This window comes from Bacillus cereus (assembly GCF_002567495.1).
GTDB lineage: Bacteria > Bacillota > Bacilli > Bacillales > Bacillaceae_G > Bacillus_A > Bacillus_A cereus_AQ.
In genome coordinates this window covers 1-57,671 of sequence record NZ_NVAP01000042.1, presented here as the reverse complement: position 1 = coordinate 57,671, position 57,671 = coordinate 1, and the positions used below count along the sequence as shown (strand labels likewise).

Sequence of the window (57,671 nt, the reverse complement as noted above, 5' to 3'; positions counted from 1 at the left end):
TTCAATTCCATCACCCTACAACTATATTTCCGTAAATTTGAAATATATATGTATAGGGGGGAGAAGATGAGTTTATTGCTTGATGTAATAATGGATATAATTTTATTTTATCCTCGAAATGACATGAAATTAAAACATCATATTTCCAAATTAAGTGAATTTGAGTGGTTTCGAAGGCTACACGAAGATACAAAGTATACAAGTTTAATTTGGAGTAATAGAAAAATTAAGAAGTTCATTTTGTCTTCTACTAACATGGAAGCATTAATAAAATTTGAGAAAAAGCAAAAAGAATTTGTTCATCTAGTACAGGATGAATATAAAAAAAGAAGATAAGAATTTTTTTATTTTTCATATTTGGCGAAACAAATGGTACAATGAAAGCTAATGTGAAAAATAAGGAAAAGAAGTGGTCTATTTGAAAAACTTTTTAGAATTAGGAATTAGTGAAACTTTTAATCATACATTACGTGAAAATGGAATTACAGAAGCAACACCAATTCAAGAGCAGGCAATCCCTGTTATTATGTCAGGTAAAGATATTATTGGGCAGGCGAAAACAGGAACGGGTAAAACGTTAGCATTCGTGTTACCGATTTTAGAAAAAATCGATCCAGAGTCTAGTGATGTTCAGGCTTTAATTGTTGCACCAACAAGGGAATTAGCCCTGCAAATTACAACTGAAATTAAAAAAATGCTTGTTCAAAGAGAAGATATTAATGTACTAGCGATTTATGGTGGGCAAGATGTAGCACAACAATTGAGAAAATTAAAAGGTAATACACATATTGTTGTTGCAACACCAGGACGATTATTAGATCATATACGACGTGAAACAATTGATTTAAGTAATCTTTCAACGATTGTACTAGATGAAGCGGATCAAATGCTTTATTTCGGTTTCTTATATGATATTGAAGATATTTTAGATGAGACACCTGGTAGTAAACAAACGATGTTATTCTCAGCAACGATGCCAAAAGATATTAAAAAATTGGCGAAACGTTATATGGATGAGCCGCAAATGATTCAAGTACAAAGTGAAGAAGTAACGGTAGATACAATTGAGCAGCGTGTCATTGAGACGACAGATCGTGCAAAGCCAGATGCACTTCGTTTTGTTATGGATCGTGATCAGCCATTTTTAGCAGTTATTTTCTGTCGTACAAAGGTTAGAGCAAGTAAGCTTTATGATAATTTAAAAGGACTAGGTTATAATTGTGCTGAACTTCATGGTGATATACCTCAAGCGAAACGTGAAAGAGTTATGAAGAGTTTCCGCGAAGCTAAAATTCAGTACTTAATCGCAACGGATGTAGCAGCTCGTGGACTTGATGTAGATGGTGTAACTCACGTATTTAACTTTGATATCCCTGAAGATGTAGAAAGTTATATTCACCGCATTGGCCGAACAGGACGTGCAGGTGGATCAGGTCTTGCAATTACGTTCGTTGCAGCGAAAGATGAAAAACATTTAGAAGAAATTGAAAAAACGCTTGGTGCACCAATACAAAGAGAAATAATCGAACAACCGAAGATAAAACGTGTAGATGAAAATGGAAAACCGGTACCAAAGCCGGCTCCAAAGAAATCAGATCAATATCGTCAAAGAGATAGCCGCGAAGGTTCAAGAAGTGGTTCAAAAGGTGGCTCAAGAAATAGTTCGAGAAATGATAACAACCGATCATTTAATAAGCCAAGTAATAAGAAAAGTAGTACAAAACAAGGTCAGCAAAGACGTGGCCGTTAAATAGTTAGTATTCAAAAAAGAGTCGCAAATCCTTGTGGCTCTTTTTTGTTTGTATACAACGAAATCGATATAAGTACAAGGATGATTGCATTTAAATACCCTTTAAAATTTCATTCACCGTATTAAAAAAATTAAAATTTATAAAGGAAATAGAAAGTAGGGTGTTGTATATGTACGATAATAGGAAACTTTTTACTCACTAAACATATAATTTAAATAGACCGACAGTCGGTCTGATGGGAAGGAGAACATGAATGCGAATTGTAAAGGAGTATGAGGAGCGTAGAAAGGAAATTTTAGAAACAGCTGAGCGTTTGTTTCTTACGAAAGGGTATACGAAAACAACCGTAAATGACATTTTAAAAGAAATAGGTATAGCAAAGGGGACGTTTTATCATTATTTTAAGTCGAAGGAGGAAGTAATGGATGAAATCATTATAAGGATTATTAAAGAGGATGTCGCTAAGGCGAAAAGGATCGTCTCCAATCCCGATATCCCAGTTTTAGATAAGTTATTTAAAATTTTAATGGAACAATCACCAAAATCAGGAGATGTAAAAGAAAAAATGATTGAACAATTTCATCAACCAAATAATGCAGAAATGCATCAAAAAAGTTTAGTGCAATCCATTATACATTTATCTCCTGTATTAACGGAAGTTTTAGAGCAAGGAATTGAAGAAGGCATATTTTCTACCTCATACCCACAAGAAACGATTGAACTATTAATTTCCTCAGCGCAAGTCATATTTGATGATGGTTTATTTCAATGGAAACCTGAAGAAATGATGAACAGAGCTAAAGCTTATATCAAAATGATGGAAGCATCTGTCGGAGCGAAAGATGGATCTTTTGATTATATGATGGAGGTTTTAATTAAACAGAGATAATGATTTTCTGTTTGAGTATTATCGACCGGCAGTCGGTCTAGGTTAAATGAAGGATGTGATAAGAATGTCAGCAAGTATTCAATCTTCTATGAAAGATTTTCACTTAATGGTAAGTGGTCAAATTATTACTATTTTAGGTTCAACACTTTTACGTTTTGCTTTGTCATTATATGTGCTAGATATAACAGGACGTGCCGATATATTCGCAGGATTATATGCGGTAACTAGTATCCCGTTTTTGTTAGCTCCTCTCGGCGGAGCAATAGCAGATCGTTTCAATCGCCGTAATGTAATGGTCATTTTTGATTTTATAAACGCTGCGATTGTATTAAGTTTTATAGTTTTGTTATTTACTGGATCTGTTTCTATTCTATTAATCGGGACAATTATGTTTTTATTAGCAGTCGTTAGTGCAATGTATTCACCAGTTGTTATGGCAAGTATTCCGCAATTAGTTCCAGAAAAAAAGTTAGAGCAGGCAAATGGAATTGTAAATGGTGTGCAAGCATTATCTAATATAGTTGCGCCTGTACTAGGTGGAATACTATACGGCATAATTGGTTTGAAAATGCTCGTAATAATAAGTGGTTTTGCTTTCTTTTTATCTGCGATTTTAGAAATTTTTATTAAAATACCATTTATAAAAAGAATACAAGAAGAGCATATCGTACCGACAATTGTAAAAGATATGAAAGAAGGTTTTCTTTATGTTTTAAAGCAACCTTTTATTTTGAAGGCTATGTTACTTGCGGCTTTACTAAACTTAATTTTGACACCGTTATTTGTTGTTGGAGGACCTATTATGTTACGAGTAACTATGCAGAGTAGCGATACGATGTACGGAATTGGGATGGGATTAATTGATTTTGCTACAATATTAGGAGCATTGTCAATCGGTTTCTTTGCTAAAAAGTTACAGATGAAAACACTATATTATTGGATGCTTATCATAGCCCTATTAGTCATACCAGTGGCACTCTCAGTTGCACCATTTATTCTTAATTTAGGAATCTATCCCCCATTTATCCTCTTTATCCTTTCTTCTATTCTAATTGCGATGATAATGACAATCGTCTCTATTTACGTAATTACCGTTGTACAAAAGAAAACACCAAATGAAAACTTAGGAAAAGTAATGGCAATTATAACAGCGGTGTCACAATGTATGGCACCAATTGGGCAAGTTATTTATGGTTTTATGTTTGAAGAATTCAGTATGAAAATTTATTTACCTATATTGGCTATTAGTTTCATAATGATAATAATTGCTATAGTGGCGAAGAAAATATTATGGAATGAGGGGAAATAGCTTCATATGATTAGGAGAATGTTAAAAAGAGATTTCTCTCAAAATAAAATGATAATTATCATTTTATTTATGTATATTATGTTATCAAGTCTTTTAATGATCAGTGCTTCAAGTAACGTTATAAATCTATTGAACTCAATGGATCAATTGTTTAAAGTATCAAACGCACCGCACTTCGTACAAATGCATGCCGGAGAAATAAATCAAAAGTCAATTGATTCATTTGTAGAAAAAACTCCTTTTGTAAAAAAACAGCAAACGGCAGAGATGATCCAAGTAAACGGATCTAACTTTGAAAAGGAACTTTTTAAATATAAATTAAACAAAAGCGTTATTTGAAAAAAGGGCCTCTTACGGAAAGATAAGAGGCCATCAAAAAATGTTGTATTTGAAACACATGATGTTTCACAAAAATATTATAACATAAAAATTATATATTATGTATATACAATTTAAAAAGTTGGTGGAAATAATAAAATGCATAAAATCCTTATAAAAAAAGTCCTAGGATTAGGGGGGCTAGGGCTTCCTGTGTTGGTATATCTCACACGACATTATAAAAAGAAAAGAACTTAATGAAGATACCACATGAATGTTTCGTAAATGTATCAAAAAAGTGAACAAAAGCGTTATTTTAAGGACCATGATATATCATCAAGGGCTTTATAAATATAACTATACATACGGTAAAAGAGATATTTTGGATTGTATTTTTGTTTCCAGTTCATAATAATCACCCCTCATACAAATAGTTTAATTATATTATACAGTTATTAATGTGAATGTTAAGAAAAGTCGATATGAATTAAGGTGAATTTAAACAAAATAGTTATTTGAAACTGTTCATGAAAAAAGAGCACTATCGAAAGTGCTCTTAGAAAATACATTTTATATTCTGTTTTGAGATACGATTTTAATATTCTCTGGTGGAATGATATCCTGAATTTTTTCTTTTAAATCTACTTGGACCATTTCTTCAAGATGTTCAAGTGAAACTTCAAAGTTTATACATTCCGCAGTTGCAATGTTTAATAAAGAATAATTTTCATTCTTTTTAACAACAAGGTATTGTGATTGATCTGTTATAACTATACATCCTTGTTGAATTCCTAATTTACGATTATCTTCAAAAGTCATAAATAAATCTCCTAATATTTTTCTGATAGAAATTGTACTACATAAAAATGTTAGTGTCTAGTCGGTCTTATGTAAGAACTAAAGTCACACAAAATTGTTAGTTGATTAAAAAGAATAAAGAGCACATGTTTATATGTGCTCTAAGGTAATCATTTTAATATCTATTCAAGTGTTTCTTTTGCATCAGATGTATCAAATTTATCGATCAATTTAAAGATTGCTTCTAAAAGAATTGTAGATAAAATCGCAAAGATTAATACAGCATGTGGTGATAATTGCACTGCTGTGAAATTAAGTTTTGCTAACCAAAAATATCCGACATACATTGTCAGGAGGGTATTAGTAATTGAAATTGTAAATCCTAAGAAACCTAATTCTTTTAGCTTTTCTTCAGATAATTTGAAAGCGCGTAATACGAAAGAGAAGATAATCCCAACTATGAAAAAACCAATAGATAATGTCAATAGTGACAGTATACTTGGGTATTCAACGTCATGAGGCATCCATTGTTTCATTCCTACAATAATGGTTGTAGGAAGCACGATAGGTATTAATAGTGGTGATACTATTAGAAAAATTGCCAATAGTCTATTGAGGTTGTTTGTTTCATTGTTGTCTTGACTATTCATAAAGCCTCCAAAAATAATTTTAATATAAATCTCCTAATGGATATTAGCACAAACGTATTAGTAAAGCCATAGTTGAAAAAGATGGATTTAAACAAAAACGCTATTTTAGATGAGGGAGGAATTACACACTAAAAAATAAATATGCCCTAGTACGTAAGACTAGGGCATAAAAAGTTAGTTGGTAAATATCTTCATAATTATATTAGCACATTTAATATTCTGGATGTTTTGGATTGTAGATATTTAGATGTTTTTTTAAAACTTTACAAAAATTCCATTTTGTAGAAATAAAAAACCCTAGTTTCCTAGGGTAATGGTATAACAGCCAAATATATTTTATTCTTTTATATCATAACTTAATATTACGTTAAAAACATCAGGTAAGTGTAACCAATTGCAAAAAATAAAAGAGCAGCTAGCAAAAGCTAACTGCTCGGTTCTCCAAGGGGGAACAAGGAGAAAGACTAGGGACTTCATGAAATGGGTTTGGGCTATCGCCTATCTATATTATTGACGGAATATTGAGTTTTATTCACGGAGAACGATGTTTAACTTAATGCATAGCCAACAATCAAAGTTAGTGTTAAAAAAACTGATAATAAAAGTGTTAGTAGAACTGTTGCTACACTTCTAAGCATCGCAATCCAATTATTCATCTTAGAAAATCCTATAATGCCAGCAAAAAAAGTTCCTATTGCTAAAACTAGTAATATAAACAAAGGGTGAATGTGTAATGAATCCGTGAAAAATTTGAATAGTTCAAGTGGAATTTCAAAATATAAACGGAATAGCCCAACGCAAACCAAAGAACAAATAAAGGACCATAGATTGATGTTATGCTTCATAGCTTTCTCCTATGTTATCAAAATAGTTTTACTCAATTTTAATGGGAAATAAAAGAAAAAGATAGCGGTTATAAATCAAAATGAATTTTTTAACAAAATAATTCTTTGAATAGAAAGTGAAGTTAGGAGAATAGCTAATTTAAAGAAAGGAAAAATTAGAAAAGTTATCGTGCGTCGCGCAAAGGCCGTAGAGAAATATCAAGTCGATAAAGCTTGGAGAGGTATTTTTGTAAAAGCTGGAATAATAATGGTACTTGTAATTTTGATTACAGAAGTTGATTATAGATATGGATTTTATAAGGGAAGCAAGAAAGCTAAAAGGAGAGCAGGAGGTGTGTGATTTGAAAAAAATTTCGAAGTACTAAAAAATATAGATTTAGAGATAAATAAAGGAGAGTTTGTTTCGATCATGGGGCCTTCCGGTTCTGGAAAATCGACGGTACTATATAATATTAGCGGAATGGATCGAATGTCATCAGGAAGTGTGAAAGTGAAAAGTAAAGAAATATTATGTATGAAAGAAGAGACGTTAGCAAAATTACACCGTAATGAAATCGGCTTTATTTTTCAGCAAAGTAATCTTCTTAAGTGACTCATGATGTAAAGGTAGCAGCGAAAACGGAAAAAGTCCTTTTTATGGTGGATGGAGAAAGCATTAGTGAAATACGGATGGGGAAATATGAACATAATCATTTGAAAGTATGGGAAGAGAAATTGCTAAAATGGCTAGCTGTACTTGAATTTTAAAGACACAAACTCCTATTGAATGTAGGGGTTTTTTCTTTGTTTGAAAGTTCGAAAAGATATATAATAATTTTCTGACTATTAATTCATGGAGGGGTATTAATGAAAAATGAAACGTTACACACACAAGAAGATATTTTAAAAATGCTTGATGCATTATTAAGACCTGCTGAACCATTTTGGAATGATTTTTATGCAAATAGAGAAAAGAATGTTCCGTTTTTTGAAAATGTTCCAGATGAGAACCTAGTTTCGTATATACAAAAAGAGAGAGTTTCAAAAGGGAGCGTATTAGAACTTGGATGTGGTCCGGGTAGAAACGCAATTTATCTAGCAAATGAAGGGTTTGATGTAACAGCAGTGGATTTATCTGTAGAAGGCATTAACTGGGCAAAAGAGAGGGCATTGGCAAAAGGGGTAGAAATTCATTTTATTTGTGATTCAATTTTCAATTTAGAGGTTCAAAACGAATTTGATTTTGTATATGATTCGGGCTGTTTGCATCACATTCCACCGCATAGAAGAATAAATTATGTGGATTTAATTAAAAACTCATTTAAATCGGGTGGTTATTTCGGATTAACATGTTTTGCGGCAGGCGATTTAGATGAGCGAAATGGATTAGAAATAACAGATTGGGATGTATATAGAGGGTGGAGTCTACAAGGTGGTCTTGCATACTCGGAAGAAAAGTTAAGAGAGATATTTAAAGAATTTGAGGTAATTGAGATTAGAAGGATGAAACAAATGAAACAACCGAATGAAATGTTTGGAGAATCATTTCTTTGGACAGCATTATTTAAGAAGAAATAATAAAGTAGATAATTGACAAACTCATCGTTTTTATAGACAATATATTCATGAGAATGTACGTTCGGTTTTTGAGTGACGTATGTTTTACATAAATACATAACAAGGGGCTGTCTCCATATGAGTAACGCAAATCAAAAAATTACTACGTTTTTAATGTTTGAGGGCAAAGCTGAGGAAGCGATGAATTTTTATACGTCGCTATTTGATCAATCAGAAATTGTAAGTATTTCTCGCTACGATGAAAATGGACCTGGTAAAGAGGGAACTGTAATTCATGCAACTTTTACGCTAAATGGCCAAGAGTTTATGTGTATTGATAGTTATGTAAATCATAATTTTACATTCACTCCAGCTATGTCTCTTTATGTAACTTGTGAGACAGAAGAAGAAATTGAAACGGTCTTTCATAAACTAGCGCAGGGTGGAGCAATTCTTATGCCTTTAGGTTCTTATCCGTTTAGCAAAAAATTTGGTTGGTTAAATGATAAGTATGGTGTGTCTTGGCAGTTAACTCTTGCTGAATAAAAAAGAAAAATCGTTGCTTATTTGTTTAATGGGTTCAGTTAAGAGCTTGAAAAATGAAATAACATTAAAAAAGGCGTTCCAACTGTCAACAGGTTTGGAACGCCTTTTTATGTGTAAGTGAGTGGTTTATAACTCACCAATTCTACGGTTATTTTAAATGAATGGAATGGATGTATATTTTTTGTCTTTTTAGAATTTTTAGTGATTGTTATCGTTTATCTGTTAATATAAATATAGATAACTATGTATGAACTATCAGGCAGGTTAATGGAAAAAGGAAAGCATGAACGGTTAATAAGCTTACACTTAAAATACAACTAGATCGTTAGGAGGAATAATCGCAATGGATACTACACAACAAAACAGTAACGCATGGGATAAGAAGGTTGAAGAAGGTTCTAGATACACACAGCCTGTAAGTAGCGAGGTTATTGAGAAAAGCAAATCAGGTGAATGGGAGATTACAGTCACTACGGAAAAATCAGTTCCTAGGGAGTGGTTTCCAAAATCATTAGATGGATTAAAGATACTTTGCTTAGCATCAGGTGGCGGACAACAAGCACCAGTTCTAGCTGCTGCTGGAGCAGATGTGACAGTTACTGATATATCTAAGAAGCAATTGGAACAAGATGAAAAGGTTGCAAAACGAGACGGTTTAACTTTAAAAACAGTACAAGGAGATATGTCAGACCTTAGTGATTTTGAGGATGAATATTTTGATATTGTTGTAAATCCTGTTTCTAATTTGTTTGTAAAAGATGTTCATCTTGTATGGAATGAAGTTTCAAGGGTTTTAAAGAATAAAGGTATTCTTATTTCTGGATTTACAAATCCATTACTATGGATTTTTGATGATAACGAAGAACAAAAAGGTATTCTTGATGTTAAACATTCAATTCCTTCATCAACATTGGATTATTTACCAGAGGATGAAGTTCAAGATTACATCGATTCAAATCAAACAATAGAATATGCGCATACTTTAGAAGACCAAATCCAAGGCCAAATTGAAGCTGGTTTTGTTATAACAGGTTTTTACGAGGATGATTTTGGTGGAACAAGGATATTAGATAAGCATATTAAAACATTTATTGCTACAAAAGCTATAAAGTTAAAGATGGATTAAGAATTTTTGCTTGTCGCACGGGGCGTTGTTAGTCGAAGAATGCTCTTAAAATAGAAAAGGATGGTACTTTCCATCCTTTTCCTTATGTATTTTGAGTGTCGAAACTATTCTCAAAACAAGTTTTACACTACCAATTGTATAATTAGGTTATGCTTTTATATTAAGAATTTTGCTGACCGAATCTTTTCCCGAGTTTAGCTAACAATTCAGGTTGATCGCTTTGGCTCATTATAACTTCAATAAAGATAAGTTGATTCTTATTAAAAGTTATATTTGTTAAGACTCCTGCTAATTCTGCTTCATTTTCTACTTTACATGTTAGACTTTTTTCTTCTGATCCAAATACCATTGATAGTTTATTGTAATCCCACATCTGTATGTCATTATAAAGTTGGTTTTGGCCGTGAATGGCACGTTCAACAGTGTAGCCGTTGTTATTGATTAAAAATATAATCGGTTTTAAATTTTGACGTAGTATAGTTGATAACTCTTGGGCAGTTACTTGGAAAGAACCATCACCAATAATTAAAATGTTGCGCCGTGATAAATTGGCGAGCTGTGTACCAAGTAGAGCGGGCAGTGTATATCCGATAGATCCCCATAACGGTTGACCTACATATGCAGTGTTATTAGGTAGAGGGATAGCAGCACTACCAAAGAAAGGTGTTCCTTGCTCTACAATTAAGACGTCGTTTTCTTGTAAGAAATGGTACATTTGCTGCCAAAAACGTTTTTGTGTGACCATTTGTGCTTTTGGATTGAACTCTTCAGTAAAAGGTGATGATTCTAAAATAAATGGCTTAACGTCAAGGGTATCTTTATTACGATGCTCCATTGAATCACTTAAATGTTGTAAAACATCCTGCATTACAACTGGCCCGTATTTTTTATCTATAATTTTCACAGTGTAGGGATGGATTTCTATAACTTGTTCTTTCGTAAAACCTTGTGTGAAGCCGCCTGTTATAGTATCAGTTAACTTCACACCGATACTAATAATACAGTCAGATTCATCTATTCTTTTTCGCAAGTACGAAGAACTTACATCACCAGTATAAACCCCTATAAATTGAGGGTGTTTTTCAGGGAATATTCCTTTTCCCATACTTAACGTCGCGATGGGAAACCCAGTTTTTTCTACGAATTGATGTAAATTTTCTTTAGCGTGAAATCGATTTACTTCAAAATCAGCTAAAATTACAGGTTTTTTGGCGTTATTTATTATTGAAGTGGCATGTAGAAGCATTTTATCCAGCGTTTCTTTATTACTTAAAATCGGTTTATATAAAATTGGTTCCGTAGGTTTATTAATTGGTTTATTATACACATCAATCGGCAAATTAATATGAACAGGGCGTTTTTCATTCCAACATGCACGTAATACACGGTCAATTTCCTCAGCAGCATGCTCAGGTGTTACATTTGTTTGTGCCACTGTGATTTCTCGATACATATTGGAAAAGTGATCGAACTTTCCGTCGCCTAACGTATGATGGACGATTGCTCCATTTTCCATTACTTTTGTTGGTGGCGTACCTGTGATTTTTATAACTGGTACGTTTTCTGCATATGAGCCAGCAATACCGTTAATGGCACTTAATTCTCCGACACCGAAAGTGGTAATAAGAGCAGCGATTCCTTTTATGCGAGCGTACCCATCTGCTGCATATGCTGCATTTAATTCATTACAATTGCCAATCCACTTTAAATGTTCATGTGCTAACACATCATCTAAAAAGGCAAGATTATAATCACCAGGAACCCCAAATATATGTTCAATTCCTAATTCCTTTAGTCTATCCAATAAATATGTACTTACAGTATATTGTTTTTTCAAGCGATTCATCTCCTAATGGTTTTACTTTTTTGTAATAAACGAAAGCGGTTCTAGAGTATTGATTAAAATATTCATTACTAGATTGTGGTATAATTTACATACAGGGGGAAAGTAGATGACACAACATAAAGAAGAACAGATGAATGAGGCATTAGCATTATTTTATTTTGCATATAAAACATTTACTGAAAAGCCAGATGAAATTATAAAAGAATATGGCATTCAACGAGTACATCATCGAATTTTATTTTTTATTGCACGTTTTCCAGGGATAAGTGTAAATGAGTTACTATCACTATTAGAAATAAGTAAACAAGCTCTCCACGGGCCGCTACGTCAACTTGTGGAAAAGGGCTTAATTGAGAGTAATGAAGCTACGCATGATCGACGTGTAAAACAGTTGTCTTTAACAGAAAAAGGTGCAGATTTAGAGAAAAAACTGAGTGATGTACAAAGACAACAAATGGGTGCTATTTTTTCAAAATTTGGTGAATCATGTGAAGACAATTGGCATCAAGTTATGAATGAAATGGCAAATAGTCGATCAGGTTTTGATGCTTGGATATCAAAACGGGAAATACCAGTCGATCAAAAATAATGAAAAACTTCTGTTTTTATCGTTTGAAAAAGAACAAATTTTATCCATACATTTGGCAACTATGGTTTGGTCATAGAGTGAATGGATAAAAAGATACATTACTAGATACTTTATACGTGTACGCAATGGAACAATAAAATTCACATTTCCGAGAGGGGAATTATAATGATAAAACTTGTACTTATTCGTCACGGACAAAGTTTATGGAATCTTGAAAATCGCTTTACTGGATGGACAGATGTAGATCTATCAGAGAATGGATTAAGTGAAGCGAGAGAAGCAGGAGCAATATTAAAGAAAAACGGATATACGTTTGATGTTGCTTATACATCTGTATTAAAACGAGCAATTCGAACATTATGGATTGTACTGCACGAGATGGATCTTACTTGGGTCCCAATACATAAATCTTGGAAGCTAAATGAAAGACATTATGGTGCATTGCAAGGGTTGAATAAAGATGAAACTGCGCAAAAATATGGTGAGGAGCAAGTTCATATTTGGAGAAGAAGTGTTGATGTAAGGCCTCCGGCTCTTACTGAAGACGATACTCGATATGGGGCGACTGATCCAAGATATAAAACACTCAAAAAAGGTGAATTTCCGTTAACTGAATGTCTAGAGGATACGGAGAAGAGAGTACTTGCTTATTGGCATTCAGAAATTGCGCCGATATTAAAAAGTGGTAATAAAGTAATTATTTCATCACACGGTAACACAATTCGCTCGCTAGTAAAATACTTGGATAACCTTTCAAGTGATGGTGTAGTTTCATTAAATATTCCAACTAGCATCCCGCTTGTTTATGAATTAGACGAAAATTTACGTCCGATTCGCCATTATTACTTGAGTATGGATGGAGAAGTACCTGAAGGGGAAATTCCGAAACATATTTCTTTTTAACACGAAAATTTGAAATGAATGCTTGTCTACATATACAATATAGACTCATGATAAAGTGAAGCTTTAATCAGTGGGGGGTGTTCATCCCACGCTGATTAATCGGGGCCTTACTGCCCACAAATAGCGGGATAAAAGACGTGGCACCTTCTAATGTATATGCGATGTAGCTAAATTTAGAAGCTTGTCCACGTCTTTTGTCATAAAGTGAGCTGCTTGTGCATGTAATGATATCGTGAGTAGTTTTTGAATGGAGGGTGATGTGATTGATGATCTCTAACATTCGAATTGGCTTATTTATTCTAGCAATAGTCTTTGTAGTACTTGTTTTCTTTTATTGGAAAAATGAGGAGTTGTACGAGGAGAAAAAGCAACGTATTAGAAAGACTTGGTATGGTTTGTTTATCATATCTGTCACTGTGTATTTCATGATAAAAGGAATCGATTTAACCCTCTGGAAAAATCTTTTAATGTTTACCGCAATGGTTATTTTTGTTGATATCGCGTTCATTTTAACTCCTAACATTTCAGAAATATGGGGTGCGAAATTTAGCGATATTGGCAAGACAGTTCAATCAATAAAACGATCATTAATTGCATCTAAAGCGAGAGGCGAAATATACACGACAATTATTCAAAATGTTAATCCAGCAGTATTCGGTACGATGGAATGGCATACGGAAGAGGAATATACAAAAAGCTTAAATGCATTTTTAGATTCATATGGGGAAAAGATTGGTGCGAAAATTGTTGTTTTTGAAGCCGTGAAGGAATTAAATACAAACTTTCGTGGTATTCGCTCGCAATTTAGTATTATTGTTCCGTTAGAACATATCGAGCAATTGAATGAGCAGAAAGCAATGCAAGTAGAAAACGTCGGGATTATACCAGCAAAAATAGTAAGTGATGTTTTCATTGTTATTGATGGAAAGAAAAATAACCTGCAAGATCGGGATTTTGAAAATGTATATAATTTAACAATACATCATAGTTATTTTAGTAAGTAGGACAGAATTATTTTTCTGTCCTTTTCTTTTATACATAAATTAAAAGCAAAATCCGACAAAGTTGAATAAAATTGGACAATCATTCCTACACTAGTATGTAGAGGTGATTGTAGTGGTAAAAGATTATGACAATGATTTTTTTAAAGAAGATAGCGAAGATACAACAGATTTCTCTTTAATAAAAGGGGATACGTTGCAGCAAGTAGAAGAATTAGAAGAAGAATTAAAAAGAAAATCATAAGTGTACACTCTTTCTACATTTGCTATATAATATAAATAAAAGGTTGTATCTTTTTGAAAAGGGGGAGAAGAGATGGCTGAAGTCAATGTACAAAAGTCTTCGTTTTTTAAAGAAAAAAAAGAAGAATCCAATACAGATTTCTCTCTTGTGAAAGGTGCATTAACGGAAAATATAAATCGTTTAGAGAAACTGATGAATAGTGATACTGCGAAATATATACGAGTGAAAAAAACGAAAGAACATGCATAATACATGTTCTTTCGTTTTTTATTTAATGCAAGTTTCTTTCGCACAGCGACCTCATTGTATATAGGTAACATACACAAATATTATTAGGGGGAATGGTATTAATATTTGAGCATTTTTCAGGTGTGAAATAGAAAGGAGAAATACTGAAACATGGTATAATGAGAAAGAACTTACATATTATTTTGTCATTTGGAGAGGAGCTTGAACATGTATTCTACTTTAGAACAATTAACAAAGCACCCTGTATTTTATCATTTTGCAGAAATTTCAAAGATTCCTAGAGGATCAGGCAATGAAAAGGAAATTAGTGATTATTTAGTGGGCTTTGCAAAAGAGCGTAACTTAGAGGTTATTCAAGATGAAGCATTAAATGTCATTATTAAAAAAGAAGCAACTGCTGGCTATGAAAATGTACCAGCTATTATTATTCAAGGTCATATGGATATGGTTTGCGAAAAAAATCAAGCAACAGTACATGATTTTGAAAAAGACCCAATTGAATTAAGAATTATTGGAGACATGTTATATGCAAATCAAACAACTTTAGGTGCGGATAACGGCATTGCAGTTGCATATGCATTGGCTTTATTAGATTCAAAAGATATTCCGCATCCAGCACTTGAAGTCGTAATCACTACTGAAGAAGAAACGACAATGGGCGGGGCTTTTGCTGTTGATCCAAATCATTTTGAAGGAAAGGTATTTATAAATATTGATTCTGAAGAAGATCATAAATTACTTGTAAGTAGTGCAGGTGGTGCGAAAGCTGTTGAAACAATTCCCGTGATTTGGGATGAAACGCCAGCGAATATGGATGCATACCGTCTATATGTTGGCGGTCTAAAAGGCGGACATTCTGGTATGGAAATTGATAAACAACGCGGAAATGCAAATAAAGTATTAGGACGAGTATTACGTGATTTATCAGCAAATACGGAGTTTAACATAAGTGAAGTTCACGGCGGATTAAAAACGAATGCAATTCCGCGTGAAAGTATAGCTACAATTTTAATTCGTACAGAAGATGTAGGGCAAGTAGAAGAAAAACTAGAGTCATGGACACGAGTATTACAAGAAGAAATGCGTGCTGTTGATCCAGATGTTCATGTTACACTTACAAAATTGGATGAAACAGTTGAAAAAGTATTTGCTAAAGAGACACAAAAGCAGCTTATTTCATCATTATTCTTAACTCCAAATGGTATTCAAAGTATGAGCTTGGATATTAAAGGTCTAGTAGAAAGTTCAACAAATTTAGGTGTTATTGAAACGTTGCAAGATGAAATTAAATTACGTAACGAAGTGCGAAGTTCTGTAAGTAGTTTAAAACAACATGTTGCAGAAGAAATCAAATATATTGCTGAATTAGTTGGTGCTTCATTTGAAATAGAGTCAGAGTATCCAGAATGGCCATACAATCCAAACTCACAGATTCGCAATTTATTTGAAAAAGTGCATCAAGAAAAATACAATAAAGAAATTGAAATCTTCGCTGTACATGCGGGGATTGAGTGTAGCGCATTCGTTCAAAAGATGCCTGAATTAGATGCAATTTCATTCGGACCAGACATTTTTAACGTCCACACTCCAGATGAACATATCAGTATCTCATCTGTAGTGAATAACTGGGGATTCTTCGTTGATGTAATGAAGGGTACGAAAGAATTAGCTAAATAATAACGATGAAATGAAAAGTAGCCTATAAAAATTTATAGGCTACTTTTTTTGTTGAAATTTATGAGAAGTCATTTTCGTCAGTATGTAATATTAAGTTTAAATAATTAAGAAGGCTGAATTGTTCCTGTTTTTTAGTACTGATGAAGGGGTGTAGAAAAGATAACAAGAGAAACCAGTGTGGGATGTTATGAAAAATAATGATTATAGTAGGAATAGTTGATTCTTATTCGTTATCTATACGTGGTTGAAAAGGGAGCAGGTAAAAGGATTCATGCTAGGGTATATGCATTCCAGAAGTTTTAAAAATAGTGGAGTTACTCCCTACTCATCAAGGTGAAATCTCATACCATCTCCAGAAAGAAAATATTATATATTTTGCTTGGAAAGATACTGTTCGTTTTGTATAGAGTTCGATTAAATTGCGTTTCGTGTTCGGAATGTTTAAATGATTTAAATAACTCAAACAAAAAAGCTTGACCTTCACACTATGTAAAGGTTTACAGTAAGACGGAAAAGGAGGTTGAGAAATGAAAAAAATAACGAATTTATGTATGAGTGCTGTACTAACCACATCTATTATCAGTGGTTATGCTCTAGGTAAGGGGATTGAGAAAGTTCAGGCGAAAGAAATTGAAAAAACGCAGAGAAAAGATATGAAGAAAGTAGAGGTGCAAAAACAAGTAGGAAAGTATACAATGCCAGATGAAAAAAGCAAACATGAAGGAACATGGCTACAATGGCCTCATGAATTTACATATGGGCAAAAATATCAGCAAGAGGTAGAACCGATTTGGATTCAAATGACAAGTGCTTTAAGCGAAGGCGAAAAAGTTCATATTGTTGCATATGATCAAGAAGAAAAAGAAAGAATTACTGATGTTTTAATGGATCACGGGTTGAATATGGGGAAAATTGATTTCTTTATCGTACCTACTGACGATGTATGGGCTAGAGATACTGGACCGATTTTTGTTTATGATAATGACAAAAACTTAAAGATATTAGATCCAGGATTTAACGGATGGGGAAAGAAAACACCATATAAGAAAGATGCTCGTCTTCGTGAGAATCTTAGCAAACAGTTAGGTATTGAAAGAATTGATTGGAATAAATTTGTTCTTGAAGGCGGCGCATTTGAATTAGATGGTAATGGAACTGCTTTATTAACTAGAAGTGCTGTAACGAATAAAAATAGAAACGCTAAATTGTCAGAAAAAGATATTGAAAAATATATGAGTGACCTTGGGGTAACCAGTTTTATTTGGTTAGATGGAGTACCTAACTTAGATATTACTGATTTTCATATTGATGGTTTTGCAAAGTTCCACGATAAATCTACTATTATAACGTTAAATAAAAAAGATTTAGGTGAATGGGGAACGTCTGACAAAGATAGTAACAAGTTGTTGCAGGCAAAAGATGCTGAGGGTAATAAGTATAAGTATGTATATCTGCCGCTTAGCAAGAATAATGTTACATTAGAAAATGGGAAGCAGCTTGATTATAAAGGTTCATATATTAATTATTATATAGCGAATCAAGTTATCTTAGTTCCTAACTATAATGACCCTAATGATAAAATAGCAAATGAGATGATTCAAAAACTTTATCCTGATCGTAAAGTGGTGGGGATTGATGTGAGAGAGCTTTATAAAAATGGTGGTATGATTCATTGTATTACTCAACAACAACCAATTAATTTGAAATAATATATTTATAGTTTTTTTAAGTTTTCTATTTCTTATGAAGACCTGTTTATCCATAGGATAGGTAAAGATGCCATGATATTTTTACCTATTTTGTTGTGTTTTTTATGAGTTAATTATTATTTTCCTATAAACTGCAGAAACTAATATATTTTATGTATAGAATTTAGATTATTGTAATGCTCTTATTGCAGTAATATGCTGTTTAAGGTGAGTTCAAAATTACACAATTTGACTTGTGTAATTTATTACGTTATGCTTTTTTTAGTATAAAAGAAAGGCTTGAAGATAATGATTCGTCGTTTGAGAAAGCTAAAAAATGTAGCAGTCGTATTAAGCTTCTAAGTAAATTACAAAATATATAATACTTAGAAGCGAGGAATAAAGTTATGAAGCATCCATTATTTAATCATTGGTCAGAAACAAAGTATATAAAAGATATAGTAACAAATCCACTCATTGAAGTAGGAGAGTACTCCTATTATTCAGGGTATTTTGGTCATCAAAATTTTGAAGATGGTTGTGTAAGGTATTTGTGGGGGGATGCTATGTCCAGAGCACTTTTCAATCCAATTGAACAGATGGGATGGCATCTTGATAAACTCATTATTGGGAATTATGTTTGTATTGCCAGTGGAGTAGTCATTTTAATGGGTGGTAATCATAATCATCACTCAGAATGGATTACAGTATATCCATTCGCTGAGCAAATTGAACAATCATATGAACCGAAGGGTGATACAGTCATTAAAAGTGATGCCTGGATTGGTATGAATGCTATTATAATGCCTGGTGTTACTATTGGTGAAGGTGCAATTGTTGCGGCAGGATCTGTCGTAAGTAAAGATGTTCCGCCATATACAATAGTTGGTGGAAATCCTGCTAAGGAAATAAAGAAGCGATTCACTGATACAGAAATGAATATGCTAATGGAAATGCGTTGGTTTGATTGGAATAGAGAATTAGTTGAGATGGCAATTCCTATTTTATCGAGTTCATCTATTGAATTATTATATGATTTTTATAAAAAGGAAGTAAAAAAATAGATAAGTCTGTTAGAAAAACTACACTCTATATAGGGTGTAGTTTTTTTATTGCAAAAAACTAATAGTTTAGACTAAAGAAAATTCATCTCTGATATGAGTCTAACAAATAGCTGAATTGAATAATTAAAATCCTTGATAGCTAATAAACGGATGCTTGGTTACCAGTGTGTCTCGATATTTAAATCGGGATACACTGGTTTTATCCCGCATTAACGGGCAGTAAGACCCCGATTGATGCGGGCTAATAATCAGTGGGAGATGAACAAAACCCCCACTGATTAAAGTTTCACTTTATTTTTTGTAAATGTGGAACAAATGTATTATTTAGATTGTCTATTAATTGTAATCCTAAAAAATATGAAAGTACGGATTATGCGAGAATATCATTTTTTTGAGTACAAAGATATTGGAGGTAACAGAAGTGAAAGGTATGTTTTGCAAGAGAGTTATTGCAATAATAACAGTGCTTACACTATTTTGTAGCATTGACGTTACATTTGGAAGAGCAGCAGCGGAAACAGTTCCTGCTATAGACGTTGAAGCAGGATCAGCAATTTTAATAGAAGCAAATTCTGGAAAAATTTTATATCAAAAAAATGCAGATGAATCATTGGCAATTGCTAGTATGACAAAAATGATGAGTGAATACTTAGTTCATGAAGCGGTGGATAAAGGAAAACTTAAATGGGATCAAAAAGTTAAAATCTCTGAATATGCATATAAGATTTCGCAAGATCGTTCATTATCAAACGTTCCATTAGAAAATGGTGGCTCTTATACGGTAAAAGAGTTATATGAGGCAATGGTAATTTACTCGGCAAATGGTGCAACAATTGCTTTAGCTGAAGAGATTGCCGGTAAAGAAGTCAATTTTGTAAAAATGATGAGCGATAAGTCGAAAGAGTTTGGGATGAAAGATTATAAATTTGTAAACTCTACAGGCTTAACAAACCAAGATTTAAAAGGATATCACCTTGAAGGGACAACTCTAGACGAGAAAAATAAAATGTCCGCAAGAGATTGTGCGATTTTAGCACAACGTCTCATTCAAGATTTTCCAAAAATATTAGATACAGCAAAAATCCCCAAAAAAACATTCCAAGAGGCTGGTAAATATCCAATTGATATGGCGAACTTTAACTGGATGTTAAAAGGTTTAATTAAGCAATATGAAGGTGTAGATGGTTTGAAAACAGGAACGACTCCAGAAGCGGGAGATTGTTTCACTGGTACAGTAGAAAGAAATGGTATGCGCCTAATTTCTGTAGTGATAAAAGCAAAATCTCATACGGCACGTTTTGATGAAACAAAGAAATTATACGATTATGGATTTGCGAATTTTGAAGTGAAGAATGTCTACGGGAAAGATTCAGTAGTAAAAGGGAATGAAACAGTGCGAGTAGCAAATGCAAAAGACAAAGATGTAGCAGTTCAAACGAAGCAAGCTGTTTCACTTCCAATGCCGAAGGGCAGCAAAGACATGTATAAAAAAGAATTTAAAGTATCGAATACGGAACAAGAAGCACCTTTTAAAAAAGGTGTAACAATTAGTAAAATGATTATCTCGCCTAAAGATAATACAGATCCTGGGTTCTTATCAGGTAATTCATTACAAATAGACCTTGTAACAAAATCTGATGTAGAACAAGCAAATTGGTTTACACGTTTTATGCGTAAAACCGGATCTTTTTTTAGCGGTATGTGGGATAGTGCGATTGATATAGTAAAAAGCTAACTTTATAAGATACAACTAAATATTAATCTGAAACAAAAGGTTTCAAAGTATTATAGATTCTTATGTGGATAGCTTGGAATAGAAGATTGCATTAATTTTCAAATGTGGTCCTTCGGAACTTTTGGTATTGCTATCAAGCTAAACTAAATTTGTATCCATATAACCCAAAAACGCTATTCTTTTTGTAGAAATATACAGAAAGGATGGCGTTTATTATGAATCTTTCAATTTAAGAGATTCTGGTGCAAGGTTAGTTTAATAAGGTTACATGATGAAAAATTAGCCATCATTCCATAAAATGACAATAGAAAATCCGGTACGTATTTCTGTAATTAGATTTTAGAAAAATTTAATAAAATCTTTTCATTATATTAAATACTTTGTTTTAAATTATTTATATAAAGAACCAATATGTACAATTCTCCCACTACACTAAGTATAGTGACCTTTATGAACAGCAAAATTTACAATTTACAAGGAGAACATCTTATGAGTAAGAGAATAAAAGAATTAGATTCCATACGAGGGTTAGCAGCACTTACTGTGGTATTTGGACATTTTTGTTTAATGCTACCATCGTTACCTAATGCTATTAAATTTTCCCCGCTTAGGTTTTTATGGGCGGGTGGGGAAGCTGTTATCGTTTTTTATGTACTAAGTGGTTTTGTGTTATCTATGGCACTTTATCATTCAAAAACAAATTATTGGGGATATTTAATTAAGAGATTTGTAAGAATCTATATTCCTTATTATTTTTGGATAATCGTTACCTTTGCTTTCTTTATTTTATTTTCGCCGTATGAAGTGGTAGGACTACGGGATTGGTTCTATGATAGGTGGCAAGGGCCTATAACAAAATTAGATATTATAAACCACTTTGTGCTTCTTAATAACTTTTTTACGGAAAATTATAATCCAGTTATTTGGTCATTGGCTCAAGAAATGCGCATATCTATTGTGTTTCCTTTGTTATTCCTTCTTTTTTATAAACTGAATTGGAAGAAAACGATACTATTTGCTTTGAGCTTTTCTTTAATTAGCGTTATTCTTAATATGCTGCATATTGGGAAAGCTGAGGGATTTTATAATGGTTATGCCGATACACTGCATTTTACATCTATGTTTATGGTTGGAATGTTACTTTTTAAGCATCAGGAAAAACTTATCTATTTATATAGGAATATGAAAAAATTTAATAAAGGATTTCTTATTGCACTAGGGATTATTTTATATTTATATTCCATTTTAATTTATGGTATTTCCCGTAATGATACCACTTTCTTATTAAAAGATTGGGGTGTCGTAATGGGGGTTAGTATGTTTATTATAATGGCTATGAGTAACCTAAAAGTAAAAGCATTTTTAAATAAGAGTGTATTTGTATATTTAGGAGAAATTTCATACAGTATCTATTTGTGTCATTTTCCAATCATGATGGTACTATTTAAACTTTTGTATACAAAGATACCTATCTTTTTCCTTCTTACTTTGTGCATTGTAATGACACTACTTTTTTCTATAGTTTCATATCATTTAATCGAAAAGAAATGTATCAACTGGGCAAAACAAAGAACAACAAATTTTTTGAAAAAAGTATAATCCCTAGAGAGATTTTATTTCTTTAGTAAATATACGAATATGACCGATTCCTTAGTATACTTAGGAATCGGTCAATTTTGGATTCAAAATGTAAATATAGTAAAGTGGAATATAATTGAAATCGAAAACCACTTAGAATAACAATTACGTTGTGAGCTATTGTATAGTATAGATATGGTTAATAATAAAGGGGGATTACATATGTGGAAGCGATTTGTAGCGATTGGTGATAGTTTTACAGAGGGGATAGGGGATGAAGTTGAGGGAATTGCATTAAAAAGCTGGGTAGGTCATTTTGTTCAACTATGTGAAAACGATATAGAATATGCCAATTTTGCAAAGCGTGGGTTAGTAACTAAAGAAATTCGCTCGCAGCAATTGGAAAAGGCGTTAACTTTTAAACCAGATTTGGTTAGTCTCATTGCGGGTGCAAACGATGTTTTAAAAGGACGTTGGAATCATGATGTATATAAGAACGATATAGAATTTATGATAGATTCATTAAGTAAAGCAGGGTCTGATATTATTATAGCAAACCTTCCAGATTTTACAGTGAGGCTTCCTTTTGCTGCTGAAAAAAAACAAGTAATAAAAGAACAATTATTAGAGGCAAATGATGTTATACTTTCACTGAGTAGAGAGTATAAGCTTCATCATGTTGACTTTTGGAATCATCAGTTAGTTAATGACAATACGCTTTGGTCTACAGATTTAATTCATCCAAACTCAAAAGGCTATGTAAAAGTTGCTGAATTGATTTTTAGTAGTTTGCCTGTACAGAAGACAAAATAATAGTTTGCAATGTAACGAATATGATATTAATCGTATTAAGCTATGTTTTTTAGTAAATGGAGAGAACTGAAAATTTAGCAAACAAAGCGTATCTATGCTATATTTCTACAGAAGTGTACAAATGCAGAATCACAAAGAAAGATCACTTATGGAAATAGGTGGTCTTTAAACGTTTTTATAACTAAATTAAAATATATACTGTATTGCTAACAATTTCGTACTACATAAAAATTAAGTTCTCTTATAGAAAAAATGATTTTATAATATCTTAAAATATAATAATGGTATATAATAACATGTTCAAATCATTTTTGGGTATTTACCCCAATTGTAAATAATGTGTAATTTTTTTAAAGTATAAATATCCAATAAATAAAATAGGTAGTAGGTGCAGAAGTATTAATACTATATTATTCAATTCTGGTTATGAGTACATTAGTGATTGGTAGTATTATATTTTCATTATCAACTTTAGTTATTGGAATTAATTTGCATAGAAAATATGTAGGATAAGAAAAGATACATATACTTTATTGTATATGTATCTTTTTAGTTGTTAGGATTTATAGTCTCTATAAACTATTATGTTAATAAAATTAAAAAACTTAATTCTTGATATCCTTATGGCTAAAGCTATCTATCAAATGAAAATATAACTAAATAATAGTTTGGTATGATTTGTGGATTTGGTTTTTTATCCGAATTTTCTGATTCAAATATTTCAACTTTATGAATATAGTAGGTGAAAAAGTTGTGTGATAGTATTTGAGATAGAAAAAAGCCAACTTTAAAAAGGATGTGAATTGAATGTGCAAATAACTGTAAATGGTTATATTAAGGTAATGTTTAGCTGTTTTTAGTGTAAGGCAAAGGTCTATTTTGTAACAATTGAGATAAAAATGAAGAAATAGGTGCACTTTAATTTATCTGACTATTTTAAATATGCTAAACCTTGAGATTAGTCCGGGTTTTGAGGAAGTTAAATTCTTGGTGAAATCTTTATAATGATTAATTAGGTTTAATAAAGGGGTACCTTATACGCAAAAGCGTTTATATTAGTAACCTAAGGAGCTTGCTTTTATGAAAACTACCGATTCAAAAGGCCTATTAGGAAATAGAGTTTATTTACAAGTTTTCTCTGCTTATTCATTGCTCATGCTTGGTGTTTTTATTGATATGTTAGCGATTATGACTATAGTTGGGTTTGAATGGGAAGTAGATCCTACTATGATTGGATTGATTCCTGTTGCATATGCACTTCCTGGAATTATTTTCGGCTCATGGGCAGGTGTTATTGCAGATCGTTTTAGAAAAATTCCAATTATGATGTTCTGTAATCTAATGGTTGGTCTAATAACGATTGCTCTTTTATTTGTACAAGATATCCACTGGCTTTTAGTGGCATTAATGATTCGTTCCATTTTTATTGTTTTCTATTATCCTGCACAGCAAACACTAACAAGACAGATTGTATCCCCGGATTTGCTTACTAAAGCAGTAAGTATCAACGGAATAGTAGAGCAGGGTACCAAGATAGTAGGCCCACTTATAGGGGGCATGTTGCTGAGCTGGTTTCAACCAGAGTTCTGCCTCGTTATAAGAGCTATAAGTTGTTTATTAGCTACCTTAGTTCTCATACCCACAATAAAATTTAAAGAAACTATATCGAAAGAATTTGTTGAAAAGCAAAAACAAAGTACTTGGACCGCTTGGGTACAAGGGTGGGGTTATGTGTTATCTAATCGGATAATATTATCAACCATGATTTTCGTTACAATAGCCATGGCAGTATTACAATTAGTAGACTCACAATTCCCAACTTTATTTAAGAGCTTATTCCCACATGATAAAAGTAAAATGGGATATATCATTTCTATTATTGGTCTTGGCGGAATACTTGGTGCATTACTAACTCAGAAATTAAAACAATTTCAATATGGCTGGGTAGTATGTGGAGGTATGGTTTTAATGGGAATTGGTTTTGGGGGGATTGGTTTGATAACGCCTGGTACGGTCTTCGTTTTGGCCTATCTGATTAGTTTTATCGCTGGTATTGGAAGTGGGCTGATGCTTGTATCTAATCAAGTCATTTTACAAATAGAATCCGATCAAGATCAAGTAGGAAGAGTGTTTGGTATACAAAGCAGTTTAACAAACGCAGTTCTAATTATTTCTCCTGCAATGAGTGGCCCATTAGTGCATTTATTTGGAGTAACACAACTCTATGTTTATGGCGGGATTGGGCTTATTATCATTGGAGTAATTGGAGTTTCACTGCAGAAATATTTATGGGCTAAACATAAGCACGAACCTATAAGAGCAAATAATTTTTGAAAGGAAGATTTTTATGACCAATGAGGGATGTTATTCATTAAGTCATCCACAGCGAAGAATATGGTATACAGAAGTTATTCATGCTGATAAAGGGATATGTAATTTGAGATTCTTATTTAAACTCCATCGAAAAATGAATTATTCAAAATTAAACCAAGTTGTGAATCGTGTTATCAGTGAAAATGACGGTCTGTGCATTAGATTAAAAGAAAATGGGCATCAGGAACCGAAACAATATTTTATTAAACATAAAGAACAAGAATTTGAGTTTTTCGATTTCAGTAATGTGGAGAATTCAAATTTGCTTGAGGAATGGATTGAGCAGAAAACAAAAGAAACGTTTACATTATTTAATTCAAATTTATACTATTTCGCATTAATAAAATTAAACGATAATGAATGTGCAGTCTTTGGGAATGTACATCATATTATCATGGATGGTTTATCAATCCAAATATTTACCGGGCAGATTGCGAAATATTATTATGAAATGCATAACGAGACTGAGGAAGGCGAAATTAAAAATTCATATGTTCAATTTCTGGCCAATGAACAAACATACTTGAATAGTAGTCGCTTTCAAAAAGATCAAAAATTCTGGTTAGAGGAATTTAAAACACTTCCATCTGTGACTGGATTGAAGCCCTATAATACGTACCAAGTTAGTACCAAAGCATCACGCGAGACATTTATATTATCGGAGCATTTGAAGAGGAATATAGAAATATTTTCTGAAGATTATAAATTTAGTTTATATACTCTTTTTGTCGCTGCTTTTTCGTTGTCCATGTATCGGTGGACTTCATCGCTTGATATTGCATTAGGAATGGCTTACGGCAACCGCATGACTAAAATGGAACGAAAATTAATTGGAATGATGGTGAGTACAGTTCCTTTAAGAATGGATATTGATCCAGAAGAAGAAGTGCTTTCATTTATTGATAGGGTGTCCAGAAAACAAAGTAAATCATTAAGACATCAGAAATATCCATTTGATTTATTATTAAAGCAGATTAATAAAGAGAATAACAGCAATGTGAGACTTTTCGGAACTACGATTGATTATAGAGATCGTGATGAAAGTGGTGACTCACTATGGATTGCAAACCGTGAAGAGGTACAAGATTTTGCAGTGCATATTGAAAATCTAATTGATATAGACTCTTTACATGTACATATTGATTACCGTGAGGAGCTATTTTCTAAGGAAGAGATAGAACGATTTTTTAACGTTATGTTAGTGATACTGGAAAATACTTTTGAAAACCCAAAGAAGAAGGTAGCTGAAATAGAAATCATTTCTGATGAAGATAAAAGAAAAAGTTTAGTTGAATTCAACAATCCTAAGCTGGATTTCCCGCCTCAAGTAACTATTCATGAAATGTTCGAACGGCAAGCGATGATTTATCCAAACGCTATTGCAGTTACGTATGAAAAAGAAAAAGTTACTTATAAGGAGCTTAATGAACGTGCAAACCAGTTAGCTCATTATCTGCAGAAAAAGGGAGTAGGACCTGATACTTTAGTTGGACTGTGCGTTGAACGTTCTCTCGAAATGATTGTAGGTATTTTAGGGATTTTGAAGGCTGGTGGGGCTTATGTTCCACTTGATCCAACATATCCAGAGCAGCGACTTCAATATATTTTAGAGGATGCTAGCATTCAGTTATTCGTAACGCAAGAAAGTTTAAAAGAATTGAAATGGTTACCAGAAAATGTTGAGTCGATTTACCTGGATCGTGATCAAGATGAGATTGGGAAAGAAAGTAAGACTTTGCCGGTTTCTGATGTCGGTCCCAAAAATTTGGCATATGTAATCTATACTTCGGGATCAACGGGAAATCCAAAGGGCGTTATGATAGAGCATCACAATGTCATTCGGTTATTTAAATCGACGGATTGTTGGTATCAGTTTAATGAAAAAGATACTTGGACGCTTTTTCATTCGTATGCATTTGATTTCTCAGTATGGGAAATTTGGGGAGCATTATTATATGGTGGAAAATTAGTTGTTGTTCCGTACTGGATTAGTCGATCACCTAAGGATTTTTATCAATTATTGGTGGAGGAAGAAGTCACAGTTCTAAATCAGACACCTTCCGCATTTAGACAATTAATACGAGTGTGTGAACAGGAAGATAAGAATAAAAATTTGCAGCTGCGTTATGTGATATTTGGCGGAGAAGCGTTAGAACCTATTAGCTTGTTACCATGGTTTCAAAGGTATGGGGAGAAAAACCCACAGTTAATTAATATGTATGGAATTACAGAAACTACAGTTCATGTTACCTATTCTCCAATTACTCTAGATGATGTGCAGCATGCTTTAAGAAGTAATATCGGAAAAAGGATTCTAGATTTAGAAGTGTATATATTAGACGCGTATCAACAACCTGTTCCTATAGGTGTAGATGGTGAGCTTTATATTGGCGGACCAGGACTTGCACGTGGGTATTTAAATCGACCTGAATTAACAGCAGAGCGCTTTATATCTCATCCATTTAGTAGTGACCCGAAAGCAAGATTATACCGGACTGGAGACTTAGCGAGGTATTTGCCGGATGGGAATCTGGATTATCGTGGAAGAATTGATCATCAGGTTAAAATACGTGGTTTCCGAATTGAGATTGGGGAGATTGAGTCTACTTTAAATGCATATGAACCTATAAAAGAGGCAGTTGTAATTGTAAGAGAAGATCAACCGGGTGATAAACGATTAGTAGCATATGTTGTAGGAGATGAAAATGTAGGTACGTGGAGAGAGTATCTTATAGCGAAACTACCAAGCTATATGGTACCTTCTAGATTTGTGACGATGGAAGCCATTCCTCTTACAGCTAACGGAAAAATTGATCGTGAGGCCTTACCTATGCCGGAGGAAAAGCAGATTAATAGTGAATGTGTTGGCCCTCGGAATAGTAACGAACAGATACTGACTTCCATTTGGAAACAAGTATTAGGTATTAAAAAGGTGGGAATCTATGATGATTTCTTTGAAATTGGTGGTGACTCCATTCTCAGTATTCAAATCATATCTCAAGCAAATCAAGTGGGGTTAAAACTTACTCCAAAGCAAATGTTTGAATGCCCAACTATTGCTGAGCTGGCACAAGTGGCTATAGAAACGCAGGGGGTACAAGCGGAGCAGGGAATTGTGACAGGAGATGTTTCCCTTACTCCAATTCAGTACTGGTTCTTCGAGCAAGAACATCCACATCCAGAGCATTGGAATCAATCAATGCTTTTAAGAGTAAAAGAAAGATTGGATGTGAAGTTACTAGAGGGAGCGATATTAAATTTACTCAAACATCATGATGCTTTACGGCTCCGGTACGAACAGTTACCAAACGGAACGTGGAGGCAGAGAAATGAAGGTACCGATGAGATGTCAGTACTCCATGTTGTAAAACGGAACAAAATTAATGAAAAAGAGTGGAATAAAATAATACAAGAAGAGATGAACATTAATCAAGCTAGTTTTAATTTAGTTACTGGTCCGTTAATGAGAGTAGTTTACTTTGAGGATAACTTAACTGGAAATGATCGAATATTCTGGGTGATTCATCATTTAGTAGTAGATGGAGTATCATGGAGAATTCTATTGGAAGATTTACAGGTGGTATATAACCAGATGAAACAAGGTCAAGGAGTTCGCTTACCTGCGAAAAGTACATCTTTTAAAGATTGGTCTGAGCGACTCCAGACATACAGTGATTCGGGTATTTCAAAAGAAGTACACGATTATTGGAATGAACAAGTAGAAAGAGAAACGATGAAAATTCCAATGGACTACCCAATACAAGGAACAACAGAAGAATCGATTGATCAAGTGACGAGGACTTTAGGAATAAAAGAAACACATGCATTGTTACACGAAGTTCCAATGACTCATAAGACAAGGATTGATGAGGTATTATTAACGGCATTAGGACAAGCTATCGTCGATTGTACAAATCAGCAAACGGTTTCTATTCATCTAGAAGGACACGGAAGAGAAGAGATGATTGAAGGTATTGATTTATCACGGACAGTGGGCTGGTTCACGAGTATTTATCCCATTCATCTCAATTTTCTTGGAACTCAAACACCTATTGAAGGGTTAAAGGCTGTCAAAGAACAATTGCGTCGAATTCCGAATCGCGGAGTTGACTATGGTATTTTACGTTACTTGAATAAAGGATTAATTCCGTTTTATCAGCAAAAACCTTCAATAAGCTTTAACTATTTGGGCCAATTTGATCAGGTGTTCTCAATGGAATCTTTGTTTATGCAAGAGACTGGGTTTACATTTTCAAATCACGCTTCAGATTCCAAACCATCTCATTTAATTGATGTTATCGGAATGGTGAAAGATGAAAAGTTACATTTTGTTTGGATGTATAGTAGGCAACAATTTTCTAAATTAAAAATTCAAGTGATAGCAGATGGTATGTTGAGGCATCTTCGTCAACTTATAAATAAACCAACAACAGAGTCTGCTTTTACGGTATCAGATTTTGCTGATGCGGAGGATCTTACGGAAGAAAGCTTGAGCAAAGTATTACTTAAATTAACAAAGAAGAGGGTGTAAAAATGGAAGACGTTATTGATATATATGGTTTATCACCTTTGCAAAAAGGAATACTATTTCATACTTTATACGATCAAGATGATGAACATTCTTTTTCCTATATTGTACAAGTAGGTTTCTTGCTCGGGGGGCAATTGGATGTTGCTACTTTTGAAAAGGCCTGGGAATATGTTATACATCGACATGAGGTTTTACGTTCAGTATTTGTGTGGGAAGAAGTAGAAAAACCACTACAAGCGGTTTACCAACGTATTCCTTTTACTATTCATCAAGAGGATTGGAGCGCCCATCCACATGAGGAAAGGGCGAAGAAATTACAACAGTTTTTGAATGCAGATCGTAGAAAAGGATTTTTATTGGATGAAGCACCATTGATGAGAGTCACTGCGATTAAAGAAGCAAAAGAGGAAACGAGAATTATCTGGACACATCATCATATTTTGCTAGATGGATGGAGTGTGTCATTGGTCTTTAGTGAAGTGATGGAAGTTTATCTCAAGATGATAAGGGGAGAATTGTTGAATCTTCCTAAACCTCTTCCTTATAAAAAATATATCCAGTGGATAAATAAACAAGATCAAAGTCAAGCAGAGGAATTTTGGAAAGAAGAATTAAAAGGGTTCTATGCACCCACGCCATTAGCGATGGAAAGGAAGGATTCGGAGAAGGGCTATGGAGAGTGTGTTTATCAGGTATCTGAGGAACTCACTGAGAATTTACAAGAGTGGGTACGAAATAGTCGATTAACATTGAATACATTAGTACAAGGGGCATGGGCGTATTTGATGAGTAGGTATAGCGGTGAAAGTGACATCGTATTTGGCGTAACTAGCTCTGGTCGTCCTACTGATTTGGTAGGAGCAGAGAATATGGTAGGCCTATTCATTAACACATTACCTACTAGAATTCGATTAACGGATAATACATCAGTAGTAGATTGGCTTCGTAAAATACAGATGAAAGAAATGGAACGAAGACAATATGAGTATAATTCGTTGATAGATATTCAAGGGTGGAGTGAGGTTCCGCGAAATAGCTCCTTATTTCATACCTTGTATGTGTTTGAAAATTATCCAATTCAAGGTGAGAGAAATGATGATTTAAGATTACTAGATGTTAAAAGTGCGGAACAAACAAATTATCCTTTAACACTTATTGTAATGCCCGATAAGAAAATTACTTTAAAGTTGATGTATGATCGAAGCTATTTTAATGAAGAAACAATAAATCGGATTCAGAATCACTTATTGCAAATATTAATTCAGATGACGAAGAGCCTAGATTCAAAACTATTTGAAATTACTCATTTAACAGCGGAAGAACAGATACAGTTACTAGAAGAATGGAATCATACTCAAGTTAATTATTCGGCTGAAGGCATGATTCATACGATGTTTGAGGAGCAAGTTAAAAAAACGCCGGAAGCAATCGCGGCTAGTTACGAAAATGAACAAATTACCTATAAAGAGTTAGAGGAGCGTGCAAATCAGCTAGCTCATTATTTACAAAAGCGTGGTGTAGGCCCAGAGTCTCTAGTTGGGGTATATATGGAACGTTCATTACAAATGATGATAGCGTTATTAGGTATTCTAAAATCAGGAGCAGCGTATGTTCCACTTGACCCTACTTATCCAGAGAGTCGGCTTCGATATATATTAGATGATGCTGGAATCGAAGTACTAGTGACGGAAAAGGATTCTGAAAATTTGTTTGTATCTGAAAAAGTTGAAACGATTTGTATGAATAAAGATTATACTGCAATTAAAAAAGAGGAATCAACCCCATGTATAAGTGGTGTAACAGGAGAAAGTTTAGCGTATGTTATGTATACTTCAGGATCTACAGGGAATCCAAAGGGAGTAATGATTGAGCATCATTCAGTAATTAATTATCTAGAATGGATGCAACATAAATATCCGCTTTCTGAAAAGGATGTGGTCTTGCAGAAAACGCCATTCTCATTTGATGTCTCTGTTTGGGAATTGTTTTGGGGTATTCACGTTGGTGCAAGTGTATCTTTCCTACCTCCAGGTGGAGAAAAAGATCCTTCTATTATAGCTGAAGTGATTAAACAACATCAGATTACCATAGTTCAATTTGTACCTTCGATGTTATCTGTTTTCTTAGATCACTTCAACCATATTGAATTGAACATGAATTGTTCGTCCGTGCGCCATGTATTTTCTGGTGGGGAAGAACTAAGTTCAGGGTTAGTTAGACGATTTCAGCAGAAATGGAATTATAGTGGACAAGTGAAATTAACCAACTTTTATGGCCCAACTGAAGCCACTATTTATGTCAATGCATTTGATATTCAGTCTAATCAAGAATTTGTTTCTATTGGGCAGCCAATACAGAACACGCAATTATATGTATTAGACCAAAATCAACGCTTGCAATCAATAGGAATTGAGGGTGAGTTATATATTGGTGGTGCTGGTTTAGCACGTGGATACTTAAATCGTCCGAATCTTACTGCTGAAAAATTCGTTTCGCACCCATTTCGATTGGGGGAACGACTATATCGAACAGGAGATTCAGTAAGATATCTAACTGATGGAAATATAGAATTTATAGGTAGAATGGATCATCAAGTCAAAATGCGTGGTTTTAGGATTGAATTAGGAGAAATTGAAGCCACTTTAGAAAAATGTTCGTTTATTAAAGAGGCTGTCGTATTAGTTAGAGAAGATCGTCCAGATGATCAACGATTGGTTGCATATGTAATAAGCGATGGAAATACCCAAGAGTGGAGAGAGTATTTACAAAACCAATTACCGAATCATATGATTCCAGCGCACTTTATAGAGTTAGAACATTTCCCGCTTACTCCAAATGGGAAAATTGACCGAAAGGCCTTGCCAGCACCTGATGAGCAAGCTATTGAAGATTTAAATGTGCTACCCCGGACGCCATCGGAAGAGCTTATTGCCTCGGTTTGGAGTCAAGTGTTAGGAACAGAAAATATTGGTATTCAGGATTCCTTCTTTGAACGTGGTGGGCACTCACTACTTGCTACTCAAATCGTCTCTCGATTGCAAGAACTGTTCCAAATTAAAATTCCATTACGTGAACTTTTTAAGCACGATACAGTGGAAGCATTGGCGAAACGAGTGGATCAGTTACGAAAAGAAGATAAAAAACGAGAGGTTGCTCCTCTTGTACCTATGAAACGAGAAGAAGTTATCCCACTTTCCTATGCGCAGAAACGTCTATGGTTTATTGATCAATTAATGCCAAATAGTGCTATGTACAATATTCATGCAGCGTGTCGCTTAACAGGTAAATGGTCAATTGAAGCATTGGAGGCCGGATGGAATCAATTGTTGGAGCGTCATGAATCATTAAGGACTACAATTCTAGAACAAGAGGGTGAACCTTTTCAACAGGTTCAATCTCATGTGTTCAGACATATTCCTCAAACGAATCTTACAGATCTTTCTTTGGAAGATAGGGAAAGAGAAATGAAACGCCTTATTCAAAAAGAGGCGGAGGAACCATTTCATTTGGGACAAGGTCCTCTGATTCGAACACGAATCTTGAAAGTGGACAGGGAAGAATGGGTTCTCATTTGTACGATGCATCATATTATTTCAGATGGATGGTCAATGGGAATCTTACTTGAAGAATGGATGGCTTTTTATGAAGGAGCACTAACCGGAAAACCAGTGGAATTGAAGGAGTTATCTATCCAATATGCAGATTTTGTCATGTGGCAGAAGGAATGGCAAAAAGAGGAGAATTTGAATCAGCATCTTCAATATTGGAAGGAAGAATTATCTGGGGAACTACCGGTTTTACAATTACCGATGGATCGTCCTCGACCTGCAGTTCAAACCCATCGTGGTGCAAGTCAGTCCTTAATAGTGGCGAATTCCCTACAGGAAAAGCTCAAAGATTTAAGTCTGCAAGAAGGATGCACTTTATTTATGACATTGATGGCAGCGTATCAGAGCTTCCTTTCTCGTTATACAGGACAGGACGACATTATAGTTGGAAGCCCAATCGCTAATCGAAATGTGAAAGAGATTGAGGGATTAATAGGATTCTTTGCAAATACGTTGGTTTATCGAGCTGATTTCAGTGAAAATCCGACGTTCCAAGAACTTTTGTCGCAGGTAAGAAAAAAAGCGCTAAAAGCATACGAGTATCAGGACATCCCATTTGAGAAAGTGGTAGAATCCGTAAAACCTGAACGGAATACAAGTCATTCACCAATATTCCAAACTATGTTTACTTTACAGAATACGAAACAAGAGTTTCTTCAGCTATCTGAAAGACAAATGGAACTCATGGAAAGCCATGCTTCTGTTGCCAAATTTGATTTGAGTTTATTTGCTTCTGAGACGGAAGAAGGATTATCACTAACCTTTGAATATAATACTGATTTGTTTAATGATACAACCATTGAACGTATGGCAAGTCATTTTAAACATTGGTTAAATCAAATTGTCTCTCATCCAAAATGTGTACTATCAGAACTGAATATGTTATCGAAAGTAGAATATAAGCAACTACTAGAGGAATGGAATAAATCGCGTGTTATAGATATGGAAGAAAGTACGATTCATAAAATGTTTGAAGAACAGGTGAAAAAAACACCAGAAGCAATTGCAGTAGTGTGCGAAGATGAAGAACTAACATATCGAGAGTTGGACGAACGCTCGAATCAGTTGGCACATTATTTACGAAAAAATGGTGTAACATGCGAATCATTAGTTGGCATTTGCGTTACACGTTCATCCGAGATGATTGTCGGTCTCTTAGGAATTATAAAGGCGGGAGGAGCATATGTCCCAATTGATCCAGCGTATCCGGAAAGTCGACTGCAGTACATTTTAGAAGATGCTCAAATAAAGGTACTGGTGACACAGGAAAAGTTACAACAAAAAATGTTTATACCTAAATTCGTCAACGTGATTTGTATTGATCGTAATCGAGCAGAAATAGAACAAGAAGTAACTACGGTATGTACGAGTGAAGTGACGGGCGATAATTTAGCCTATATTATTTATACTTCAGGTTCCACTGGAAATCCAAAGGGAGTAATGATTGAGCACAGGAATACAGTAACAATGATTCATTGGGCGCATCACACGTATTCCCGAAAGGAATTAGCGGGAGTGTTAGCTTCAACTTCGCTATCTTTTGATTTATCCGTTTTTGAGGTATTTGTTCCCTTAACGATGGGTGGTAAGGTGATTGTCACTGAAAATGCTCTACATCTAGAGAAGTTGTCTTCCAAAGGTGTAACTTTGGTTAATACTGTGCCATCGGCAGCAAAGGAACTGGTTCGAGCAAAAACAATCCCTTCTTCGGTAAAGGTGATGAATTTGGCTGGAGAACCATTGCCATATTCGCTTGTTCAAGATTTATACGAGAGAAGTACGATTGAAAAGGTGTACAACCTATATGGACCGTCCGAAGATACTACGTATTCCACGTATATGGAATTAGAAAATGGTGTCATGCATAGGGTCCCACCAATTGGTAAACCAATATTCAATACAGAAGTATATGTACTGAGCGCGGAACAAAAAATGGTTCCAATTGGTGTAGTTGGTGAGCTATACATTGGTGGATCAGGATTAGCACGTGGATATTTAAAGCGACCTGACTTAACGAAAAATCGTTTTATACCGCATCCGTTTAAAGAAGGAGAGCGAGTATACCGGACGGGAGATTTAGTAAGGTATTTGCCGGATGGAAATTTGGAGTATGTTGGACGAATCGATCATCAAGTAAAAATTCGTGGGTTCCGGATTGAACTAGGAGAAATTGAAGCGACATTACAAAGGCATACATTAGTTAACGAAGCTATTGTGATGGTGCGGGAAGATTATCCTGACGATCTGCGTTTGATCGCCTATGTTGTAGGAGGCGGGGATGCTCAAAAGTGGCGTGATTATCTCAAGGATCAACTACCAAATTATATGATCCCAGCCTATTTTGTTGGATTAAATGCATTTCCACTCACTCCTAATGGGAAAATTGATAGGAAGGCCTTACCAGCACCAGAGAGACAGGAGATAGCAAGTGGTTATATTGCTCCTCGTACGTCTACGGAAAAAACAATCGTTTCGATATGGCATGAAGTTTTAGGTATGGAAAACATCGGAATTCAAGATTCGTTTTTTGAAATTGGTGGCCATTCACTACTCGCTACGCAAGCTGTTTCCAATCTTAAAGAGGCTTTTGGAATCGAGATACCATTGCATGATTTATTTATGTTTCATACGGTGCAGCAATTGGCAGAACAGATTGATCAATTGCTCGATAACAAAAATCAAGAAATGCAGAATGATAGTAAGGAGAATGTAAGTCTTCAAGACTATGTTCAAAAAGAAGCAGAAGTGAGTAATGATGAAGAATTACTGGAACTACTTAAGCAATTAGAGGAGCTATCAGAGGAAGAAGCACAAGGGATATTCGAGAGTAATTTGATTGAGGAAGGGGTAAAAAAATGAGAAGTGATTTACTTGCAAAGCTGAGTTCACTTTCTCCTGAGAAGAGAGCATGGCTTCAGAAGCAAATGCAAAAAAAGGAGAATAAAGAAGCACTCCCGTTGTCTTATGCACAACAACGTTTGTGGTTTATGGACAGATTTAACCCAAACAGTTCTTTATATAATATTCCAACAGTATGGCATCTAAAAGGAAATTGGATACCTGAAGCATTAGAAAAGGGATTCAATCGACTCATTGAACGCCATGAATCATTACGAACTGTTTTTAAAGAAGTAGGAGAACAACCTGTGCAACAAATTGTCGAATTCCTTCCTAGAGCATTACCTGTAAGAGATTACTCTCAACTTCCTCTAGAAGTAAAAGAAAAAGAGGTAGATAGTTTAATTGCGAGAGAAGCGCAAGAACCATTTGATTTAATGAATGGTCCTTTAATTCGTAATCAGCTTGTTCAATTAGAGAAGGATGAATGGTTATTACAGTGTACGATGCATCATATTATTTCTGATGCTTGGTCCATTGGTATATTCATGAATGAATTCCTTGCTTTCTATGAAGAAGAAACGGGCGGAAATCCTGCTAAATTAAGTTCACTATCCATTCAATATGCAGACTTTGCGAAGTGGCAAAAGGAGTGGTTGCAAGGTGATGTGCTAAATCGTCAGCTTACGTATTGGCAGGAAGAATTGTCTGGTGAACTTCCTATCTTACAACTGCCAGTGGATCGACCTCGACCGGTTAAGCAGACTTACTCTGGGGCTACGCATCATGTAATTTTTCCTTATAAATTGCTCAGTCAATTGAAGGATATAAGTCGACAAGAAGGATCTACTTTATTTATGACTTTAATGGCCGCATACCAGAGCTTTCTTGCTCGTTATACGGGACAAAAAGATATCCTAGTTGGTAGTCCGATTGCAAATCGGAACCATAAGGGAGTAGAAGGATTAATTGGTTTCTTTGTTAATACGTTGGTTTACCGATCAGATTTGAGTGGCACCCCTACTTTTCGAGAGATTTTGAACCAAACAAAGAAAAAGGCGTTAAAAGCTTACGAATATCAAGATATACCATTTGAAAAAGTGGTAGAAGCTGTGCAACCTGAACGAAGCATGAGTCATTCCCCTATATTTCAGACCATGTTTACGCTACAGAATATAAAACAAGAACGACTAGATTTGCCTGATAGAAGTATTGAAATGGTAGAAAGTAATATGTCTATTGCTAAATTTGATTTGAGCTTAACTGCCTATGAAGTGGAAGAAGGTCTATTCGTCTCATTTGAATACAACACGGATTTATTTGATAGTAGTACCATTGCACGTATGGCAGGACATTTTGAGAACTGGCTAAATGAAATCACGTATCATCCAGATGAATCATATACAAAGCTGTCAATGTTATCGGATACTGAGCAAAAACAACTCCTAGAAGAATGGAATGATACGGACGTAGTTTATGGGCATGATTGTATGATTCATGAGCTATTTGAGCAGCAAGTTGCACGTACACCTAATGCAGTGGCGGTAGTTTATGAGGGTGGAAAGCTAACGTATCAAGAACTGAATGAAAAATCGAATCAATTGGCACATTTTCTACAAAAACGAGGTATCGGACCTGAATCATTAGTCGGTATATGTATTGAACGTTCTCCTGATATGATTATTGGTCTCTTTGGGATTTTGAAAGCAGGTGGGGCTTATGTCCCACTGGACCCAAGTTATCCCGAAAACCGCCTGAGATACATTTTGGAGAATTCACAAATTCAAGTGCTGTTAACAAAAGAGGCACTACAGGACTGGTTACCTAAAGATATTCAAGCAATTTGTTTAGACCAGGATCAAGTAATGATTTCTAAAGAGAGTAATTTAGCTCCGGTGAGTGGAGTAACAGCAAATAACTTAGCCTATATTATATACACTTCGGGTTCGACGGGAAATCCAAAGGGGGTAATGATTGAACATCATTCTGTTATCAATCGCCTACAGTGGATGCAGAAAAAATACCCATTGTCCGAGGAGGATACAATCCTACAAAAGACACCGTTTTCGTTTGATGTTTCTGTCTGGGAATTATTTTGGTGGTCATTTGTAGGAGCACGTGTTTGTTTACTTCCACCAGGAGGAGAGAAAGATCCTGCGGTGATTGAGGAGTATATTGAACGATACCGTGTGTCCATCATGCACTTTGTTCCGTCGATGTTATCTACTTTCTTAGATTATATGGAACTATATAATTCGAAAAGGGATGTATCGTCTTTAATTCAAGTTTTTACTAGTGGAGAAGCGTTAAACACTGAGCAGGTTCGCCGGTTTAAGGGGATCTTTTACAATGTTCAGCAAACAAAGTTAATTAACTTGTATGGTCCTACTGAAGCGACTGTGGATGTGACTTATTACGATTGTGATTTAGAAAAAGAACCAATGCTTATTCCGATTGGTCGTCCGATTGATAATACAGAGTTGTATGTGTTAGATCAATATCAACAAGTGGTCCCGATTGGTGTGGCAGGGGAACTTTACCTTGGAGGAGTAGGATTAGCACGTGGCTACTTCAATCGACCGGATTTAACTACTGAACGTTTTATTCCGCATCCTTTTAAGGACGGGGAACGATTATATCGAACGGGTGACTTGGTTAGATATATAAATGATCGTAACTTAGAATATATTGGAAGAATAGATAACCAAGTTAAAATTAGAGGATTCCGAATTGAATTGGGAGAAATTGAAGCAGCTTTACATGATCACTCATCTGTAAAAGAGGTAGTCGTGTTGGTGAAGGAAGATCGACCAGGAGATAAGCAGTTAGTAGCTTATGTAGTGGGCGAAGGAGATACTGGAGAGTGGCGTGAATATCTCAAGAAGCAATTACCACATTATATGGTTCCGGCATACTTTTTCAAAATTGAAGGGATGCCACTCACTCCAAATGGTAAAGTGAATCGGAAAGCATTACTGGAATTAGAAGAACAGTTCATAAGTGAAGATATTACTTCATCACGAACACCAGTGGAGGAGCTCATCGTTTCCGTATGGAGCCAAGTGTTAGGTATAAAAAATATTAGTGTTCAGGATTCCTTTTTTGAAATCGGTGGTCACTCACTACTAGCTACTCAAGTAGTGTCACGTTTACAGGAAATCTTTCAAATCGAATTACCAGTACGTGAACTATTTGAGTATGCAACGGTGGAGTCACTGGCAAAGCGATTAGAGCAGTTACGTAAAGGAGATAGAAAACGAGAGATTCCGCCACTAATGCCAATGGAACGAGGGGAAACTATTCCACTATCTTATGCCCAACAGCGCTTATGGTTTATTGATCAATTTACACCTAATAGTGCCCTTTATAATATGCCAATGGTATGCCGCCTTACAGGGAGTTGGCTACTTGAAGCATTGGAAACGGGATGGAATCAACTAATAGAACGTCATGAATCATTGCGGACGGTCTTTCATAAAGTGAACGGTCAACCCGTACAGCAAATTGAACCGTATGCTTTTCAATCAATTCCGAAAACGGATTTAACTATGCTTTCTCCTGAAGACAGAGAAGAAGAAGTTAAACGTTTAATTCAACAAGAAACAGAAATGCCATTTGATTTAACAGAGGGTCCATTAATTAGAACAAGTATTTTGCACGTGGGAGAGGAAGAATGGATTCTCCTTTGTACTCTACATCATATCATTTCAGATGGATGGTCAATGGGAGTCCTACTTGAAGAATGGATGGCATTTTATGAGAAAGAAACGGATGGAAAGGTAGCTGAACTTGAACCGTTACCGGTTCAATATGCCGACTTCGCTCAGTGGCAAAAAGGATGGCTGAAGGAGGAAGTGCTTGATCAACAACTCCAATATTGGAGGGAAGAATTATCTGGGGAGCTTCCTGTACTTCAACTTCCTATGGATCGTCCGCGTCCCGCAATACAAACTCATCACGGGTCGACATATACTTTGGTTCTGCCAAGCACGCTACATGATAAATTGAACGAACTTAGTCGCAAAGAAGGGACTACACTCTTTATGACGCTGTTAGCTGCATATCAAAGTTTTCTATCCCGTTATACGGGACAAGAAGATATTCTGGTCGGAAGTCCAATTGCGAATCGAAATTATAGAGAAATTGAAGGACTAATTGGTTTCTTCGTCAACACGCTGGTTTATCGAGCTAATTTGAGTGGTCGACCGACATTTCAAGATGTACTGTATCAGGTTCGTCAAAAGGCATTGAAGGCGTATGAATATCAAGATATTCCATTTGAAAAAATTGTAGAAGTTGTACAACCAGAGCGAAGTACAAGTCATTCGCCAATCTTCCAGACTATGTTCATCTTGCAAAATATGAAACAAGAGTTCCCGGTGTTATCTGGTAGAAGTATTGAAATGATAGAAAGCCATAGTCCAATCGCAAAGTTTGATTTAAGTGTAATGGTAGCTGAGACGGAAGAGGGATTGCGTTTTACTTTTGAATACAATAAGGATTTATTCAATGCTACTACTATTGAACGGATGGCAGGACACTTTGAGAAATGGCTACATGAAGTTTCTCATCGCCCGCAAAATCCGTTGCATGACCTGAGCATGCTATCGGAACCCGAACGTACTTTGTTATTAGAAACATGGAATGACACTGTAATGGAAATGTCCTATCAGGGTCTTATTTGCGACAGATTTGAGGAACAAGTAGCAAGGCGTCCTGATGCGATTGCCGTAGTTGATCAAACAAAAGAGTGGACTTATGGTGAACTGGATGCACAAGCAAATCAGTTGGCAAATGCTTTACAGCGAAAGGGAGTCGCTCCAGAGTCAGTGGTGGGAGTTTATCTTCCGAGGTCAGCTGAGCTCATGGCAAGTTTACTAGGCATTTTAAAAGCTGGTGGAGCTTATGTTGTTTTAGATCCGTTGTATCCAAAATCAAGGTTAGAATACATGATTGAAGATGCAGAAATTCAATTTGTAGTGACGGCGGAAGGACAAGATGGCCATTTCGCTCACGTCGAAATGGTGAGGTTAGAAGAATTAACAGCGGAAAGCATAATCCCACCTACACGTCAGATAAATTCAGAGAACTTAGCGTATATTGTCTATACCTCTGGTTCTACTGGAAAACCAAAGGGTGTCATGGTTGAATATCGCTCATTAATGAATATGGTTTCTTGGCATCAGGAAGTTTATCGTATTTCAGAAGAGGATCGTGCGACTCAGATTGCGGGGATTGCTTTTGATTCGGCTGTCCAGGAGATTTGGCCGTATCTAACTGCTGGTGCAGCACTCTATTTGTCAACAGAGGAACTGAGAATCAATCCAGAAGCACTAAGGGACTGGCTCATTGATTCGCGAATAACAGCTAGTTTTGCACCTACGCCTATTCTGGAAAGACTTTTGAAATTATCTTGGCCAGATAAAACAGATCTTCGTTTTATCCTTACTGGCGGGGATCAATTAACGCAATATCCATCTAGCGATATTCCTTTTGCGGTAATTAATCAGTATGGTCCATCGGAAAATACAGTCGTTACCACAGATTGTTATGTACCTGTAGGAGTGACAACAGGTACGCCATCGATTGGTCGACCGATTGCGAATACAGAAGTTTATGTGTTAGATTCTCATCTTCAGCTAGTACCAATTGGTGTAATTGGAGATCTCTATATTGGAGGGAAGAGTCTTGCACGTGGATATGCTAATCGTCCGGATCTCACAAAGGAAAAATTTATTCCACATCCTTTCAAGTCAGGAGAACGTCTCTATTATACAGGAGACAAAGCAAGTTATCTTTCTGATGGTAATCTCCAGTTCCATGGACGTATAGATGACCAAGTGAAAATTCGTGGTTTCCGGATTGAATTGGGAGAAATAGAAGCTGTTTTGCAGGCGCATTCTTCTGTGAAAGAAGCTGTTGTATTGGTGCGAGAGGATAATCAAGGTGATAAGAGATTAGTAGCTTATGTAGTTGGTGAAGGAAGTGTCCATGAATGGCGAGAACATCTACAAACACATTTACCTAATTACATGGTTCCAACAAACTTTATTGAGATGGAATTTTTACCACTTACACCGAATGGAAAACTTGATTTGAAGGTATTGCCTATACTTAGTGAACAATCCGCTGAAAATACTGTATACCCAAGAACTCCGCTGGAAGAACTTATTGCTTCAGTGTGGAGTCAAGTGCTAGGAATAAGGGACATTGATGTTCAGGATTCTTTCTTTGAGCTCGGTGGTCACTCTCTACTTGCTACACAAGTGGTCTCACGCTTACAGGAAGTCTTTCAAATCAAATTGCCAGTACGTGAACTGTTCGAATATTCAACGGTCGAGGCATTATCGAAACGAATAGATCAGTTACGTAAGGGGAGCGAAAAACGAGAAATTCCACCATTGGTGCCGATGGAACGCGGAAATAATATTCCACTATCTTATGCTCAACAGCGCTTATGGTTTATTGATCAATTTGCACCTAATAGTGCACTTTATAATATGCCAATGGCATGCCGTCTTACAGGGAATTGGTTACCTGAGGCATTGGAGTTGGGATGGAATCAGTTGATAGAGCGTCATGAATCTTTGCGGACTGTATTTTATGAAGAGGATGGCCATCCTATGCAGCAGATTCAACCGTACGTTTTCCGTCCGCTTCTGCAAATGGACTTAACTAAGCTTTCATTAGAGGAGCGAGAAAGAAAGCTGGAGCAATGGATTCAAACTGAAGTGGAATCTCCATTTGATTTAGAACAAGGGCCATTGTTCCGTGGACAAATCATAAGAATTTCAGAAGAAGAATGGGTTCTTCTGTGTAATATGCATCATATTATATCAGATGGATGGTCGATGGAAATCTTGCTCCAAGAATGGTTGACATTTTATGAGAATGCGATTGGTGAAAAACAAGCAGAGCTGGAACTACTACCAGTTCAATATGCCGATTTTGCTCAGTGGCAAAGAGAATGGTTGAAAGATGAAGTACTAAATCAACAACTTGCATATTGGAAGGAAGAATTATTTGGTGAGTTACCAGTCTTAATGTTGCCAATGGATCGTCCGCGTCCGCCAGTGCAAACCCACCATGGATTAACTCATAATGTTTTGTTATCGCGCTCATTACTGGATAAATTAAACGAACTAAGTCGTCAAGAAGGGGCCACACTTTTCATGACCTTATTGGCATCGTATCAAAGTTTCCTTGCTCGTTATACGGGACAAACGGATATTATTGTTGGCAGCCCAATTGCAAATCGAAATTATCGAGAAATTGAAGGACTGATTGGTTTCTTTGTCAATACCTTGGTTTATCGAGCTGATTTAAGTAATGCACCGGCATTTCAAGAGTTGTTGTCTCAAGTGCGGATAAAAGCATTGAAGGCGTATGAGTATCAAGATGTTCCGTTTGAGAAAATTGTAGAGGTTATTCAACCAGAACGAAATACAAGCCATTCGCCGATTTTCCAAACCATGTTTACTTTGCAAAATACGGGACAAGAGCTACCAGAACTACATGGAAGAAATATAGAAGTAATGGAAAGTAACGCTCCAATCGCTAAGTTTGATTTAAGTTTAACTGCTGCAGAAGTGGAAGAGGGTTTATTACTTACTTTTGTTTATAGAACTGATTTATTTGACAGCTTAACTATTGAATCCATGGCTGAACATTTTGGAAACTGGTTGAATGTAATCGTGGAGAATCCTGATAAATCATTAGCTAAGTTACCTATATTATCAGAATTACAGCAAAAACAGTTGGGGAATTGGAATAATAATGCTGTAGCATATCCACAGGAAAGTGCGATTCATCAGCTGTTTGAAGAGCAAGTAAATCGTACACCTGATGCGGTAGCAGTGGTAGATGAAAAACAGCAGTTAACGTATCGAGAGCTGAATGAAAAAGCTAATCAATTGGCCCACTATCTTCAGCGATGCGGAATTGGGAATGAATCATTAGTTGGACTTTGCTTTGAGCGTTCAGTTGAGATGATTGTTAGTATTATGGGGATTTGGAAGGCTGGAGCAGCCTATGTTCCATTGGACCCATCATATCCAGAAAGTCGCCTACGATATATTTTAGAGGACACTGGAATTCAAGTATTAGTTACGAACGAGTCATTGGAAGATTGGATACCTAAAGAAATGAAGATAGTTTGTCTAGATAGGGATCAAAGAATGATTTCACAAGAAAGCATTCTTTCACCAAAATGTGAAGTAACAGGAGAAGACTTAGCGTATGTTATCTATACTTCAGGATCAACGGGGAATCCAAAGGGTGTCTTGATACAGCATCATTCTGTACTAAACTTGTCGCATGGTTTACAAAAAGAGGTTTTCGAACAAGAGATACCATCTAACATGCATGTCGGTTTAAATGCGTCAATTGCCTTTGATGCATCTATCCAGCAATTACAAATGCTGCTTTATGGTTCAAGTTTGTATATTATTCCGAATGAAGTACGAAGTGATCCGGAGCAGTTTGTAGCTTATATTAGGGAAAACAAGTTAGAAATCTTTGATATAACACCTTCATTGCTTCAATTACTTATAGATGTCGGATTGTTAGAAACGTGCGATGGCGTTCATGTTCCAAGTAAGGTACTAGTTGGTGGTGAAGCGATTATGCCGTCATTATGGGAACAGCTAGTAGAGACTGATAAAATACAGTTTTATAATGTATATGGTCCTACAGAATGTACGGTTGATGCAACATGCTATCATATCAAAAAAGATAGTAAGAGAGTAACAATTGGGTGTCCATTGCCTAACGTCCAAACTTATGTATTAGATAGAAATAGGTTGTCAGTTCCAGTTGGTGTGATGGGCGAACTTTATATCGGAGGAGCAGGTCTAGCAAGGGGGTACTTGAATCGTCCAGAGTTAACATCCGAACGATTTATTTCTCATCCATTCAAAGAAGGCGAGAGGTTATATAGAACAGGCGATCTTGTGAGATATCTTCCTGATGGTAATATAGACTACTTAGGAAGAATGGATAATCAAGTGAAGATTAGAGGATTTCGAATCGAACTTGGGGAGATTGAGTCGACTTTACAAGAGCATGACTTGGTAAAAGAGGTAGTTGTAATAGTTAGGGAAAATCAGTCGGGAGATAAGAGGTTAGTAGCTTATGTAGTGGGCGAAGGTAGTGTAGAAGAATGGCGAGAGTATCTTAAAACAAAACTGCCAATCCATATGATACCTTCCTACTTTGTCGAAATGAAAGAATTACCGCTAACCATAAATGGAAAGGTTAATCGGAAATCGTTACCTATACCAGATTATCAAGGAACACAAGAAGGCTACGCGGCCCCAAGAAATGAACGTGAACATAAGCTTTCTATGATTTGGGAACGTGTGCTAGGTTCAAAACGTATTGGTATTTATGATAACTTTTTTGAAATTGGTGGAGATTCAATTCTTAGCATTCAGATTGTCTCTCGCGCAAAGCAAGCTGGTTTACAGTTGACACCAAAACAACTATTTGAACACCAAACGATTGCTGAGTTGGCGCAAGTAGTCAAAGAAGAACAAGGTGTACAAGCTGAACAAGGAATTATAACTGGAGAGACGATACTTACACCTATTCAGCAAAGGTTTTTTGCACAAAATCATCCTAATCCACATCATTGGAATCAATCCATGTTCTTTAGAACGAAAGAAAAATTGGACATAGGATCACTGGAAAAGGTAGCGTGTAACCTTCTACTTCATCATGATGCCCTGCGTTTAAGATATGAACGTTTACCTAATGGGACTTGGGAACAGTGGAATGAAGGAATTGAAGAACAATTGATGCTGACTGTCATTTCATTAGACGAAGTGCCGGAAGCGGATTGGCATGAAGTTATTCAAAAAGAGATTAATGTTGCACAAGAAAGATTGAATTTACATGATGGTCCTTTAATGAGAATGGTGTATTTTGATGAAGGTGAGCACGCTGGCCGATTATTTTGGACAATTCATCACTTAGCCGTGGATGGTGTTTCTTGGCGGATTTTATTGGAAGATTTGCAAACAGCGTATACGCAAGCAGTCCAAGGGCAGAAAATTCAATTACCTATGAAGAGTACATCTTTTAAAGAATGGTCGGAGAAATTACAACATTACGCTCAAACTGGAATATCAAAAGAAGTGCTACATTACTGGGAGCAGCAGGTTGAACAAGACGTAGTTATACTGCCAGTAGATGGTACTATAAGTAATCCAGTAAGCGCAGTAACTGAGGAAATTACTGTGGTGTTAAACGAGAATGAGACCCGTATGTTATTGCAAGAGACTTTAAGCACTCACCGTGTCCAAATCAATGAAGTATTATTAGCAGCATTGGTACAAGCTACAGCAGCATGTACGGGGCAGCCGATATTAAGCGTAGATTTAGAGGGGCATGGTCGAGAAGAGATTATTGAAGATGTTGATTTATCGAGAACCGTGGGATGGTTTACAAGTATTTACCCAGTTCATTTAAATATTACTAATACTAATACGCCAATTGCAGCATTAAAAGCAGTTAAAGAACAAGTTCGCAAAATTCCTAATAAGGGTGTTGATTATGGGGTGTTGCGTTACATGAACGCAACAATGTGTGAGCAATTAAGCTCCAAATATACACCGTCTATTAGTTTTAACTATCTTGGACAATTTGACCAAATGTTTTCTAGCGGTGCAATGTTTATTCCGGAGAACGAATTTAAGCGTTTAGATCATGCTGCCGGTTCCAAGCGATCGCATGTAATTGATGTAATTGGGGTTGTAACGGATGGAAAACTTCAATTCACTTGGGTATACAATGTTGGACAATTTGCCAAATCAACGATTCAAAGTATTGCACAGAATATGCTATATCAACTGAGTAGATTGATTCAATCTTCAGATAGAGAATCTGCACTGACCATTTCGGATTTTGCAATGGCTAATCTTAGCCAAGAAGGTTTGACAAATGTACTAAACAAAATGCATCGTGGAAAGAACAATCAGATTACTGATTTATATCCACTATCACCTTTGCAAGAAGGTATGATTTTCCACACATTGCATGACCAAGGGGATGAACATGTTGCTCCGTATATAGTGCAATTGAGTTTTATGATTCAAGGGAAAATGGATATTCCTACTTTTGAGCAGGCGTGGAAATCTGTAATTCAGCGGCATGAAATTTTTCGCACAGCATTTGTTTGGGACGAAATTGAAGAACCTTTACAAGTGGTGTATGAAAATATCCCATTTAAAGTGAACAAAGAAGACTGGCGTACAATGACAACTGAAGAGATAGAAGGAAAAAGAAAAGTCTTTTTGGCATTAGATCGAAAACAAGCCTTCCAATTTGATGAAGCGCCATTGATGCGTGTAACGGTCATTCAAGAAGGTGAGGAAGAATATCGGATTGTTTGGACACATCACCATATTTTACTGGATGGATGGAGTTTACCATTGGTCTTTAATGAATTACTTACTGTCTATCAGAAGAGAATGAATGGAGAAGTTGTAAAGTTACCTAAATCCTCACCATATAAAAAATATATCCAATGGCTCAGAGAACAAGATAAGGAGCAGGCGGAACAATTCTGGAAAGAAAAGCTTAAAGGTTTTACTGCACCAACTTTGCTGGGATTAGAAAGTAAAGAGGAAGAAAAAGGTTACACAGAGAAGGTTACGAATTTATCAGAAGAGCAGACTCAAGCGTTACAAGGATGGGCGAAACGCAATAAACTTACTTTGAGTACAGTAATTCAAGGTGCATGGGCATATCTTATGAGCCGGTATAGTGGAGAAAATGACATTGTCTTTGGTGTAACAAGCTCAGGGCGTTCTACGGAGATTTTTGATGTTGAAAACATCGTAGGTCCTTTTATTACAACGTCACCGACGCGAATTCAATTGATGGATGATATAAAAGTAATAGATTGGTTGCAGAAGATACAAGAGGAAGAGATAGAAAGAAGACAATATGAGTATGCTTCTTTGACAGAGATTCAGGGGTGGAGTGAAGTTCCTAGAGGAACACCGCTGTTCAATAGTTTATATGTGTTTGAAAATTATCCAGTGAAAGAGGAGTCTTCAGAAAATCTGGAAATTGGTGAATTGGAAGGAGTAGAACAAACCCATTACCCATTAGGGTTGGCTGTAGTTCCAGGAATCCAGTTATCGTTAAAGTTAATGTATGACCGTAGTAAGTTTAATAGAGTAACAATTGAACGAATGCTGGATCATTTACACCAAGTGTTAATGAAAATGGTCAAAAACATTGATCAGACTCTGTCAGATTTGGTATATATTACGGAAGCTGAACAAAGAAAGTTATTGGAAGAATGGAATAATAATGCTATATCCTATCCACAGGAGAATGTGATTCATCAACTATTCGAAGAGCAAGTAAATCGTACACCTGACGCGGTGGCAGTGGTTGATGAAAAACAGCAACTAACGTATCGGGAGCTAAATGAAAGAGCTAATCAATTAGCCCATCATTTACAGAAATGTGGAATTGGGGCAGAGTCATTAGTTGGCCTCTGCTTTGATCGATCAGTTGAGATGGTTGTTGGTCTCATGGGAATTTGGAAGGCTGGAGCAGCCTATGTTCCATTGGATCCAACGAATCCGGAAAGCCGCCTACGATATATTTTAGAAGACACAGGCATTCAAGTGTTAGTTACAAATGAGGTATTACTAGGATGGATACCTAAAGACATCAAGACAGTTTGCCTAGATAGGGACCAAGCAATGCTTTCTCAAGAAAGTAAACTTTCACCAATATGTGAGGTAACAGGGGAAAACTTAGCGTATGTTATCTATACTTCTGGTTCGACAGGGAATCCAAAGGGTGCTTTAGTACAGCACCATTCTGTAATAAACCTATCCTATGGTTTACAAAAAGAAGTTTTCTCACATGAGATACCTAGTAATATGCGCGTCGGTTTGAATGCGTCAATTGCCTTTGATGTATCTATTCAGCAATTACAAATGTTGCTTTATGGTTCAAGTTTATATATTATCCCAAGTGAAGTTCGCACTAATCCGGAACAATTTGTGTCCTATATTAGGGAGAATAAATTGGAAATGTTTGATATGACACCTTCATTACTTCAATTACTTATAGATGGAGGATTGCTAGAAATAAGTGCTGATGTTCATGTACCAAGTAAGATATTAGTCGGTGGTGAAGCAATCATGCCGTCATTATGGGAACAGCTAGTAGAGACCGAAAAAATTGATTTTTATAACGTATACGGTCCTACAGAATGTACGGTTGATGCAACGTGTTATCATATTCAAACAGATAGTAAGAGCGTTACAATTGGACGTCCGTTGCCGAATGTTCAAACTTATGTATTGGATAAAAGTTTGTTACCTGTTCCAGTTGGTGTAACAGGTGAGCTATATATCGGTGGTGCAGGTATAGCGAGAGGATACTTGAATCGTCCAGAATTAACAGCAGAGCGATTTATCCGTCATCCATTTAATGAAGAAGAGCGTTTATATCGTACGGGAGATTTGGTTCGTTATTTACCTGATGGTAATTTAGATTACTTGAGAAGAATTGATAATCAAGTGAAAATTAGGGGCTTTCGTATTGAACTTGAAGAGATTGAAGCGAATCTAGAGAGGCATCCATTGGTAAAAGAAGCAGTAGTTTTGGTAACAGAGGATAAATTAGGAGAGCAGAGATTGGTTGCTTATGTAGTTGGAGATGGAAGTATGCATGATTGGCGTGAATATCTCAAGAGACAAGTACCGAATTATATGGTTCCCGCACACTTTATTAAGGTAGACGAGATTCCTCTTACAACGAATGGAAAAGTTGATCGAAAGGCATTGAACAATTTAACTATTCAAAGAGAAAATAACTTCTCTACACCAATCATTCCAAGGGATGAAATTGAATATCAGTTGATTAAAATCTGGCAGGATGTGTTACAGATAGAAGATGTCTATGTAAATGATGATTTCTTTAATAGAGGGGGACACTCTCTCCTTGTAATTAAATTAGTTTCAAAAATTAGGGAGGAGTTTGGAAAAGAGATTAAGGTGTCTACATTGGTTAAGAATCCAACAGTGGAAGGAATCGCATGCCTTATTCGTGATAAGCATGATATGGCGAAATCAGTATCAGCGCTGGTTCCACTGCAAGAATCAGAAAAAAGACCTTTCTTCTGCGTTCATCCGTTTATGGGGAATGTATTCTGTTACATTCAATTAGCAAGATTACTTAAGAACCATTGTTCATTTTATGGTTTACAGAATCCTCTTATAGAAAAGAAAGAAATTGACGAGTTGACCTTGCCGGAAGTAATTCAATTTTACATCGAAGAAATAAAATGTGTTCAGCCAGAAGGTCCATATCGTCTCGGAGGATGGTCTTTAGGCGGTGCAATTGCTTATAAAGTCGCAACTGTACTAAGGAGTCAAGGTGAGGAAGTTGAGTTGTTGGTACTAATGGATACAAAAGTACCTTCAGAGCAGGACTATAAAACAAGTGAGGATATGCTCTCATATATATATGAGCATTTCATTCCTAGAGATCTTACTGAGCAGGATGAGGGCCTCGTCCATAAACAAGACATGCTTGTGGAGCAATTAATTATGGAAGGAGTACTCCCGCCTGATGCAGATCTTATGAATTTGAAGCAAGTTATCAATGCGCATAGGAAATGCCTGAACATAATGGCAGAGCATGATTTAATACCATATTCTGGAGAAGTTCTCTACTTTAGTGCTGAGGAAGGAAAAGAGTTGTTTACGGATTGGGGACCTTTATTAAAAGGAAGAGTAAATAGGTATTCAGTCCCTGGATCACATGAAGAACTAGTGGATTCCCCTGCAGTTGAAAAAATAGCTATGTATCTACTAAATGAATTTGAAGGAATAAAGGAGAGATCCCTTTTATTAACGGACAAGTAGAGAGTACAAAAGATGCAACGCTATGAATGAAAAGGACAGCCCAATAACACTACATCAAGTGTGGGAAATTATGAATATATCAAGAGCATTACTGATAATGAAAAAATTACTTGATAGGGACATAAAAACCTTTATAAGTTGCTCATAGTATGATGTTAATGCTCTGAATTTTTTGTAATAGAAGCGAATGTCTTGATGATATTGCTGAGGAAAGGTGTATATTTTCATTGCTATGTAAATATGCACCTTTTCTATTGTATTTGCAATTTAATAAAGTTAATTTGAATTTCTGTAACGCACATATATGAAGCATCCTTTAGAAAAGGAAGTGATTTATCATACACATTCAAGCTGTGAAAATACCAAAGAATATTGAAAGTCATTTGTTTAAGCAACTTAGTAATTTTATTTCAAATGAGAAGAAAGAACGAATGAAGCGTTTATTAAACTCATGCGACATTAATAGGACCCTGATAGGAGATTTATTAATCCGATCTTTAATCTGCCAAAAGTATAAAATTAATAATGAAGAAATTAGATTTATATATAATGAGTATGGAAAACCTTTTGTTGAAAATTTCTCTGACTTTCATTTTAATGTGTCACATTCAGGAGAATGGGTGGTTTGTACTACGGCTAATTTTAATGTGGGTATTGATATAGAAAAGGTTTCAGAAATAGAGGCTCTTAAATTAGTAAATGAATTTTTTTCAGAGGAAGAATTTTATGATATATCTAATATGAATTCTGATGAACAAATTAATTATTTTTATGATTTATGGACATTAAAAGAAAGTTATATAAAAACGATTGGAAAAGGGCTTTATATCCCGTTAAATTCATTCTCTATAAAAAAAGAATCACGAACTTTAATTTCATACAAGAATATACCTAAAAACTTTTACTTTAAACAATATAATATTGATCCAAATTATAAGATATCTGCTTGTGCAACAAGGGATGCATTTCCGCAGGAGATAATAATTAAAGACATTTATACAATTTTCCAAAATATAAACAAATTTTAAAGTAAGGAGAAAATCAATGCAGAAGACTAAACTTTTTTGTTTTCCACATGCTGGGGGATCTGCGTTTAGCTACGCAAAATGGAAAAATTACTTTAATCCATATATTGAAGTAGTCCCGATAGAGTTAGCTGGTAGAGGATATAGAATTGAAGAAAGTTTGTACCAAAGTATGGAAGAGGCAGTAAATGATGTCTATAATAATATCGTTATGCAGATAGATGATTCGCCATATATTTTATTTGGGCATAGTATGGGAAGTTTGATTGCCTATGAAGTAGCTAGAAAAATACAAGATTCTAAAAACGTATTGCCTAAATTTCTTGTTTTGTCCGGTAGAAATCATCCAAATAGTAAAATAAAAAATATCCGACATAATCTTTCTAACGAACAATTTAAAAGAGAAGTTATTGCAATGGGAGGTACACCATCTGGGGTACTGCAATCAGAAGAATTAATGGAGATTTTTCTCCCTATTCTAAGGGCAGATTTTAAGATTGTCGAGACATATATTCATGATAATAATATACAACCATGTGATCTTGATTTTCTTATATTTAATGCGGAAAATGATGAATTTACTACATATGATCAAGTAATAAAATGGGAACAATACACAAGTAAAACGTGTACTTTTCATTCTTTTGAAGGTAATCATTTCTTTCTAAATGAAAATATTGAAGAAATAGCAAAGAGTATTATAAGAAAGTTAGATTCTAAAAGATTATCAACTAGTTTTTAGAGGTTTTCTAAGGATAATTATGGTTAAGAAACAAAAATATTAAAGATGAAGAATACATGCACTGCTGAAATATTATTGAATATAGGCATAGAAGCCTAAACGAACTGATTAAAGGCAGAAACTCTAAACAAAATGTATATGAATTTACTTTAGTTTAAGCTGGCGTTACCTATAATATCATCTAGATTCTTTATTATATTTAGTACAAAGTACATAACAGTTAGGGGTACTGTATGTAAAGCCAATGAACATGTGAAGTGAAAAGGCCGACTCTTATAATTATGAGTGGGCCTTTTGGTTTTATGGATATCAAATTAGTGAGCAACATTTCAAAGGGTATCTTGTGATATAACTAAGTAGAATTTTTTAAACAAGGGGATGATGAGATGAATAAATTGAAGGGGAAAATTGCATTAGTAACAGGGGCTAGTAGAGGAATAGGCCGAAGCATTGCTTTACATTTGGCGCAGGCTGGTGCGTTAGTCGTTGTTCACTATAGTAAAAGAAAAGAAGAAGCAGAAAGTGTAGTGGATAAAATTAAACAAGATGGCGGTTCCGCATTTGCCATCAGTGCAGACTTAAGTACCTTTAACGGCATTAATAAATTGTATGCAATGATGGATCAATCTCTTCAAAAATATATAGGTGATACTACATTTGATATCCTTGTAAACAATGCTGGAATTGGGCAGATTTTAACGTTAGAGGAATCTACAGAGGAGTCTTTTGATGAGGTTATGAATATTAATGTGAAAGCTCCATTTTTCATTATTCAAAAGGCTTTGCCACGTTTAAAAAATGGAGGACGGATTATCAATATTTCGTCATTTGTCACACGGGTCGCCTCCCCAAGTGTTTTTGCCTACAGTATATCTAAGGGGGCAATAAATACACTCACTCATACTTTAGCACAACAACTTGGTGCTCGTGGTATTACAGTAAATGCAATTCTCCCAGGCATAATTAATACAGAAATGAACGCTGAGACATTGAGCAACCAAGAGGGACAAATATATGCTGCAGGTTTATCGACCTTTAATAGGTGGGGAGAACCTAATGATATAGCTGATATTGTAGGTTTTCTTTCATCATCAGACAGTCGTTGGATAACTGGTGAGTTAATTGATGCAAGTGGTGGATCTTGCTTATAATGCTAGAGGAAAAGCCAACTTAAATTAAGGTGGCTTTGCAATTCTATTATTTATTTGTTAAACCAGTGAACTATGTACCATTTTTTAGCTCTTAGAAAAGCCACCTTGAATGGAAAAAAATTTGCATGGTCATTAAAAGGATATAGTGATCGAGAAATTGCAAAAGTAGATTATAATAAAACAGCAGAAGAGCTGAAAATCAAGTTAGAAGCTGGCGTACCGCATTCTTACTTCAATAGCACATATGCAAGTATTAAAGTCCAGAACTCATCCGGTAGCGTTATGTACAATAAGGAAATCATGGGAAATAGACAACAAAATGCTGAAACTCAAACAGTACCTATAAAAGTGGGAGATTATATAGAATTAACTCATATAGAAGGAGAAGCAGAAAAGGAAAAAACACGAGCGACTTTAACTAACCTTGAGAATGGAAAACAGGAATATATAGGAAAGAAAAGAACATGTCAGGTTACATCTACAGGATTAATAAGACAATAAATGTATAAAAAGTTGGGGGAATCCTCAACTTTTTTGTCATTTTAGCCAAGAAAACTCCTTCCCTAAGGAACGGATGAATTGGCTTCGGACAAGGGATGACAGGAAGCTATCTTAATTGTTCGATATACATAAACTGTTACTCCACTGTCTTTCAAATATATGTTTATTGTATAACAGACACATGCCGAAATGGAGCTGAAATGAATGATAATTAATATAGCATATAAATTTCGTATCTATCCAAATAAAACACAAGCAACTCTAATTGTAATACTCTATGGGAACATTATTAAATTTGAACGATATTAACAGAACTTTGTTGATAATTAGTTAAAAAAAGTATTGTACGATTAAATACGTCATGTTACAATCATGTTACGAAGTTGTTACGTAACATTAAAATTATTTCATTTTTGTTTCTTGTAATTTCCGCATTGTTACAAAAACTATAGATGTTTTTATGTGTATAGGAGTGTGTGTAGTAAAGAGTCTGATTTGAAAATACGTGCACACTTCAAATTTCCTTTCTGTCTGAATGAAGAAGACTACCAACTAATTAAGGGGTTTAAAGTAACAACTTTAAATAAAATGTGCTTCCTTTCCCACACACACACAAATTAGTACATATTTAAAGTACAGCCTAGTTGCTACACAGACTCTTGTACATATAAACATTAAGGTGAAATAGAGATAAGGATTTATTACATAAAAAGCATTACTTAGCTAAACGTAAAAATATCATCTGTGCATTTTTATGAAATGTTAAAATGCCTAGATGATATTTTTTTGAAGATTTCTTGGATATGTTTATGAATAACAACTTCTAATAATTAATGATTCTCTACACCCCATAAATCCAATAATTTATGTAATTGGATTTATGGGGTGTATGTACATTCACTTATATAGGGAAAATGAGGTTTTTCATATGAAGTATGATTATAAAGTGTTTATATTTATTTGGACAATTATTTTATTGTTTTTTCTACTTTATTATGGTTACAGTAAAATTTCTGACACCAAGCAAGTACCAGTCATAACGATCAAACAATAAAAGTAAGAGATACTAGAAAAGCAAAATAAAATAAAAATAGATAACCGAAAATGTTTAAGAACAGGAACAATTACATGCATAAACAACCTTATGATTTCCATGCATACCCCGCGTCATTTGGACAATAGGGGAAAAGTATTATTATTTGGCGTGCGCAATCTTCCGTCACTAGTAGAAACGGAAAGTTCCGTATCCCTGCTGAAGGAGGAAGATGTCTACCTGCCAGGGGGCGGATCTATTCAGCATCTAGAAACATTGGAATTAAAAGTGTAGAAAACAAATAGTGAAAAGGGAACATATCTTGTGTTTCCTTTTTTATTCTTGTAGATAAGTCTGGGGAGAAAAAGGGGATTTCTGCACGTAACATAGATCTAATTGGTATCCTAATTGTGTTTTACGTATAGCTGGGAGTGGGTGTGATGGTATTTGCAATTGATACGAGATTCCGTCATTCTTTTCATGAAATTGAATTATTAGACATTCCAAATATATTGTTTCCGAGTCAGTGCAGGAAATTGTATCAAGTCATTGGGATCGGCATTCAAGAAGAATTCCACAATCCCTATGTCATTATAAAAGAGCAACATGGTTCCGTTACATACCGATTACCAGAAGAATTATCAACATGGGTGCAGAACAAATTATTACTTGTTAAAGGGGGTGCCCGTTTGTTTCCGTGTCCTTGCGGATTTTCATATTTCCAAGGCCGTCGCTTCGCGTATTCTTGTTAACTGTTTATCATGATGAACACCGCAGGATACTTTGTAAAGGCGGAAATTGATTATGGGACTATATTTACAAGTTGAAGATTAATGGTAAATTTTTCAAATTAATGATTATAGAGTACAAATAAACTTTAAGCAGGATAAAGACTTTCTTAGCGCCTTTGCCTCACATTCTAACTTAATTGAAAAGAGCCCCCATTACTTTATTGGAGGCTCTTTTTTTACTTCAGTACAGAAGGCGATGTTTTTTCTAACCATAGAATGCCATCATATTGTTCTGTCGGAATCATGATTTATCATATTCGAATTTTGTTTTCGAATATGGTAATTATGTCCCCATACAATGATTTTTTTGTTTGTATACTCCATTTCAGTGAGGCACGCTAAGTTTTGTGCCATTTTTTGATCTCGGATATAAAAAGAATAGTCTGTCAGGTTAGGTTAGGTGAGGAGATGCCACCTTTGACTTTCATATCAGCATCTAAATGCGTTTTAATCGCATCAATCCGTATACTGATTGATTTCTCAAACAAATTCACATCATACGTAGGATGTGGTGCAACTTGAATCAATTCAGATTTATGATTCTGAATAAACATTCTAACCTTTTCAAACTTGTTAATTACGGGCTGTATTTCCATTTTAAATCGATCATAGGGATATGTTTTATTTTTATTGAAAAGATAGGGTAAATCTTCTGGAATGATATCTCCATAATTAATAATTTGTACGTTAACCTTTCCGTTATTACTAAATCCATTTATATCAACAAATTGTCCCACGTATCTCTTTGTACCAATATCTTTTAAAGTACGTATAAAAAATGCCCTTTATCTTATCTTTACCTTATCTTTAAATTTTTATATTAAACTTAAAACCTTAAAGTATTGATGTTTGAGTCTAAAAGGGGTGGGAGATAGATATTCATTACATAGTTTGTAAATAACCAATTACCTTTGAAAAATTGAATTTTTATACGAGGAGGAATATATGAAGGATACAAGTAAAAAACAAATTATAAAAGTGTTCCTTATTAGTATTTTAGGCTTAGGAATAATACTTGGAATG

The 57,671-nt window shown here is 35.1% G+C and carries 32 protein-coding genes and 6 pseudogenes (1 of these 38 running past the window's edge); 32 read left to right on the top strand and 6 right to left on the bottom strand.

Going from position 1 to position 57,671, the window contains the following annotated elements; translation table 11 throughout:
* On the bottom strand, nucleotides 1-11 hold the start of the coding sequence (locus COK05_RS20230) for a hypothetical protein (protein WP_098613979.1). 751 nt of this gene lie to the left of the window's left edge; only the first 11 of its 762 coding nucleotides appear in the window; its start codon is at nucleotides 9-11; its stop codon lies beyond the left edge, outside the window.
* A gap of 55 nt (nucleotides 12-66) precedes the next feature.
* On the opposite strand from COK05_RS20230, the gene COK05_RS20225 reads away from it, so the two are divergent.
* The 5 genes and pseudogenes from COK05_RS20225 to COK05_RS20205 all read left to right on the top strand — a co-directional run.
* Nucleotides 67-336, top strand: coding sequence for a hypothetical protein (locus COK05_RS20225; protein WP_098613978.1), 270 nt, complete (start codon nucleotides 67-69; stop codon nucleotides 334-336).
* A gap of 73 nt (nucleotides 337-409) precedes the next feature.
* The gene (locus tag COK05_RS20220; RefSeq protein WP_098613977.1) at nucleotides 410-1,750 is read left to right on the top strand and encodes a DEAD/DEAH box helicase; all 1,341 of its coding nucleotides are present in this window, start codon (nucleotides 410-412) and stop codon (nucleotides 1,748-1,750) included.
* Between the two features lie 254 nt (nucleotides 1,751-2,004).
* Entirely contained in the window at nucleotides 2,005-2,640 is a 636-nt protein-coding gene (locus COK05_RS20215; RefSeq protein ID WP_098613976.1) for a TetR/AcrR family transcriptional regulator, read from the top strand.
* Between the two features lie 64 nt (nucleotides 2,641-2,704).
* Entirely contained in the window at nucleotides 2,705-3,949 is a 1,245-nt protein-coding gene (locus COK05_RS20210) for an MFS transporter (RefSeq protein ID WP_255290343.1), read from the top strand.
* A gap of 6 nt (nucleotides 3,950-3,955) precedes the next feature.
* Nucleotides 3,956-4,240: pseudogene (locus COK05_RS20205) on the top strand (ABC transporter permease); the annotation flags it as partial.
* Between the two features lie 597 nt (nucleotides 4,241-4,837).
* Here the strand turns inward: COK05_RS20205 and COK05_RS20200 are convergent.
* From COK05_RS20200 to COK05_RS20190, 3 genes are all read right to left on the bottom strand, one after another.
* Nucleotides 4,838-5,086, bottom strand: coding sequence for a hypothetical protein (locus COK05_RS20200; protein ID WP_098613974.1), 249 nt, complete (start codon nucleotides 5,084-5,086; stop codon nucleotides 4,838-4,840).
* 161 nt (nucleotides 5,087-5,247) lie between these two features.
* On the bottom strand, nucleotides 5,248-5,715 hold the full coding sequence (locus COK05_RS20195) for an epimerase (protein ID WP_098613973.1): 468 nt from the start codon (nucleotides 5,713-5,715) through the stop codon (nucleotides 5,248-5,250).
* A 548-nt stretch (nucleotides 5,716-6,263) separates the two neighbouring features.
* A complete protein-coding gene (locus COK05_RS20190; protein WP_098613972.1) occupies nucleotides 6,264-6,560 on the bottom strand; it encodes a hypothetical protein in 297 nt (98 codons plus the stop codon).
* A gap of 130 nt (nucleotides 6,561-6,690) precedes the next feature.
* On the opposite strand from COK05_RS20190, the pseudogene COK05_RS31845 reads away from it, so the two are divergent.
* The 5 genes and pseudogenes from COK05_RS31845 to COK05_RS20170 all read left to right on the top strand — a co-directional run.
* Nucleotides 6,691-6,807, top strand: a pseudogene (locus tag COK05_RS31845) (DUF3983 domain-containing protein); the annotation flags it as partial.
* 123 nt (nucleotides 6,808-6,930) lie between these two features.
* Nucleotides 6,931-7,307: pseudogene (locus COK05_RS20185) on the top strand (ATP-binding cassette domain-containing protein).
* Nucleotides 7,308-7,406: 99 nt separating this feature from the next.
* Entirely contained in the window at nucleotides 7,407-8,117 is a 711-nt protein-coding gene (locus COK05_RS20180; protein ID WP_098613971.1) for a class I SAM-dependent methyltransferase, read from the top strand.
* A gap of 117 nt (nucleotides 8,118-8,234) precedes the next feature.
* Nucleotides 8,235-8,642 carry a VOC family protein gene (locus tag COK05_RS20175; protein ID WP_016081628.1) on the top strand — a complete coding sequence of 136 codons (408 nt, stop codon included), beginning with the start codon at nucleotides 8,235-8,237 and terminating at the stop codon, nucleotides 8,640-8,642.
* A 343-nt stretch (nucleotides 8,643-8,985) separates the two neighbouring features.
* Nucleotides 8,986-9,768 carry a class I SAM-dependent methyltransferase gene (locus COK05_RS20170; protein ID WP_098613970.1) on the top strand — a complete coding sequence of 261 codons (783 nt, stop codon included), beginning with the start codon at nucleotides 8,986-8,988 and terminating at the stop codon, nucleotides 9,766-9,768.
* A gap of 160 nt (nucleotides 9,769-9,928) precedes the next feature.
* Here the strand turns inward: COK05_RS20170 and COK05_RS20165 are convergent, their stop codons facing one another.
* Nucleotides 9,929-11,614: an alpha-keto acid decarboxylase family protein gene (locus COK05_RS20165; RefSeq protein ID WP_098613969.1), complete on the bottom strand. Its 1,686-nt coding sequence runs from the start codon at nucleotides 11,612-11,614 to the stop codon at nucleotides 9,929-9,931.
* Nucleotides 11,615-11,720: 106 nt separating this feature from the next.
* On the opposite strand from COK05_RS20165, the gene COK05_RS20160 reads away from it, so the two are divergent.
* The 21 genes and pseudogenes from COK05_RS20160 (at nucleotide 11,721) to COK05_RS20050 (ending at nucleotide 56,609) form a co-directional block, all read left to right on the top strand.
* Nucleotides 11,721-12,203, top strand: a complete 483-nt coding sequence (locus COK05_RS20160) for a MarR family winged helix-turn-helix transcriptional regulator (protein WP_098613968.1) — start codon at nucleotides 11,721-11,723, stop codon at nucleotides 12,201-12,203.
* A gap of 165 nt (nucleotides 12,204-12,368) precedes the next feature.
* Nucleotides 12,369-13,106 carry a 2,3-diphosphoglycerate-dependent phosphoglycerate mutase gene (gpmA, locus tag COK05_RS20155; protein ID WP_098613967.1) on the top strand — a complete coding sequence of 246 codons (738 nt, stop codon included), beginning with the start codon at nucleotides 12,369-12,371 and terminating at the stop codon, nucleotides 13,104-13,106.
* 266 nt (nucleotides 13,107-13,372) lie between these two features.
* Nucleotides 13,373-14,110 (top strand): type II toxin-antitoxin system SpoIISA family toxin, encoded by a 738-nt coding sequence (locus tag COK05_RS20145; protein WP_098613966.1) that lies wholly within the window; start codon nucleotides 13,373-13,375, stop codon nucleotides 14,108-14,110.
* A gap of 112 nt (nucleotides 14,111-14,222) precedes the next feature.
* The gene (locus COK05_RS20140; protein WP_141539185.1) at nucleotides 14,223-14,351 is read left to right on the top strand and encodes a D-alanyl-D-alanine carboxypeptidase; all 129 of its coding nucleotides are present in this window, start codon (nucleotides 14,223-14,225) and stop codon (nucleotides 14,349-14,351) included.
* 72 nt (nucleotides 14,352-14,423) lie between these two features.
* Nucleotides 14,424-14,600, top strand: a complete 177-nt coding sequence (gene spoIISB / locus COK05_RS31405) for a stage II sporulation protein SB (RefSeq protein WP_098613964.1) — start codon at nucleotides 14,424-14,426, stop codon at nucleotides 14,598-14,600.
* Between the two features lie 207 nt (nucleotides 14,601-14,807).
* On the top strand, nucleotides 14,808-16,277 hold the full coding sequence (gene pepD, locus COK05_RS20130; RefSeq protein ID WP_098613963.1) for a beta-Ala-His dipeptidase: 1,470 nt from the start codon (nucleotides 14,808-14,810) through the stop codon (nucleotides 16,275-16,277).
* A gap of 527 nt (nucleotides 16,278-16,804) precedes the next feature.
* Nucleotides 16,805-17,986: an agmatine deiminase family protein gene (locus COK05_RS20125; RefSeq protein WP_141539179.1), complete on the top strand. Its 1,182-nt coding sequence runs from the start codon at nucleotides 16,805-16,807 to the stop codon at nucleotides 17,984-17,986.
* A 386-nt stretch (nucleotides 17,987-18,372) separates the two neighbouring features.
* Nucleotides 18,373-19,029, top strand: a complete 657-nt coding sequence (locus tag COK05_RS20120; protein WP_098613962.1) for a CatB-related O-acetyltransferase — start codon at nucleotides 18,373-18,375, stop codon at nucleotides 19,027-19,029.
* A 421-nt stretch (nucleotides 19,030-19,450) separates the two neighbouring features.
* Nucleotides 19,451-20,764, top strand: coding sequence for a D-alanyl-D-alanine carboxypeptidase family protein (locus COK05_RS20115; RefSeq protein ID WP_098613961.1), 1,314 nt, complete (start codon nucleotides 19,451-19,453; stop codon nucleotides 20,762-20,764).
* Nucleotides 20,765-21,214: 450 nt separating this feature from the next.
* On the top strand, nucleotides 21,215-22,363 hold the full coding sequence (locus COK05_RS20110; protein WP_098613960.1) for an acyltransferase family protein: 1,149 nt from the start codon (nucleotides 21,215-21,217) through the stop codon (nucleotides 22,361-22,363).
* Between the two features lie 201 nt (nucleotides 22,364-22,564).
* Complete coding sequence (locus tag COK05_RS20105) at nucleotides 22,565-23,155, top strand: SGNH/GDSL hydrolase family protein (protein ID WP_141539177.1); 591 nt, start codon at nucleotides 22,565-22,567, stop codon at nucleotides 23,153-23,155.
* Between the two features lie 1,080 nt (nucleotides 23,156-24,235).
* Nucleotides 24,236-25,489: an MFS transporter gene (locus COK05_RS20100; RefSeq protein ID WP_098613958.1), complete on the top strand. Its 1,254-nt coding sequence runs from the start codon at nucleotides 24,236-24,238 to the stop codon at nucleotides 25,487-25,489.
* 13 nt (nucleotides 25,490-25,502) lie between these two features.
* Complete coding sequence (locus COK05_RS20095) at nucleotides 25,503-30,059, top strand: non-ribosomal peptide synthetase (protein WP_098613957.1); 4,557 nt, start codon at nucleotides 25,503-25,505, stop codon at nucleotides 30,057-30,059.
* Between the two features lie 2 nt (nucleotides 30,060-30,061).
* On the top strand, nucleotides 30,062-36,526 hold the full coding sequence (locus COK05_RS20090; protein WP_098613956.1) for a non-ribosomal peptide synthetase: 6,465 nt from the start codon (nucleotides 30,062-30,064) through the stop codon (nucleotides 36,524-36,526).
* On the top strand, nucleotides 36,523-51,405 hold the full coding sequence (locus tag COK05_RS20080; RefSeq protein WP_141539176.1) for a non-ribosomal peptide synthetase: 14,883 nt from the start codon (nucleotides 36,523-36,525) through the stop codon (nucleotides 51,403-51,405). Before COK05_RS20090 ends, COK05_RS20080 begins: the two co-directional genes overlap by 4 nt.
* 353 nt (nucleotides 51,406-51,758) lie before the next feature.
* Entirely contained in the window at nucleotides 51,759-52,433 is a 675-nt protein-coding gene (locus COK05_RS20075) for a 4'-phosphopantetheinyl transferase family protein (RefSeq protein ID WP_098613954.1), read from the top strand.
* Nucleotides 52,434-52,449: 16 nt separating this feature from the next.
* Nucleotides 52,450-53,172: a thioesterase II family protein gene (locus tag COK05_RS20070; protein WP_098613953.1), complete on the top strand. Its 723-nt coding sequence runs from the start codon at nucleotides 52,450-52,452 to the stop codon at nucleotides 53,170-53,172.
* Nucleotides 53,173-53,558: 386 nt separating this feature from the next.
* Nucleotides 53,559-54,323 carry an SDR family oxidoreductase gene (locus COK05_RS20065; RefSeq protein ID WP_098613952.1) on the top strand — a complete coding sequence of 255 codons (765 nt, stop codon included), beginning with the start codon at nucleotides 53,559-53,561 and terminating at the stop codon, nucleotides 54,321-54,323.
* A 105-nt stretch (nucleotides 54,324-54,428) separates the two neighbouring features.
* A pseudogene (locus COK05_RS20060) lies at nucleotides 54,429-54,824 on the top strand (putative mucin/carbohydrate-binding domain-containing protein); the annotation flags it as partial.
* Between the two features lie 204 nt (nucleotides 54,825-55,028).
* Nucleotides 55,029-55,133, top strand: coding sequence for a helix-turn-helix domain-containing protein (locus tag COK05_RS32090; RefSeq protein ID WP_098613951.1), 105 nt, complete (start codon nucleotides 55,029-55,031; stop codon nucleotides 55,131-55,133).
* Between the two features lie 1,164 nt (nucleotides 55,134-56,297).
* Nucleotides 56,298-56,609, top strand: a complete 312-nt coding sequence (locus COK05_RS20050) for a hypothetical protein (RefSeq protein ID WP_098613950.1) — start codon at nucleotides 56,298-56,300, stop codon at nucleotides 56,607-56,609.
* A 288-nt stretch (nucleotides 56,610-56,897) separates the two neighbouring features.
* On the opposite strand, the pseudogene COK05_RS20045 reads toward COK05_RS20050, so the two are convergent.
* Nucleotides 56,898-57,271: pseudogene (locus COK05_RS20045) on the bottom strand (erythromycin esterase family protein); the annotation flags it as partial.
* A gap of 322 nt (nucleotides 57,272-57,593) precedes the next feature.
* Here COK05_RS20045 and COK05_RS32220 point away from each other — a divergent pair.
* Nucleotides 57,594-57,671 (top strand): annotated as a pseudogene (locus tag COK05_RS32220) (lysozyme family protein); the annotation flags it as partial.

Excerpts from the sequence above, each read along its gene's own strand:
- pepD (WP_098613963.1), top strand. The coding sequence starts at position 14,808 with ATGTATTCTACTTTAGAACAATTAACAAAGCACCCTGTATTTTATCAT.
- COK05_RS20215 (WP_098613976.1), top strand. The coding sequence starts at position 2,005 with ATGCGAATTGTAAAGGAGTATGAGGAGCGTAGAAAGGAAATTTTAGAA.
- COK05_RS20145 (WP_098613966.1), top strand. The coding sequence starts at position 13,373 with ATGATCTCTAACATTCGAATTGGCTTATTTATTCTAGCAATAGTCTTT.
- COK05_RS20070 (WP_098613953.1), top strand. The coding sequence starts at position 52,450 with ATGCAGAAGACTAAACTTTTTTGTTTTCCACATGCTGGGGGATCTGCG.
- COK05_RS20165 (WP_098613969.1), bottom strand. The coding sequence starts at position 11,614 with ATGAATCGCTTGAAAAAACAATATACTGTAAGTACATATTTATTGGAT.
- COK05_RS20125 (WP_141539179.1), top strand. The coding sequence starts at position 16,805 with ATGAAAAAAATAACGAATTTATGTATGAGTGCTGTACTAACCACATCT.
- COK05_RS20160 (WP_098613968.1), top strand. The coding sequence starts at position 11,721 with ATGACACAACATAAAGAAGAACAGATGAATGAGGCATTAGCATTATTT.
- COK05_RS20065 (WP_098613952.1), top strand. The coding sequence starts at position 53,559 with ATGAATAAATTGAAGGGGAAAATTGCATTAGTAACAGGGGCTAGTAGA.
- COK05_RS20200 (WP_098613974.1), bottom strand. The coding sequence starts at position 5,086 with ATGACTTTTGAAGATAATCGTAAATTAGGAATTCAACAAGGATGTATA.
- COK05_RS20090 (WP_098613956.1), top strand. The coding sequence starts at position 30,062 with ATGGAAGACGTTATTGATATATATGGTTTATCACCTTTGCAAAAAGGA.
- COK05_RS32090 (WP_098613951.1), top strand. The coding sequence starts at position 55,029 with ATGATAATTAATATAGCATATAAATTTCGTATCTATCCAAATAAAACA.
- COK05_RS20195 (WP_098613973.1), bottom strand. The coding sequence starts at position 5,715 with ATGAATAGTCAAGACAACAATGAAACAAACAACCTCAATAGACTATTG.
- gpmA (WP_098613967.1), top strand. The coding sequence starts at position 12,369 with ATGATAAAACTTGTACTTATTCGTCACGGACAAAGTTTATGGAATCTT.
- COK05_RS20050 (WP_098613950.1), top strand. The coding sequence starts at position 56,298 with ATGGTATTTGCAATTGATACGAGATTCCGTCATTCTTTTCATGAAATT.
- COK05_RS20190 (WP_098613972.1), bottom strand. The coding sequence starts at position 6,560 with ATGAAGCATAACATCAATCTATGGTCCTTTATTTGTTCTTTGGTTTGC.
- COK05_RS20180 (WP_098613971.1), top strand. The coding sequence starts at position 7,407 with ATGAAAAATGAAACGTTACACACACAAGAAGATATTTTAAAAATGCTT.
- COK05_RS20095 (WP_098613957.1), top strand. The coding sequence starts at position 25,503 with ATGACCAATGAGGGATGTTATTCATTAAGTCATCCACAGCGAAGAATA.
- COK05_RS20105 (WP_141539177.1), top strand. The coding sequence starts at position 22,565 with ATGTGGAAGCGATTTGTAGCGATTGGTGATAGTTTTACAGAGGGGATA.
- COK05_RS20175 (WP_016081628.1), top strand. The coding sequence starts at position 8,235 with ATGAGTAACGCAAATCAAAAAATTACTACGTTTTTAATGTTTGAGGGC.
- COK05_RS20100 (WP_098613958.1), top strand. The coding sequence starts at position 24,236 with ATGAAAACTACCGATTCAAAAGGCCTATTAGGAAATAGAGTTTATTTA.
- COK05_RS20120 (WP_098613962.1), top strand. The coding sequence starts at position 18,373 with ATGAAGCATCCATTATTTAATCATTGGTCAGAAACAAAGTATATAAAA.
- COK05_RS20225 (WP_098613978.1), top strand. The coding sequence starts at position 67 with ATGAGTTTATTGCTTGATGTAATAATGGATATAATTTTATTTTATCCT.
- COK05_RS20080 (WP_141539176.1), top strand. The coding sequence starts at position 36,523 with ATGAGAAGTGATTTACTTGCAAAGCTGAGTTCACTTTCTCCTGAGAAG.
- spoIISB (WP_098613964.1), top strand. The coding sequence starts at position 14,424 with ATGGCTGAAGTCAATGTACAAAAGTCTTCGTTTTTTAAAGAAAAAAAA.
- COK05_RS20110 (WP_098613960.1), top strand. The coding sequence starts at position 21,215 with ATGAACAGCAAAATTTACAATTTACAAGGAGAACATCTTATGAGTAAG.
- COK05_RS20210 (WP_255290343.1), top strand. The coding sequence starts at position 2,705 with ATGTCAGCAAGTATTCAATCTTCTATGAAAGATTTTCACTTAATGGTA.
- COK05_RS20170 (WP_098613970.1), top strand. The coding sequence starts at position 8,986 with ATGGATACTACACAACAAAACAGTAACGCATGGGATAAGAAGGTTGAA.